This is a genomic window from Paenibacillus piscarius, from assembly GCF_022234545.1.
In the GTDB taxonomy this organism is placed as follows: Bacteria; Bacillota; Bacilli; order Paenibacillales; family Paenibacillaceae; genus Paenibacillus_AQ; species Paenibacillus_AQ piscarius.
In genome coordinates this window covers 1-57,228 of the sequence record NZ_JAIEUI010000023.1, presented here as the reverse complement: position 1 = coordinate 57,228, position 57,228 = coordinate 1, and the positions used below count along the sequence as shown (strand labels likewise).

Below are 57,228 nucleotides of genomic sequence, written 5' to 3'. Positions count from 1 at the left end.
GTATATTCATACCTCACTGGCCATCCGGCTGCTGAAAGCATATAGCGAGCATGAGTTCCAAGATATTCTGCTGGCGGAATATACCATCAAAGACCCTGCGATGAATATCGTGTCGGACCTGTACCAGAAGCAGCCCGATGTGATCGGCTTCTCCTGTTACATCTGGAACATTGAGGAGACGATCAAGCTGGTCGGCATTCTCAAGCAGGTGCTGCCTGAAGTGAAGATTGTGCTGGGCGGGCCGGAGGTGTCCTATGAGCCGCTGTACTGGATGAAGCGGGAGCCTGGAGTGGACTTCATCGTGAATGGTGACGGGGAGGAGACCTTCCACCATCTGCTGCAGGAGATCCGGGATGAACAGAAGTATCATTTCGTCTACGGTGCCGCTTATCGTAAGGGCGAAGAACTGATCGTTAACCCGCCCCGTCCCAAAAGCGATCTCAACACTCTTCCGACCCCGCACCGCTTCCCGGAGGATCTGCCGGAGCTGAGCAAGCGGATTGTGTATTTTGAGACCAGCCGGGGGTGTCCGTTCAACTGCCAGTTCTGCCTGTCCAGCATTGAGGTGGGCGTGCGTTATTATGATATTGAGCGGGTGAAGTCTGATCTGCTCTACCTGATTGAAGGCGGGGCGAAGGTCATTAAGTTCCTGGACCGCACCTTCAATATCAACCGCAATTATGCGCTGGAGATGTTCCGCTTTCTGATCGACAACCATCAGGGGTGCGTGTTCCAGTTCGAGATTACCGCCGACATTATGCGTCCCGAGGTGCTGGATTTCCTGGCTGAGAACGCCCCTCCGGGCGTCTTCCGCTTCGAGATCGGCGTCCAGTCCACCAATGATGAGACTAATGAACTGGTCAAGCGCCGCCAGAACTTCGCCAAGCTGTCGCGTACTGTGATGAAGATCAAGGCCAGCGGCAACATCGACCAGCATCTCGATCTGATCGCCGGCCTGCCGATGGAGGATTATCCCACCTTCCGCAAGACGTTCAATGATGTATTCGCGATGGAGCCGGAGGAGCTGCAGCTGGGCTTTCTCAAAATGCTGCGCGGCACCGGACTGCGCGCCCAGGCCGCCAAATACGATTATACGTACATGGAACATGCACCGTATGAGATTCTCAGCAGCCATGTGATGCCTTTCGGCGATATCATCCGGCTGAAGCGGCTGGAGGATGTGCTGGAGAAATACTGGAATGCCCACCGGCTGGACCATTCGGTGAAGTATCTGATCCGCCATGTCTTCCCGTCCCCGTTCGATTTCTTCCAGGAGTTCGGCGATTACTGGGAGGCGCGGGGCTGGCAGAAGATCGGGCATCAGCTGGAGGATCTGTTCACCCGGCTGCAGGCGTTCCTGACCGACCGGGGAACGCCGTCGATGGAGATTATCACCGGACTGATGAAGCTGGACTATTTCCTGGGCCACAAGTACAAGCCGCGTAAAATCTGGTGGGACGGTGGCCTTGAGAAGTCCGATTGGGCCAAGTATCTGAAGCAGCTTGCCGGGAAGCCGGAGCTGATCTCGGCCAAGCTGGCCGAAGCCGGCCTCAGCGAGCGGGAGCTGCAAAAGTTCATCGCGCTGGATGAGCTGCCCTTCCGGCTCGAGCCGGTATTGGAGTCGATCAGCGGGCTGCGTTATGACGGCGAGCTTGGCGCGGAGGCGGGGGCTGAAGCAGCTGCGGCAGGCAAGGCCGAAGCATCGCGTTCGGCGGCTGCCGGGAGTGAAGGTCCTGCGGCTGCAACGGCGGTGGCCGCCGGGAGCAGGTCGGCTCTGCCGGGTCCTCACCCGGGAGCAGGCGAGGGCCGCACTCTGCTGATCGTCCTGTATCAGCAGGACGAGAGCCAGCGGGCACAATATTATACGCTGCCTTTGTAGGGGCGAGGCGCTGTGTGGGCCCGTGGTCCAAATGTAATCGAAAAACCGACCACATTCGGCACTGCGTGGGCCCGTGGTGCAAATGTAATCGAAAAACCGACCACATTCGGCGCTGCGTGGGCCCGTGGACCAAATGTAATCGAAAAACCGACCACATTCGGCGCTGCGTGGGCCCGTGGTGCAAATGTAATCGAAAAACCGACCACATTCGGCGCTGCGTGGGCCTGTGGGCCGCATGTAATCGAAAAACCGATCACATGCGGCGCTGTGTGGGCGCGTGGTCCAAATGTAATCGAAAAACTGAACACAATGAGCGGCACGCAAGTCAGCATGAGCGGGAGTAAGTTACCTTTGGGGGGCATACAGTTGAGTCAGGAGCAGCACATATCATTGTTTAGGTACGGTGACGGGCACGGGGAGCGGTTCAGGGACCAGTTACTTGGCTTTCAGCTTCCGGCGGAGCAGTTGCAGTTCACCGGACTGCCGGAGGAGACGCTTCAGGATATCAAGGAGGATGCCGGTAAGGCCGGAGTGGTTATTGCTCATGGAGAACGGGCGGTGGGCTTCTTCATCCTCCACACCGGTGAAGGCATAACTGATTTCTTTCCAGACTATGCCGATGCAGTTCTGCTGCGCGCTTTCCTGATGGACTACGCCAGCCAGGGCCGCGGGTTCGCTAAGGCAGCGATGTTGCTGCTGCCGGATTTTGTCCGCCGCCACTACCCGGAAGCCCGGCAGCTTGTGCTGGCTGTGAATGAACGTAATACCGCAGCCAGTCAGCTATATCTCCGCGCCGGATTTCAGGATCACGGCCTGCGGCGGAACGGGAGCAAGGGAACACAGCTCATTATGCAATATCCGCTGTCATCTGAGCATGTGGGGGAGTTGGGCGATGGATAGTTGCGATGATATGTATAGCCGTCTTACGGAGCTATTCACCCGCGATGCACTGCTAATGGATATTTTCAAGCGTGCCCAAGGCTTGGCCCTGTCCCCTTATTACATTGGCGCAGGATGCCTGGTGCAAACGGTGTGGAACGAGCTTACCGGGCGGGCGCCGGGGTACGGAATTAGTGACATCGATATTGTTTACTATGATGCGTCTGATTTGAGTTATGCTGCTGAGGATGCGATGGTTGCTAAGGGCAGAGAGCTTTTTAAGGATATTGCTATCCCGGTAGACCTCAAAAATCAGGCTCGGGTTCATCTCTGGTATCCGCAGAAATTTGGTTTGGGGATCAAGCCTTACACATCGCTGGAAGCTGCAATTAACAGCTGGCCAACCACGGTGACTTCTCTGGGAGCACGGCTTGACTTGAACGGTGACTGGCAGATTTACGCTCCATTTGGGTTGAACGATCTATTTGACCTGATCCTGCGTCCGAATAAGGCACTGATCCGCGAGGATATCTACGCAGCTAAGACGCTGAAATGGAAATCGAAGTGGCCGGAGCTTAAGGTGGTTCCTTGGTAGATGCACCATTCGTAATTGTATTTATCCATGCCAGGTGTTACGATCAGTAAAGAGATGCGAACAAAGGAGCCTTCACCCTATCATGTGGATTACTCTGTAAGGACAAATTGACGGGCAGCTTGCCGGCCATAGTGGGAATCACTAGGTTCTTAGGCATGACTTTCGTTAGTCTTACAGGGTATGCAGGGCGAAGGGTTCATACACCGGCTGCGTGCGGATACCTGGGGGTATCCTTTTTTGTTGCCACCGGAAACAGCATCTCTATGTCCCTAATCTGCTATCCTCCAAAACATGAACGGAGGAATGACAGATGAAACAACAATTACAGCCAAAATTGATCTTAATCGAGGGCTTGCCCGGCTTCGGGAAGTCAACAACAGCGCAGCTGGTATATGAGATTCTTACGGAGATGGGGATTGAAGCTCGACTTTTCCTTGAAGGGAATCTGGCGCATCCGGCGGATTACGATGGTGTTGCTTTTTTGGAAAAAGTTGAATATGACGCGCTATGGAATGCCCATGAACAATTTAGAACGTTATTAAGCCAGTATACAAGTTGTCAGGGGAATCATTACTTCGTGGAATTCCGGAGATTACTGAATGAATACGGGCCAGGTATACCCCATGAAATGATGAATGCTTTTGTCAGGAATGATGTGTACGAACTCCAACTGGCTCAGCATAGAGAACTGATTACAGCCAAATGGCGGCAGTGTGCGGAGAAGGCGCTACGGGGGCCGGACACGTATGTGTTTGATTGCGTTTTTCTCCAGAATCCTGTAACTATGGGCATGATCAAGAATGGTGCAGCAGAAGAGTACATGACAAGCTACATTCTGGAGCTGGAGGCCATCATCAAGCCTTTGAATCCGCTGCTGATTGTGGTCGAACAGGACGATCTGGAAGCTGCTTTCCGCAAAGCTGTGTGCGAGAGACCTGAGGAGTGGTCGGAAGGGTTCATCCAGTATTACACCACCCAAGGGTATGGCTTAAGACAGGGCCACCAGGGCTTAGAAGGAACTGTGCAGGTTCTTAAGGGCAGAAGGAAGCTGGAGGAACGTATCTACAACCTGCTAAGTATGCATAAGACTAAAGTAAATAACTCTGCGTATGACCTTCAAGCTTATAAGCGGGTTTTAACCGAGAAGCTGAAGGAATATTTTTGAAAAATATCAGCAAGCTTACGTTAAGCCGCCAGTTAAATTTGAATAAAATAAACAGAGGCCCCCGTACTTGACGGAGTGCCTATGTTTGCTGTCTTGGTGCTAATCACCCGCAGGCTCAAGCCGCATGGATTCCGCAGGCAAATGGCGGGCGAGCCAGTCCAGCACATCGGCCGTGACCTCATCCCGGTTGACCTCGTTCAGCATCTCATGCCGGCCGCCGGGATACAGCTTCAGCTCAACGTCCTCCAGCCCCTGCTCCCGGTACAGCTCAGCCAGACGCTTGATGCCCTGTCCGTTCATTCCTACAGGGTCCTTCTCGCCCGCGAACAGGTAGACCGGCTTGTCACTGCACAAGGTCCGCAGGGTGGACTTGGTGTGCAGCTCCCGCAGCAAATGGAAGAAATCACGGAAGAACCGGGTGGTGCAGATCGCTCCGCAGAACGGATCGGCGATGAACCGGTCGACCTCAGCCGGGTCGCTGCTCAGCCAGTCAAACGCTGTCCGCACAGGCGAGAAGGCACGGTTATAGGTGCTGAAGACCATGCCGTTGAGCAGCACACTGCGGTGGCGGTCTCCCTGCAGTCTCAGCTGAAGGGACGAGAGGGACTCCGCCAGCCGCAGCATGCTCCGGGGACCGTTGGTGCCGCTGAGGATGAAGCCGCTGTAGATCTCATGGCCTTCCTCGCACATCAGCTTCTGGGCCAGAAAGGAGCCCATGCTGTGGGCGAAGAGGTAGATCGGCACATCCTCATGCCGGGAGCGGGCTATACCTGCCAACTGCAGCAGATTGCGCCGCATCCAGGTGAAGCCGTCCTCCCCGCAGTCGCCCAGCAGATTCACCTTGCCGGCCGTCAGGCCATGGCCCCGGTGGTCATTGGCATAGACCGCATAACCTGCGCCGGTAAGCGCCGAAGCGAACCGGGCATAACGGGCTGCCGTCTCGCACATACCGTGCGAGATCTGCACAATCCCCCGGACACCGGTTCCCTCCTCCGGCAACCATTCATAGACATGAATACGGACCCCTACCGGATCGGTCATCGTGAAGGTGTTCTCGGTCATGGCCTATCCTCCTGCTTACGGCAGATAAGAGCGCAGTACGGTGGACTGTCCTTCAATACTGTAGGCGCCCAGGCTGGAAGGGAGCAGATAACATTCACCTGCCGCATAAGGCTGGGAGCCGCCGTCCCAGATCAGATGGCCGCTGCCCTCGCAGATCACGAGAATGGTGAAGCTGTCGTCCGTGGTGGCAAGCTGCCATTCGCCGGAGACAATACCTTTTTCCACGATAAAATAAGGAGAAGCGGCCAGCTGCAGCCATTCGCCCGCCACGGCGCCATCGGTCTTCATCGAAGTTGCGCCTGCTCCTTCATAGGCGGTCACATTCAGGGAATCCTCGATATGCAGCTCACGCGGCTTACCGTCCAGGCCCGGACGGTCGTAATCGTAGATCCGGTATGTAGTGTCCGAATTCTGCTGGATTTCCGCAACAACAACACCCGCGCACAAGGCATGAACGGTCCCGGCAGGAATATAGAAGGAGTCACCGGCAGCTACAGAAACCTCCTGAAGGCTATCCATCACGGTTCCGTTCTCCAGCGCGTCCTTCAGCATCTCACGGGTTACGCCTTCCTTCAGGCCGTAGATGATTTTGGCGCCCGGTTTGGCGTCGAGCACATACCACATTTCGGTTTTGCCCAGCTCGCCCTTAGGCAGTCCGGCATAATCATCCGTAGGGTGCACCTGAACGGAGAGGTTGTCGTTGCAATCCAGCAGCTTAATGAGCAGCGGGAATCTTCCGCCTTCTTCTGTAATGCCCTTGCTGCCGAACCATTCACGGCCGAACTGCTCGCGGATGGCATCCAGGCCTTGTCCGGCCAGCTCGCCGTTGACTACCGTGGAGGTGCCGTTCGGATGATCGGCAATCATCCAGCCTTCGCCGATATGGCCTTCCGGCAGGTCAAGGCCGAATTTCTCCAGCGCCCGGCCTCCCCAGACGCGTTCTTTGAACTCCGGCTGGAATTTCAGAGGATATGGTTGTGTCATGCTAACATCTTCCTTCCTGATCATATAATTGTAGATTACTTGCCGGAATGACCGGCTTGCTCCGCGTCTTTCCGCTTCTCCACAGCCACCACATACGGGGCGGCTGAACGCTGAAGCTGGCGGTACACAATCGCCTGCGCCTCCTTCTGGGCCAATCCGGCGGCCCAGGCTTCAACGGCGGCGGCTTCGCGGCCGCCGCCTTCGTGGCCGGGATACAGCACGGCCGTGATGATCCCGCCCGGGCGGAGCAGCGCAAGCGCCGCCCGAAGCGCGGCCAGCGTGCTCTCCGGCTCGGTGATGATGGTCTTATCGGCATCGCCCGCAGGCAGATAGCCGAGGTTGAACATCACCGCCGAGACCGTTCCGCCCCAGTCCGGCGGAACGGCTTCAAGCATTGCTGCATGGCTCTGCTGCAGCAGGGTTACGGGAGCGAGCGCGGCCGGCGCTTCCTCCCGGGCCAGCCGCAGGCGCTCTCCGGCAAGAGCCAGCGCCGCGTGCTGGATGTCGAAGCCGTATACCCCGCCGCGCGGCCCGGCCGCCTTGGCGAGGAACAGGGTGTCGGCACCCGTGCCCACGGTGGCGTCGATGGCCCGTCCGCCGGCAGCGAGGCGCTCAGCGGTGAGCTTGTGGGCGAAGCTAAGGACAGAGAGGAAGCCCATCAGCGCTTCCTCCAGTATTTACCCTGCCAGGTGTCCCGGGCAACCAGCTCCTGGTCAATGGCATTCAGCACTTCCCATTTCTTAAGGCTCCACAGCGGGCCGATGAGGGCCTCGCGCGGCGCATCGCCGGTCAGGCGGTGGACAATCATCTCCGGCGGCAGGATCTCCAGCGAGTCGGCAATGAGCCTCACGTACTCATCCTGCTCCAGGAACCGCAGGAGCCCGGCTTCATACTGCTTGACCATCGGCGTTTTGCGCATGAGGTGGAGCAGGTGGATTTTGATCCCCTGCACGCCCATGTTGGCCACCGCAGATACCGTCTCCAGCATCATCTCATGCGTTTCTTGCGGGAGGCCGTGAATAATGTGGGTACAGACTCGGATGCCGTGGCGGCGGAGCTTGGCAACAGCTTCCGTATAACAGGCGGTATCATGCGCCCGGTTGATGAGGTCTGAAGTGGACTGATGGATCGTCTGCAGTCCCATTTCCACCCACAGATAGGTGCGCTGGTTCAGCTCTGCCAGATACTCGACGACATCATCCGGCAGGCAGTCCGGGCGGGTGGCGATGGAGAGGCCGACTACCCCCGGCTGCTGCAGGATGACTTCATAGTATTCACGCAGCTCCTCAACCGGAGCGTACGTATTGGTGTAGGCCTGGAAATAGCCGATATATTTGGCGTTCGGCCATTTCAGATGCTGGCGGTCACGCACATGGTTGAATTGGGTCACCAGATCGTCCCTGCGGCTTCCGGCGAAGTCACCGGACCCCCGTGCACTGCAGAAGGTGCAGCCGCCCTTGGCAACACTACCGTCACGGTTCGGGCAGGTGAATCCGGCATCAAGCATGACCTTGAATACCTTGGCATCCATTTGCTCGCGCATTTCATAATTCCAGGTATGGAATCGTTTATCCCCCCATAGGAGCGGAGAGGAGGTCTGTAGAAGATTGGACATTTGCAGCTCCTTTCATGAACCTTTTCATTGTATCAAAAAACCGGGGTGAACGTAACAATCCCTCCCGGCAATCCCGTCAAAAAAAACGGAAAATAGGCCGGAAATAAGCGGAATTCCGCTTGAAAATGCTTACACCTTATGTTATATTTAAAGTGTAAAAAAGCCGCTGCAGCAACAACAATCCTATTCCTGAATTCATAATTTCGTGTCGTCTGGTCCATACTAAACCTCAGAGGTGATAACGATGAATTCTCCAACGGTATATCCTGATAACAAAGGTTCGATTGATGTGCAGCTGACTCCTGACGAAGCGCTTGCGCTGACAGGCGTAGAATTTAACGGCAACCACAAGATTAAGACAGAGGCGCAGCGCAAGATCCGTAATGCTTTTGAGAAGACCTTCGAATTCGATAAATAAATAACAGTCCGCTGAACGGCGGATGGTATTACGCTTATAACACGCACGGAACTTTCGACCGGTCCGACAGGGGCTGGGTGGAGGTTCCTTTTCTTTTGGCGGTGGGTTCTGAAAATCCTTTACATTTGTCTTCAAGTTCGGCACAATATTGCAAGTGGCAGTTATCCTATTGACAGCAGACAGCAAGTAAGAGATAGCGGAGGAGTACCTATGCGTTTACGCGGAAGAAAAGGAATACGTGAAAGTCTTGAGCAGCAGACCGATCTGGTCATTCTGGAACCACGCAGCCTGAAGGGCCGCTGGTCCGAGCTGTTCGGCAACGACCATCCGATCCATGTGGAGTTCGGAATGGGCAAAGGCCAATTTATCAGTCAGATGAGCTTTAAATACCCGGAGATTAATTTCATCGGCGTCGATATGTACGATGAGCTGGTCCGGCGCGCCGCCGAGAAGGCCCGGAACGTATGGGAGCCCGCCGGGGAAGAGACGCCCCCGAACGTCCGGGTGGCGCTGGCAAATATTGATTATGCGGAAGAGGTCTTTGCTCCGGGTGAGCTGGGCCGGATCTATCTGAACTTCAGTGATCCCTGGCCGAAGAGCAAGCATGCCCGCCGCCGCCTGACCCATCCGAGATTCCTGGAGAAATACCGGGGGCTGCTCGGGCCGGCAGGCGAGATCCATCTGAAGACCGATTCCCGCAGCCTGTTCGAATTCTCGCTCAATGCCTTTGCCGACTTCGGGCTGCAGATGAAGAACATCTCACTGGATCTGCACGAGGGCGGAGTGATTAATGAGGCGCATGTGATGACCGAATATGAGACCAAGTTCTACAACCGCGGCGTAAATATTCACCGCTGTGAGGCCATCGTCGGAGAAGAGGCCCTGAGGGAATATCAGGCTACCCGGCTGGACAAGTACCGTCTGTAGGAGGAGAGATTCCGGACCTGCGGCCTGATTCTTAAGTCATACCCAGCAGCAACAGCAAAGGCAGTCCGGGCTTCCCCGGGCTGCCTTTGCTGTATTAGTATGCGCCCCGTATCTTCCAATAATTAATACCTGCGTATAAATTAGGCGGTCCAGGGCAAGTGTGGTAAGATGATTGCCTTGCTCCGGAGCTCAGAACCACAGGGCGAGTGTGCCCGCGGCGACACCGGAGCCGATGACCGCCCCGGCCATGACGTCAGACGGATAATGCAGCCCGATGTAAATCCGCGAGAACCCGACGATGCAGGCCAGCGGGAGCAGGACTGCGGTCAGGGGCGGGGAGGCTATCATATAAGGAACCGTTGAAGCGAAGATAGCGGTCGTATGCCCGGAAGGAAAGGAATGATCCTTCAGCGGATTGCGGAAGGTATGGATATCCGGCAGTGCCAGATACGGGCGCAGGCGCGGATAGAGCTTCTTGGCCACGGCGACGGGAATGTGGCTTACCGCGAGTGCGGCCAGCGCCTGAAGTCCTGTAGTGCTCCAGGGCTGGGGGCACAGTGCCCAGATCAGAATATTGATTCCGATGGTACTTGTCGCACCTCCGAGATGCGTGAGATACACGAGCCAGAAGCTTAAGAAAGGGTTGTGAAGCCGTCCGTTGATGAACAGGAAAAGGCGCTGCTCCAGGAGATGCAGTTTCTTGAATATAGGTCTCATATCTTGTCCCTCCGATGGTCCGGCTATTAAGAGATCTGGCGCAGTCTGAGCTGCAGATTGTGTAATCTGAAGCTGTCTTAATCATACTTTTTTAGGGAAGTCCGTTCAAGAAAAAGCTCGGGTCCGCTCGAATAATGTCTCTTTTGACTTGTGTACCCCAAAGCGTCTACAATGATTCAAGCAGGGATATCCCGTTTATAAGGTAACAGAGAAATAAGGAGCCGGAGTATCCGCCGGAATCCGTAATCATACCTTCTGAAACGGAACACAAACCATTCGGAAACCTGCCCGACAAAAAGGGATAAATCGTGTCTACGGTAAGGAATGAAACAAAGGGTCATGAAACGTCAACAAGCCTGAGAGAAAAAGAGAACATCTAGACTTGGAAAAGGGGGCATCAAAAGATCATGTTAGACGCACTGTTTGTTACACTGCAGGTGATCTTGGCAGCAATTGCAGTTTACCAGTTCGGCTTCTCGCTGTTTGGACTGCGTATGAAGAAGAAGAGGGCGGTTCACGCGCCGCAAAAGTCATTTGCCGTACTCGTAGCCGCACACAATGAAGAAGAAGTGGTCGGCGCTCTGATGGAGAACCTGAAGCAGCTTAATTATCCCCGGGAACTGTACGATGTATTTGTAATCTGCGATAACTGTACGGATAATACAGCATCAATTGTGCGTGAGCACGGCATGAATGCCTGCGTGCGCACCAATGCGAACCTGCGCGGCAAAGGCTATGCCATCGAGTGGATGCTCAAGGAGCTGTGGGCGCTGCCCCGACAGTATGATGCGGTCGTCATGTTCGATGCTGACAATCTCGCACATACGGAATTCCTGATGGAGATGAACAATGATCTGTGTACAGGCGCCCGGGTAATCCAGGGCTACATTGATACCAAGAATCCTGAGGATTCCTGGATTACCGCCGCTTACGGCGTATCCTACTGGTACATCAACCGGCTGTGGCAGCTGTCCCGCCATAATCTGAAGATGGCCAACTTCCTCGGCGGAACCGGCATGTGCTTCGAGACGAACCTGCTGAAGGAAATGGGCTGGGGTGCAACCAGTCTGGTGGAGGACCTGGAGTTCACGATGCGCAGTGCCTCCAAGGGAGTATACCCGCGCTTCAATTATGACGCTAAGGTATTCGACGAGAAGCCGCTTACGTTCAAGGCCTCGTCCAGACAGCGTCTGCGCTGGATGCAGGGGCACTTCACCGTGGCCCGCCGTTATTTCTTCCCTCTGCTGTGGCAGGGGATCAAGGAGCGCAGCCTGACGAAGTTTGACCTGGCGCTCTATGGAGCCAATGTGTACATTGTGCTGCTGACGTTCCTGATGACAGCCGTCATGTGGATCGATAACGCCCTCTTCGACGGGCCGCATATTGCCAACATTTATGGACATCTGCCGCTCTGGCTCGGCTATCTTGCCGTCGGGGCCAATATTCTGACCTTCCTGCTGGCCATGGTGCTGGAGAAGGTGAAGTTCAAGAAGGTCTATCTGTACCTGCTGGCCTTCCCGGTCTATCTGCTGTCCTGGTATCCCATCACGTTCTATGCGTTCTTCACGCAGAACAACAAGCAGTGGAGCCATACCAAGCATACTCGCGTAGTCCGGCTGGAAGAGGTTCAGAGCAAACAAGTTTCTTAGTGTTGACATCTTCGTTCTGATGCTGTATAGTATTCAAGTGTGCAAAACATAGGGATTGCAAGCAGAAGCACCGGCTTCTCACCTGACTGGCTTATGGCCTGCTGGTTTTGATCTCAATGCTTTATGAATGCTAATAATTCATGAACGTTGATCAAACGGGGTGTCGGGGAATTACCGGCATCCCTTTTTTATGGAGAACCGTAAATATATTATCTGAAAAACATTCGGAGGTGGAGGATTATCAGTAAGGAACATATGATCAATGATGAAATTCGTGCCAAAGAGGTTCGGCTGGTTGGAGCAGAGGGTGAACAAATCGGGATCAAGCCGATCCGCGAGGCGTTGCAGATGGCGATCGATCTGAACCTGGATTTAGTCAACGTAGCACCGCAGGCGAAGCCGCCGGTATGCCGCATCATGGATTACGGCAAGTTCCGTTATGAAACGCAGAAGAAAGAGAAGGAAGCGCGCAAGAACCAGAAGATTGTGGATCTCAAGGAAGTCTGGTTCCGTGCAAACATTGAGGAACATGATTATCAGACCAAGTTCCGCAATGTCATCAAGTTCCTGAACGAAGGCGATAAGGTGAAGTGCTCCGTCCGTTTCCGCGGCCGTGAGATTACCCACGCTAGCATCGGCCAGAAGATTCTGGAGCGCGTGAAGAACGAAGTCGAAGACATTTCTGTTGTGGAGCGCCAGCCGAAGCTGGAGGGCCGCAGTATGATTATGATTCTGGCTCCGAAGCCCCAATAATCTGGAGCCACTTGCTCAGCAATTTGGCGCCGCATAATATTCAAGGAGGAAACACCATGTCTAAAATGAAAACACATAGCAGCCTGAAAGGCCGCTTTAAGATCACTGGTACTGGCAAGGTACTGCGTTACAAGGCTCACAAGAACCACCTGCTGTCCCACAAATCCAAGCGCGCAAAACGCGTATTGAACGGCAATCCGGTAATGGCTCCCGGGGATGTAAGACGTTTGAAACAAGGGCTTGCTAACTTGAAATAGTTAATCACACATTTTTGGGAGGTTTATTAATATGGCAAGAGTTAAAGGCGGATTTGTAGTTCGTCGTAGACATAAAAAAGTATTGAAGCTGGCAAAGGGTTACTTTGGTTCCAAGCACCGCATTTTTAGAACCGCTAAAGAGCAAGTAATGAAATCGATGGTTTACGCTTACCGTGACCGTCGTCAGACCAAGCGTAACTTCCGCAGACTGTGGATCGTGCGTATCAATGCAGCAGCTCGCCTGAACGGTCTTTCTTACAGCAAGCTTGTATACGGCCTGAAGCTGGCTGGCGTGCAAGTGAACCGCAAGATGCTGGCTGATCTGGCTGTGAACGACCTGAACGCATTCAACTCCCTGGCGGTTGTAGCCAAAGAGAAGATCAACGCGTAAGAATGAGATAAACCGAAAAGCACCGCCTGCGGGAACTCCCGTGTGACGGTGCTTTTTTTGATGCGGTGAGAATGATGGGGAAGCAGAGCGGACGCCCTATTCCCAGTACTTCGTAGTCCCCAGCATCGAAGCCAGCTTCTTGCTGCTGGCCCGTCTAAGCTTACGCAGTGCAGCGCGCTCATCGGCCGACTGGCAGATCAGCTTCTCCTCCTCGGTCTGGGCCACAACTGCCGGTACCGGGCACGGAGTGCCGTCCTCATGAACTGCGACGAAGGTCAGGAAGGATGTAGCGGCTACGGCGCGCTCCCCGGTATAGAGGTTCTCAGAGATGATCTTTACGAACACCTCGATGCTGGTGCGTCCGGTCCAGGAGACGAAGGATTCGAAGCAGACGGAATCTGTGGGCCGGATCGGCAGCAGGAAGTCTACGGAATCGGCGGAGGCGGTGACGACATTGACACGGCAATGGCGCATGGCCGAGATCGAGGCGACCTCGTCCACGGTGCTCATCAGCTTGCCGCCGAACAGTGTTTTGTGGTTGTTAACATCATTGGGGAAGACTCGCCCGGTTTTGAAGACGCGGGATTCGTGGCAGTATTTGAATTCTGGTGCAGACTGGTGTGTGTGTTCTTGTTCCATGTTCAGACTCCCTTTGTGGACAATATGTAATCATACATGATAATAGAAAAGCTGAAGCTGTGCAATAATAATGTTAATGCATTGGCGCCATGAACGTCATTTTGAGCTTTACTAACATAGAACAGACATAGAGATTACGGACTGTGTCATAGTAAGCGATTTCTTGCTGAAAAATGCGAATTATTATTGACCTGAGGTCATTAATAGACTGGATTTTAGCTTTTTTTGCAGGTATAATTTGTACTAATGGTATGTCCAAGCAGAACACAGAAGACATCCAATTCATTAAGGGGGATCACTTTCGATGAAGAAGTTTTACCAACTATCCTTAGTTATGGTTATGGCGTTCACTGTCATTCTGGCAGGCTGCGGTAACAATAACAGCGCGAACTCCGGCTCTAATTCCGGAGCAGCAACTGCGGCACCAACGGATGCAGCGGCAGCAACTGAAGCACCGGCTCCAACTGAGGCGCCTAAGACTGTTAAGCTGGGTCTTGTAACTGACGTGGGCGGCGTTAACGACAAATCCTTCAACCAGTCTTCCTGGGAAGCTCTGCAGGCTATGGAGAAGGATTACGGCGCAGAGATCAAATATCTGCAGAGTAAGTCCAACGCAGACTATGAGCCGAACCTTAACCAGTTCGTTAAGGGCGGTTATGATCTGACTTGGGGAATCGGCTTCGACCTTGGTGATGCCCTGCTGAAGGTTGCCAAAGAGAACCCGGATGCGAAGCTTGCAATCATCGACAGCGTTGTGGATGCTCCTAACGTTGAATCTGTAACTTTTGCTGAGAATGAAGGTTCGTTCCTGGTTGGTGTAGTTGCAGGTCTGACTACTAAGACTAACAAGGTCGGCTTCATCGGCGGTATGGAAAGCCCGGTTATCAAACGTTTCGAAGTTGGCTTCAAAGCCGGTGTAGAAGCGGTTAATCCAAATGCCACAGTAAAAATCACTTATGCAGGCGCATATGACAAGCCAGATACTGGTAAATCTTTGGCGGCTACTCTGTATAATGACGGCAACGACATCATCTTCCCTGCTGCTGGAGCAACAGGCAACGGTGTATTCAATGAAGCGAAATCCCGCAACAAGGCCGGCGGCTCCAAGGTATGGGTTATCGGTGTAGACAAAGACCAATCCCTGGAATTCGGCGACGATGTGACCCTGACTTCCATGATCAAGCGTGTGGATGAAGCGGTTAAGAAAGTATCCCAGCAGGTGATTGACGGAACATTCAAAGGCGGTACTACTACTGTACTTAGTCTGAAGGATAACGGTGTAGGTATTCCTGAGACTTCCAAAGCCAACGTATCCCCTGAGATTCTGGCTAAGGTTGAAGAGTACAGCAAACAGATCGTTGACGGAACCATCAAGGTTCCTTCCGAGTAATTGCCAGCATCACCTTGTTAACACAACAAATTTGCAAGGCCGGTTGAAGTACCGGCCTTGTTCTCTGTACAGCATCGGCTATAATCAATCACAACTGTACCGTCCTGTCTGGGGCGGTACAGCCGTGTCTTAAAGGCAATATTATATATTCTGTGATGAGGGTGATTCCATGAGTGCTGCGGCTCCTGTCGTAGAGTTGAAGCAAATCACAAAACGCTTTCCCGGTATTGTTGCGAACGACTCCATTAGTCTGACGCTGGAAAAAGGGGAGATTCATGCACTGCTCGGTGAGAACGGCGCAGGTAAATCTACCTTGATGAATATCGTATTCGGACTGTACCAGCCCGATGAAGGCAGCATCGAAATCGACGGGAAACCGGTTATTATTGATAACCCCAACAAGGCTATTGAGCTGGGCATTGGTATGGTTCACCAACATTTCAAGCTTGTTGAGCCCTTTACGGTTACGGAGAACATTGTTCTTGGTATGGAACCGAAGAAGGGTCTTAAAATCGACTATAAATCCGCTGCGGAACAGGTTCGTAAGCTATCGGAGCAGTATGGTCTTCAGGTCAATCCGAATGCTAAGATTCACGATATTTCGGTAGGCATGCAGCAACGGGTAGAGATTATGAAAACCCTGTACCGCGGTGCGGATATACTTATATTCGACGAGCCTACCGCTGTGCTTACGCCACAGGAGATTACTGAACTGATGGCGATTATGAAGCGGCTCGTTGCAGAAGGCAAGTCCATTATTCTGATTACCCATAAGCTGAAGGAAATTATGCAGATATCCGACCGGGTGACCATTATCCGGCGCGGGAAGGTCATTGATACCGTGAAGACCTCCGAGACCAATCCGAATGAGCTGGCTGAGAAAATGGTCGGGCGCGGGGTCACCTTCAAGGTGGACAAGCAGACGGCTCATATCGGCGACAGTATACTGAAGCTGTCGAATGTAAACAGCAAGAGCAAGGACGGTGTAGCTGTTCTGAACGGCCTGAGCTTTGAAGTGAAGGCCGGCGAGATTCTCGGGATTGCCGGCGTAGACGGTAACGGCCAGAGTGAGCTGATCCAGGCCATTACCGGCCTGCGCAAGATTGATTCCGGATCAATCACAGTCTCCGGCAAGGAGATTGCCAATCTGTCCCCGCGTAAGGTGTCGGAAATGAATGTCTCCCACATCCCGGAGGACCGTCATAAGCATGGACTGGTGCTGGATTTCACAGTCAGTGAGAACATGGTGCTGGAAACCTATTATAAGAGCCCATATAATCAGAACGGATTCCTGAACAAAGAGGTTATTGACCGTCACGCTGAAGATCTTGTAAGGCAGTTCGATGTGCGCACACCTTCGATTGAGAACAAAGCGCGCTCCTTATCCGGCGGTAATCAACAGAAAGCGATTATTGCGCGGGAAATAGACAAAAATCCGACGCTTCTGATTGCCGCACAGCCTACCCGTGGTCTGGATGTCGGTGCGATTGAGTTCGTCCAGAAGCAGCTGATTGCCCAGCGTGACCAGGGCAAAGCGGTATTGCTGATTTCTTTTGAGCTGGACGAGACTATGAATGTATCCGACCGGATTGCCGTTATCTATGAAGGGCAGATTGTCGGAGAGGTATTCCCGCAGGATACGAATGACCAGGAGCTGGGTCTGATGATGGCGGGCAGTCTGAAGCGTGGGGGTCATGCAGATGTCTAAGTTCAAAAAAATATTTGCGACAGACAGCTATATTGTCCCGCTTGTAGCGATTCTGATGGGTTTCATTGTCGGCGCGGTTGTAATGCTGATCGGCGGATACGATCCAATTGCCGCATATTCTGCGCTGTTCAAGCGCGTATTCGGCAGTCCGTATGATTTCGGCGAGGCTATACGTGAGATGACGCCGCTGATGCTGACAGGTCTGGCCGTGGCTTTTGCCTTCCGTTCAGGGATGTTCAATATCGGTGCGGACGGGCAGGTCTTGATTGGCATGACGGCAGCCTCTGTTGTCGGCATTAAGCTTGGCGGGACTTTGCCCTCCTTCCTGTTAGTTCCGCTTGCGGTCATAGCTGCCGGAGTATGCGGAGGCCTATGGGCCGGGATTGCCGGCTTCCTGAAGGCTAAGCGCGGCATCAATGAAGTTATTACAACCATCATGCTGAACTGGATTGCCTTATTCCTGTCGAATTATATCGTCCGGACATTCCTGCTGCTGCAGGGGCAGAACCGTTCTGAGGACAATCCGGCCTCACTGTCGATGACCTTCCTGTTCTCCACCTTCGATAATGCCCGCCTGCACTGGGGGACTGTTATTGCACTGGCGGCAGCCACCTTCTTCTATGTGTATCTGTGGAAGACCAAGCAGGGGTACGAGATGCGCGCTGTCGGCCTCAACCCGAATGCTGCGGAATATGCAGGGATGAACGTCGGGCGTAATGTAGTCAAGGCTATGTTCATCAGCGGTGTATTCGCCGGCTTGGCAGGCGCGGGTGAAGTACTGGGTGTATTCCATTATCAATCGGTCTTTGCTGCGTCACCTGGCTACGGGTTTGACGGCATTGCCGTGGCGCTGCTCGGGCTGACCCATCCGCTGGGTGTTATTCTGGCGGCAATTCTGTACGGCACGTTGACATACGGATCTGCCGGAATGAGCTTCGGGGCGGATGTTCCTCCTGAACTGATCCGCATCGTTATCGGTTCGATCATATTCTTCATTGCTGCGCAAGGCATTGTACGCTGGGTGCTCAAACCGTTCTACTTCAAGCGCAAGAAAGAGAAGGTGTTATAGATGGATTTTGTAATCCTAGGCCAATTGCTCAATACGACGCTTGTTTTCTCGACAGCGCTGATCTTCGCCTCCCTTGGCGGCATCTTCTCTGAACGCTCCGGTGTGGTCAATATCGGACTGGAAGGCTTGATGATGTTTGGTGCATTTGCAGCAGCGGTAGGCGGATATTATGCCCAGGAAGCAGGCATGGGCGCATGGGCTCCTTGGGTTGGAGTGCTTAGCGCTATGGCCGTAGGCGTGATCGGCTCTCTGATTCATGCGGTTGCTTCCATTACCTTCAAGGCAGACCAGACGATCAGCGGTACGGTAATCAACTTTCTGGCTGCGGGCAGTACGCTGTATATGGTGAAGCTGATTTTTGAAGGCTCCGGCGAGACTCCGCTGATTGATGGCTTCAACAAGGTGGCTGTTCCCGGATTGTCCAAGATTCCGGTGATTGGAGAAGGGATTTTCAATTCCTACCCGACCACCTACCTGGCGATTATCTTAGTCATTGTTATTTATTTCGTCCTGTTCAAAACCCCGTTCGGGCTCCGTCTGCGCGCTGTCGGTGAGCATCCGAGTGCTGCTGACACCCTTGGGGTCAATGTCAACAGAATGAGATATGTCGGCGTTATGCTGAGCGGACTTCTGGCCGGTATCGGCGGAGCGACCATTACTCTGACGACAACCGGTACCTTTGCCCACAACACTATCTCCGGGCAAGGCTTCATTGCCATTGCCGCAATGATCTTCGGGAAGTGGAATCCGCTGGGCGCCTTCGGGGCAGCGGTCTTCTTCGGCTTTTCCCAGGCGATCCGCAACTATGTACAGCTGTTTGAATGGTCCAAGAACATCCCGCAAGAATTCATCTTCATGATTCCTTATGTGCTGACGATCATCGTACTGGTGAGTGCTGTCGGACGCTCCTCGGCGCCGAAGGCTCTGGGCGAGCCGTACGACCCAAGCAAACGCTAGAAGTACAGTGCGGACAATCTAAGCATGAATTTAAGCGCATTTCCGGTTACTCCGGGAATGCGCTTTTTTAGTCACCATCGAAGCTACAACCCCACATCGAGGGGATTTTGGAGATTGCTGCTTCTGGCGATACATTACCCGCAGGTGCCGGGCAGATGTACAGGCAAATACCGGGTGAGGCGAATAGACTGTTGAAGAAACTTAAGGAGGAGGGATATCATGGTACAGCCGGTTACAAAAAAACAGGTAACAAAGCTGATCGGTAAACATATAGTAGCGGTCAAAAAAGACGGCAGCAAGGTAACGGGGAAATTGGTCCGCATCGCGGGCAACCGGTTAATCCTGCAGCGCATCAGTGGTAAAAAAGTACAAACCAAGGCGCTGATTCCGCTGGTATTATTCGATTTGCTGGCTATTGGTACGGCCCCTTACGCCTACGGCGGAGGCTACGGTTACGGCGGCGTTCCCTACGGGGGCGGTTATGGTTACGGGTATGGTCCCGGCCCTTATGGCGGATACGGTCCCCGTCCGGGTTACGGCGTTCCGCCCATCGGATTCTTCTAAGCAGTAGTATGGGCTAGAGATGTCAACGGAATTGCTTCTCCAGCTCATAGCAATAATTTTGCGGTTGATAACGGGCTACGCTGTAGCCCAGTTTCTCATAAAAAGCAAGGGCGGCGGTATTCCCGGTATCCACGGAGACCTTCGCTCTGTGGCATGCGCGGGATAGTGCAAACCGTTCCGCCCGGTCCATCAGCATATTCCCGTAACGTTTACGCCTGGCAGCCGGCGCAATGGCAAGCATATCAATGTAGAGCAGGTCTCCGTGCAGCATGAAGTGCACGAATCCCAGCGGATCGCTTTCGTAGTCGGGACAAGCAACCAGGGTAACCCCCTGTCCCAGGCGGCGGGGCAGATCCTTCCTGACCTGATTAATAATGGCCGGCGGGAGATGGGACAGCGGGACAAGCTGCTTCTCAATCAAGTCGTAAATTACGGCGTCATCCTGCCGGGGTCTCCGGTAACGAATCATATCAAATGCCCCTTTCCACGCATTGTCGTACATCATATGCCTGGCGGAGTGTGGGCGTTCCGGCAAGAATAGACGAATGTTTTGTGAAGATTTTAAGGTTTATCCCGCAGATGGGTATTGACTAACCGTGTGAGGAATCATATAATGTGTCTAAACATTTAACGAACATACATGTATCGGCAATGATGAGGACGAAGTTTTAAGGGCTCTTTTGCTCAGAGAGTGAGAGGAATTGCTGCAACCTCCACCAGAATCCCTTATATACGAGCTCACCTCGGAGCTGTTTCCCTGAAAGGTCTGCCAGCAGGAGCGGTGGAATTATTAGGGGGAATCGTCTGGTCCGCGTTAGGGACTTCAGGTTACGAAGATTTGGGCCCTGCCTACATCGATGGATTTTTGTATCCTGATAAGGCGTAACATCGTGAGATGTTATGCAAACATGGGTGGTACCACGGAAGCTAAACCTTTCGTCCCTCACGCGCTTCTTCTGCGCGTGGGAGGCGGAAGGTTTTTTTGTTGCAATGCGGAAGGATTAGGCTGTGTTCGCTAATATTAATGGTTGGTATGACGTTCTGTCATTAGGATAATGCATGTGAATGATTGAAGGGAGGAATACTGATGAGCGCGCAATTACCTGAACAGGTGCGGTCGATAGAGCAGTTACGTGAGAAGTGGAAGAAACCCGAGGTGATTTCAGGGTCCGAGGTCCTGCTGCGCAGTCTGGTGCTGGAAGGGGTAGACACCGTATTCGGCTATCCGGGCGGAGCGGTACTCTATATCTATGATGCGTTATATGGATTCGATGACTTCCAGCACATTCTGACACGCCATGAGCAGGGAGCGATCCATGCGGCGGACGGATATGCCAGAGCAAGCGGCAAGGTAGGCGTATGTATCGCCACTTCAGGTCCGGGAGCAACCAATCTGGTGACAGGAATCGCTACAGCTTTTATGGATTCTGTTCCGCTTGTAGTGATCACCGGCAACGTATTCTCCAGCCTGATTGGTACAGATGCTTTTCAGGAAGCGGATATTACCGGCATTACGATGCCGATCACGAAGCACAGCTATCTGGTACGGGATGTTGAAGAGCTTCCGCGCATTATCCATGAAGCCTTCCATATTGCTAATACAGGACGTAAGGGTCCGGTACTGATCGATATTCCGAAGGATGTATCGGCTGCAATGACGCTGTTCACGCCAGCCCAGGAGCAGGGGGTTAACCTCCGGGGCTACAACCCGCGTACCGTTCCCAACAAGCTGCAGCTGGATAAGCTGGTGAAGGCCATCGCTGCTGCGGAGCGCCCGATTATTATTGCAGGCGGCGGAGTGATCTACTCCGGAGCACATGAGGCGATGTATGAATTCGTGAAGCGTACAGAGATTCCGATCACCACTACACTGCTGGGTCTGGGCTGTTATCCGAGTGCGGAAGAGCTGTGGATGGGGATGCCGGGAATGCATGGAACATACACCGCGAATAATGCGATCCAGCAATGCGATCTGCTGATTAATATCGGTGCCCGGTTCGATGACCGTGTAACCGGCAAGCTGAACGGCTTCGCGCCGCAGGCGAAGATCGTGCATATCGACATCGACCCCGCCGAGATCGGGAAGAATGTAGCGACGGACATTCCGATTGTCGGCGATGTTAAGACCGTGCTGGAAATGCTCATCCCGGATGTGAAGCGTGCGGCGCAGGCGGATGCCTGGAGAACACAGATTGCGCAGTGGAAGCTGGAGTATCCGCTTCGTTACAAGGATTCAGACACCGAACTGAAGCCGCAGTGGGTTATTCAGATGATCAATGATACAACAAAGGGTGAAGCGATTGTCACTACTGACGTAGGCCAGCATCAGATGTGGGCAGCCCAGTATTACAAGTTCAATCATCCGCGTTCCTGGATCACTTCGGGAGGGCTCGGCACGATGGGCTTCGGCTTTCCTTCAGCGATCGGAGCACAGATGGCTCATCCGCAGCGGCTGGTTGTATCTATTAACGGAGACGGCGGCATGCAGATGTGTTCCCAGGAGCTGGCAATCTGTGCGATTCATAACATACCGGTTAAGATTGTAGTCATCAACAATCAGGTGCTCGGAATGGTACGCCAGTGGCAGAACCTGATCTATGAGAAGCGCTACAGCTACACCGATCTGGCCGGAAGCCCGGATTTCGTGAAGCTGGCTGAGGCTTACGGGGTTAAAGGACTGCGGGCTACGAACAAAGAGGAAGCCGGTGCTGCCTGGAAAGAAGCCATGGAAACCCCTGGACCCGTCCTGGTAGAGTTCGTTGTTCCCAAAGACGAGAATGTCTACCCGATGGTTACTCAAGGCTCGACCATTGATCAAATGCTGATGGGGGATGAATAGCAGTGATGAAACATACGATTGCTGTGCTCGTGAATGACCAGCCGGGCGTGCTGCAGCGGGTATCCGGATTATTCGGCCGCCGGGGCTTCAATATTGAGAGTATTACAGTGGGACAATCCGAAGAAGCCGGCTTGTCCCGGATGGTAATTGTTACCTTGGGAGACCAGCATACCCTGGAGCAGATTGAGAAGCAGCTCTACAAGCTGATTGATGTCATTAAGGTGGTTGACCTGGGCTCCAGGCCGATGGTTGCCCGGGAGCTGGCACTGATCAAGGTGAAGGCAGAGCCGTCCGAGCGGCCGGAGATCATGGGCGTTGTTGAGACCTTCCGGGCCTCGGTCGTAGATATCGGCTCGACCAGCCTGCTGGTGCAGGTGGTTGGCGAGACGACGAAGATTGATGCTATGATTGAGCTGCTGAAGCCTTATGGCATTAAGGAGCTGTCACGGACCGGAGTTACGGCAATGATCCGCGGGAATGCCTGATCGTCACCTTTTACAGCTTTAACGGATTGCTGCTTGCTTGCATTAATTCATTGAGATTAAGATAGAACTTACCCGCCGGAAGAGCGGGGGCTTGAGGAGCACCCTATTATATAGTAAGACTAATAAGAAGTGTGTTCTTGAAGCACCCGCTCTTTACGATGGGTCCCAAATTAAAGGAGGATTTTGACAATGGCAGTTACAACGTACTATGAACAGGATGCAGAGCTCAGCGTATTGAAGGGAAAGACAATTGCAGTAATCGGGTACGGCAGCCAGGGACATGCCCAGGCACAGAACCTGCGCGACAGCGGTCTTCAGGTGGTTATCGGTCTGCGTGAGGGCAAATCGTTCGAGACGGCGAAGAATGACGGGTTCGAAGTCTTGTCCGTAGCAGAAGCGGTATCCCGTGCAGATGTTGTTCAGATCCTCATGCCGGATGAGACACAGGCTGCAGTATATAAGAATGATATCGAACCGAACCTCAAGAACGGTGCTGCGCTGATGTTCTCCCACGGCTTCAACGTACATTTCGGACAAATCGTCGCTCCTAAGGATGCTGACGTGCTGCTGGTAGCTCCTAAATCCCCGGGACACATGGTACGCCGTACTTATGTTGAAGGGTTCGGCGTTCCCGGCCTGATCGCTATTGAACAGGATGCAACCGGCAATGCCAAGGCTATCGGTCTGGCGTATGCCAAAGGGATCGGCTGCACCCGTGCGGGAGTCATCGAAACCTCCTTCCGGGAAGAGACTGAAACGGATCTGTTCGGTGAACAGGCTGTCCTCTGCGGCGGTGTGTCCGAACTGATCAAGGCTGGCTTCGAGACATTGACTGAAGCCGGATATGCTCCTGAGATGGCTTACTTCGAGTGTCTGCATGAGCTCAAGCTGATCGTTGACATGGTATATGAAGGCGGATTGTCCAGCATGCGCGATTCCATCAGTAACACTGCGGAATACGGTGACTATGTAACTGGACCACGCATCATTACTGCTGAGACCAAGAAAGCAATGAAAGAAGTACTGTCCGATATTCAGCAAGGTAAATTCGCCCGCGACTTTATCCTTGAGAATCAATCCGGCCGTGCCTTCCTGACCGCTACCCGCCGCAACGAAGCCGCTCATCCGGTAGAAGTAGTCGGCAGCCAGCTGCGTGAAATGATGCACTGGATTAAGAAATAGGGTCATATACTTAAGACGAATACGAATCTTAATGGAATTCTCAACTGCGGCCGTAATTTTGCGAGCCGCAGTTGAGGGTTTTATGGACAATCTTCAGGAGGTGCTCAACTTGCGGAAAATCTATGTGTTCGATACGACACTGCGTGACGGGGAGCAGTCGCCGGGTGTGAATCTGAATACGCGTGAGAAGGTAGAAATCGCCTACCAGCTGGAGAAGCTGGGGATTGACCGGATGGAAGCAGGCTTTCCGGCAGCCTCCCCGGGAGATTTGGCTTCTGTGAATGCAGTGGCCAGAGCGGTCAAGAATGTTACGCTGATTGGCCTCTCCCGCTCCAGGGAGAGCGATATTGATGCCGTCCGGGAAGCGCTGCAAGGGGCACAGGACCCGTGCATTCACATCTTCCTGGCAACCTCGCCGATCCACCGCCAGCATAAGCTGCGCATGGACCGCTCCCAGGTACTGGAGACCGCACAATCGGCGATCCGCTATGCCAAGAAGTATTTCCCGAAGCTGGAATTCTCTCTGGAGGATGCCGGACGGACAGAGCGTGACTTCATGGCGGAGGTCGTGGCGATGGCAATCCGTGAAGGGGCGAATGTTGTGAATATTCCCGATACCGTAGGTTACTTGAACCCGGCGGAATATGGCGCGATCTTCAAGTTCCTGAAGGATACGGTGCCGGATATTGAGAAGGTACAGCTTAGCGCCCATTGCCACAATGATCTGGGCATGGCCACAGCCAATACCCTGGCAGCCATCCAGAACGGGGCGGATCAGATTGAAGGCACGATCAACGGTATCGGGGAACGTGCAGGCAATACTGCGATTGAAGAGGTAGCTCTGGCGCTGGAGACCCGTAGTGAATATTTCGGCGCTAAGACCTCGCTGGTGCTGTCCGAGATCTCCCGGACCAGCCGTCTGGTCAGCAAGCTGACAGGAATGGTCGTGCCGGGGAACAAGGCGATTGTGGGAGCCAATGCATTTGCCCATGAATCCGGGATTCACCAGGACGGTATGCTGAAGGAGAAGACCACCTACGAGATTATGACCCCTGAGACCATCGGCCTCAAGGAGAGCAAGCTGGTGCTCGGCAAGCATTCCGGCCGTCATGCCTTCCGTGACAAGCTGAGCGATCTGGGCTATAACCTCTCTGAGGAAGAGCTGAACGGGGCATTCGCCAAGTTCAAGGAACTGGCCGATAAGAAGAAGGAAGTCTCGGATGAGGATATCCTGGCTCTCCTGGAAGAGAAGCTGATTGATACGCCGGAGACCTTCCGCCTGCAGACGATCTATGTAACCTACGGCAATGAAGCAACGCCAACCGCCAAAGTCATTATTCACGGACAGGACCCGCAGCCGATTGTGGTGGAAGCCGAGGGCAATGGATCGGTAGACGCGATTTATAACGCGATTGATCAGGCGACCGGCGAAGAAGTCACGCTGGGCGATTATTCGATCAAGGCTGTCAGCCGGGGTAAGGATGCCCAGGGCGAGGTGCATGTTGTGTTGTCCCAGGGTGAAGTAGCAGCCCAGGGCCGCGGACTCAGCACCGACATTCTGGAGGCGAGCGCCAGAGCCTATCTCGATGCGCTGAACAAGCTGATTGAGAAGCGCAAGACCTACACCAAGCGGGAGCATGTTAACCTGTAAACGTTCAAACGAACAGAAATGAAGCTTCACCGGACGAATTTATTCTCCGGGGACAGCTTCTTTTTTTTGTTCGCAATTCTGTTGAAATTTATTTCCTCAGCCATAAAATTTGTGGGTGAAATCCACATGTTCACTTCTTGAAACCGGGTTTCCCCTCAAAAGTTTGAACAACATAAGGCAAAACAACGAAAAACCTTTCGTACCTCTCGTGTGGAATCCTCACTTTTACCATTTGAAACACTCTTTTTGTCGCAAAAGATAATTTATTATTAATGATAGCTATGATCTAAATCATAATTTGTTCAGAAAATGTTCATTAGCAGAAAGTAGAGTTACAGAAGTACAGCTTAAGGAGATTCTGAAGGCTCACATACATAATTAACGACAGGGGGACGATCGGGGAAGAAGGGAAGAAAGAGGACACTCCATGCAGCTCGGATTCATCATTTTATTAAAGAGAGAGAGGTTACTGTTATATGAAGAGAAAGACAATAGGCGCTTGGCTCGTTGTGGTCATGCTGATTACGCAATTTGCCAACGGCTTCGGCTTCATGACTAAGGTTAATGCAGATTCAATAAACTCAAACATTATTACAAGCGTCACTATGGCTGTATATGAGAACGGCACACAGGTCACCGACAGTGTATATAAGCTTGATTCAGAGGTTAAAGTAGGGCTCACCTTCAAGCTTCCGGTAACGGACCCTGAGACGGGGGCACACGGGGTAAAGGGCGGGGATACATTCGAGTATCAGTTGCCATCCCAGTTGGCCATTGATCAAAGCTACACGGGAGCGCTGGTCTACAGCGGCGTAGATTCGGGAAGTATCGGAACCTACAAGGTTGGTACAGATAACAAAGTGGTGCTTACATTCAATAGTGAAATTGAAGGTTTATTTGATGTAGGCGGTACTTTCAATGTGACATCCAAACTTAGCTCCACCAAAGTCACGGGAACTACTACTCAGGAGCTTTTATTCCCGATTGCCGGGAACCAGGCCAATACAATTGTAATCAAAGTCCATCCTAAGGGCGGCACCAGTATCGTCAAGGATGGTATTCCGCAGCCGCAAAAATACAACCCGTCCAGCATCCTCTGGACCGTTGATGTGAACACTGTGCAGGATGAGGTGTACAAAGCGGTGGTAACGGACTCCATTCCGGCAGGCTTGGAGCTTGACCCAAGTACAATTGAGGTCTACAAGCTTGCGGTAGATGTCCAAGGGAATACTACACAGCAAGGGAAGATTGGTTCCGACCAATATGATGCCTCAGGCAGCACTGTAAACAACTTGAACCTGAAATTCTACAATACCATTACAGATGCGTACCGGGTGACATTCTCGACCAAGATTACAAATACATCGGCTAAAAATTTCACCAATACCGCTACGCTTACGGGTGAAGGAATCGATAAGAGTTCTTCCAAGACGGTTGATATTGTGCGTGGACTTCCGCTTGAGAAGGTTGCCGGAGAGTTCAATGAGAGTGATGAGACCATTCCTTGGGAAATCCGGTTCAACTATAATGAACAAACCATTACATCCGCTAATGCGGTATTAGTGGATTATTTTAACGACTCTCAGGAACTGGTTAAGAGCTCATTTGTCGTATATAAAATTCAATTGGATCAGGATGGGAAGGAAGTAGGAAGCGGTACTCCTGTCGCTGAGGGAGCGGGAGGCGATTATACTCTAAGCTCGCCTTTGACTGACCAAACGGGTAAGACCGGGTTCAAATTGCAATTTAATAAGGATATTAATTCAGCTTACAAAATTGTCTATAAAACAAAGGTTAAAGACCGGGTATATGGATATACGGAAACGATCCGCAATGATGTGACCTACAACGGTGAGACCAAAGGGGCTACACGGGATATTAACCAGCGCATCGTGAATAAAACGTACTCAAATGTGGATTATTTGAACAAGACGGTGAAATGGACAATCGAGGTAAATAAAGATTCTAAACTGATGAAGAGTCTGGTACTGACGGACACTTTTGATAATGCCGGGTTGAAAATAATAAGTCCAATCACGATTAGTTCTACACCAGCCATCAATAGCACAGATTATACGATTACAACTAAAGGAACGGATTACGGAAAAAATGATGGATTCGTCATCGAATTCTCCCAGCCTGTCGATAAGCCGTTTACGGTGACGTATACGACCAGTTTCGACTATTACAAATTGATTAGTGCAACCAACTTCAAGAACACTGCAAAGCTCGATTGGAAGGATGCTAATGGCAAGGATCACACCATCAGTGGTTCAGCAACCTTCACTCCGCGGTCTGAAGTCAAAAACAACGGTAAGAAGACAGGTTCATATGATGTAAAGACCAAACAGCTTAGCTGGACTGTATACGCCAACTATAACAAGCGGGATCTGGCAGCAGGGGCCACGCTGGTGGATACAATTCCCGCAGGCCAGAAGGCGACTAGTGTAACTGCAGTAGTGTACAAATTTGATTATTCAGCGAATGGAGACCCTGTTAAAGGTGCTGTGATAGACGCTTCGAAATATGAACTGAACGTCACAGACAAACAACTTACAGTGAAGTTCAAAGAGCAGGTCGATTATGCCTTCCAGGTGGTCTTCAGCACGGAATTCATTGGCGGGGATGTCAACAAAGGTTCTGTCAAAAATACTGCCACTTTATATGACAAGGACAACAAAGCAGTTTCAGAACCCTTGGAAGCAACAGTAACGATTCCTAAGGGCGGAGAGTATGTCGCCAAAGGCTTTACCCAAGATAACAGTGATCAGACCCTCCTGAACTGGAAAGTGGTCATCAATGCCAACCAGTCGGTTGTTAAAAATGTGAAACTGGTAGATAATCCTAGCACGAATCAGGTGCTGCTGCCGGGCAGCTTCCATCTCTTTGAAACGACTGTTGATCAGAATGGGAATGCAGGTAGCCCAGGGGATGAATTGAAGAAGGATGTTGATTACACCCTGACCTTCAAAACCGGCACAGATGGTAAAGAAAGCTTCGAGCTTGTCTTCCTGAACCCGAACCCGATCAGCAAGCCATACATTCTGGCTTATCAGACTGTTGTGACTGAAGCCGGAAATGTACAGGTGAAAAACGCTATCTCGTTTAGCGGTGACGGTGTAGAGCAGATTACAAAACCTGTTACCTCTGAGAAGACTATTAACATTGTAGACACATCCGGTACAGGTAGTGGTGTGAAAGGATCGCTGACTGTAACTAAGACCAACCAGGCCGGCGATGAAAAGCTTGCAGGTGCTGAGTTCTCACTCTCCCGGGTGGTTGGAACTGAACTGAAAGAGACTCAGAAACAGACCTCTTCTGTAGAAAACGGAACCTTGACTTTTACAAATCTCAAGGCTGGTAAATACGTACTAAAAGAAACCAAAGCTCCGGCAGGCTACTCGCTGGATAGCACTGAGCATAAAGTAACGATTAATTCGTCTACACCTGTGCTGCTTACCGTCAAGAATGATTTCTTCGGTTCGCTTAAGCTGACCAAGGTAGATGTGAATGATTCCACCAAGAAGCTGGAAGGCGCAGTATTTGAACTGTTCGACTCCAAGAACGCACTGGTGGGAACGAAAACAACCGATGAGAAGGGTGAACTGGAGTTCACTAAGCTTAAGGGCGGGGAATATACCCTGAAAGAGAAAACTGCCCCTACCGGTTACGTTCTGGATACTAAAGTCATTAATGTGACCATTGATCCATCACAACAGAAAACTGTTACGGTGAAGAATACACTGATTCCTGCCGAAGTCTTCGGTTCACTCAAGATCACGAAGGTTGCGCAGGAGGATGCTAACAAGAAGCTGAAGGATGCCGAATTCGGACTGTATGATTCCGCCAAGAAGCTTGTGGACAGCGGTAAAACAGACGCTAACGGCGTATTGGAATTCAAATCACTGAAGCTCGGAACGTACACCCTGAAGGAGCTTGCCGCTCCGGCTGGTTATGTGCTGGATGAGACAGAGCGTGTGATAACCATTGACTCGGGCGTACAAAAGGTATTGACCCCAATCACGAACAAGCTGATTCCTGCTGAAGTGTTCGGCTCGCTCAAGGTAACCAAGGTTGCTGGGGAGGACGCTAACAAGAAGCTGAAAGACGCAGAGTTCGGACTCTATGATTCCGCTAAGAAGCTTGTGGCAAGCGGTAAAACAGACGCTAACGGCGTATTGGAATTCAAATCACTGAAGCTCGGAACGTACACCCTGAAGGAGCTTGCCGCTCCGGCTGGTTATGTGCTGGATGAGACAGAGCATACGGTAACGATCGACTCAGCCGTACAGAAGGTATTGGAACCAATCAAGAACACCCTGATTCCGGTTGAGATTCTCGGCTCGCTCAAAGTGACTAAGGTTGCTGGGGAGGATGCTAACAAGAAGCTGGAAGGCGCAGAATTCGGACTGTATGATCCTGCCAAGAAGCTTATTGCAAGCGGCAAAACCGATGCAAATGGTGAACTGGTATTCACATCCCTGAAGCTGGGGAATTATATTCTGAAGGAAATTACAGCTCCGGAAGGTTATGTTCTGAGCACAACAGAGCATCCTGTAACGATTGATTCCGGTGTGCAAAAGGTGCTGTCGCCGATTACTAACCAAAAAGTAACCACACCGCCGACAGAATCGACACCGACACCAACGCCGGTGACACCAACAGCAACACCGACGCCAGTCACAGAACCAACATCAACACCAGTACCAACATCACCGCCGGTGTACTACACACCGACACCTGAACCATCAAGCATTCCTGGCGTTATCGGTACACCAACGCCGACACCATCAGTAACGCCAGCACCAACGGGCACTCCGGCTGCTTCCAGTACGCCTGGAGCCAGCGCAACACCTGGGGTGACGCCAGCAGCAACACCGGCACAACCTGGAACGGTTAGCACTCCAACTCCGCAGGCCACGCAGGTGACCACGATTGAGGAAGTGCCAGTTGAGGGTGAAATTCCGCTTGGAGGTATTCCTAGCATCGGCGAAGAGCCGTCACATGGTACCGTAACGATTACACCGGACGGCAAGTGGACGTACACCCCTGATCCGGGCTATACCGGCAAGGATAAGTTCACGATTGTTGTAACGGATGAGGACGGCAATGAGGAAGAGATCACGATTGAGGTTGGCGTCGATGAAGTGCCTAAGGGTACAGTTACTGAACCAACTGACAAAGGCAACAATAGTGGTCTTCCCGGCAAGCTGCCGCAGACCGGGGAAGAGAGCCCTCTCCCGATCTATCTGAGCGGCGGCGGATTAATCATTCTTGGAGCTATTCTGGCCAGAAGATTCAATGCCCGCAAGAAGATGTAAGAATCTAGCCACAAGCAAAGACACCCGCAGATGAGTGCGGGTGTCTTTGCTGTGATCCGGGAACTTTGAATTTACAAACTTCTAAGATTCTGATGCTTCCATTCATTGAACCAGCGCTTAATGTTGGCTGGGGGCTCTACATTAAGCTCCCGGCGCAGAAGATCAGTCAGGATATAATACTGGTCTTCGACGGCAGAGCGTTCGCCAATGCTGTCATAGACCTTCATCAGCCCGAGATGCCCCTGTTCAAAAAAGGGCTGGAGCTGCACCACACGCTGGTAGACCGTCAACGCTTCCGGTATCCTTCCGCTGCTGATATAGAATTCAGCGATGCCCATGGCATGATGCAGCCAGATGGTCCGCAGCCGCTGCCGTTCCCCTTCAGCCCATAAGTAATCGTAATCGCTCAGATAATCACCGGAATAGAATTCGAACAGCCGCTGATGCTCCTCGTAATTGTCCGCATTAATGGCGTCCAGGGTAAGGATGCCCTTCTCCCATTCGTAGCTGTCCACCAGCACGCTGCCGGTCTCCAGCGTATAGCCTTCGCCGCCGCTGACATTGCTGATCTGCAGGCCAAGCTCGGCCTGCTTCAGGGATTGCCGAACCTGGTAGATCGTTGTATAAAGATGAGTAGAGGCCTTCTTCTCATTGAAATCAGGCCATAGCAGATCCGTTAAAGTATCCTTGCTGACGAAACGGTTGCGGTTATGGAACAGATAAGCGAATAGCTCCTGCGCTTTGGAGGTCCGCCAGCGGATGCCGGGGAGCGTCTGGCCGCTGCGCTCAAACCGCAAGGACTGGAAGCTGCGGATCATAACCGCATCCAGCGGCTTCTCAGCGGCCTGCTGCGCCTGGCTCACCCGTTCCTCCAGCCGTTGTACGGTCATCAGCAGACGGCTGCGCTGTACAGGCTTCAGGATGTAATCAAGCGCATAGAGCTCGAACGCCTCGACGGCGTAGTGGTTATAAGCAGTCACAAATACAATGCTGGCCTGCGGGCATAATTTCAGCATTGCTTCTGCGGCTTGAATCCCGTTCATTTCAGGCATATCAATATCCAGGAATATCACATCAGGGCTCAGCTGCGGAGCAGCACGTACGGCTTCGGTTGGATCAGTATAGGCAGCAATTACCTGTATAGTAGTCAGTTCTTCCAGCATCATTTGCAGCTTCAGCAGAGCAAGCCGTTCATCATCTACCAGCAAGGCCTGAATCATCTCTATCTCACCACTTCATTAAGGAATGTTATTATGCCAAAGGTTGTTAAGGGGTATGTTAACATCATTCGACGGGTGCGGCGGTTTTCCTCCCTTAGAGCTGAATCAGTGCTGATTTATTAGGAAATAAAGTTTTTTTGGACCCGTATGATAATTTCTGCAGGGGAAGGGGGACATCCGTCGTCTAACGTTATGTAACTGGAGGAGGGGAGAATAGACTTGGAAGAGACGGAGTGGATTAATGCTGTGCTGGGCGGGGAGCCGCAGGCCTTCGGGAACCTGGTAACCCGTTATCAAGGCATGGTATACAGTGTATGCATCAAAATTACAGGTGAAGCCGAGTCAGCCAAGGATATGGCCCAGGAAGTCTTCATCAAAGCCTATAAAGCCCTCCCCTCCTTCAGAGGGCAGTCGTCCTTCTCGACCTGGCTGTACCGGATCGCTTACCGAACATGTCTGGACTGGAAACGGGCCAATGACCGGGAATGGCGGCACCGGAGTTCAGCGGACTACACCGAGAACGATTATGTTACCTCACAGACACCTGAGCAGGCAGCGCTTCGCAAGGAAGCCTCCCGGGAGCTGGGTGAGAACCTGAATAGTCTGGCAGAGCCGTACCGGTCGGTTGTGCAGCTGTACTATTTTCAGCGACACTCATATCAGGAGATTGCCGATCAAAAAGGAATTTCAGTCAAAACAGTGGAATCGCAGCTCTATCGGGCCAGACAGATGATGCGCAAAAACGGGGAGGAATGGCGATGAATTGTGCAACAGTGAAAGAATGGATGCCGCATTATATCGATGGACAGCTGTCCCCTGAGGCGCAGCAGATCATGGATCTGCACGTCAGCACCTGCCCCGGCTGCGCGGAATGGCTGGAGGAAGCACGCGGGCTTGCAGCGATGTGGGAAGAGATGGAGGCTGACACGGCGGCTGGACAGGAACCGCTGCTGCCGCCCGGCTTCCCTGACCTGACCGCAGATGTTATGGCCCGGATCGGCCAGCTGGAGAGCGGGCGCAGGGAACGGGCAGTGAAAGCTACTGCGGTAAGACGGCGTTCGGGAGGGCGGACCTCCTGGGTGCATTACGGCGTAGCAGTTGGTCTGACGTTCCTTCTGCTGCAGCTTGGCGTATTTGAGAATCTGGCCTACGGCATCACGGAGATTAACGGACATATGTCTACTTCGGTCAGCTCCTGGTTCAGCCCGCGGAGCAGCACCCCATAGATCAGCAGCAGTTTCTTCGGCAGCTTATGCGGTTCCACAGTTCCACAATACAATTGGGAGGGTAACACATGATTAAGAAAAGACGCTGGCTCACCTTTCTGCTGGCTATGATTCCGGGACTGGGACATATGTATCTGGGCTTTAAAAAAATGGGCCTGGAGTATATGATTGGAGCATCACTATGTATTATATTTATACCATCCTTGCCTGCAGTATTTCCGTTTGCCCTGGCAGCCCTCTGGTTCTACCAGTTGTTCGATGCGCTCCAGAAGGCAGCCTGGATGAAGATTACCGCTGCCGAGCATGAACGGATGATGTTCCATCCGGACAGCTTCGGGGCCCCGTGGACGATGGGAATCACGCCGCCCCCGATGTATCCGCATGATGATGTGAACCCGGTATGGGTCGGAATCAGCTGTGTGGTAGCGGGAATTCTGCTACTGCTGATTACCGCATTTCCAGCTCTCTGGGATCTGCTTAACGATATGAATATCGGAGCCATTCTGCTGTCGCTTGCCTTGATCGGGTATGGATTCAGAATGCTGAAGAACAATTCCAAAGTCTAACGAAATGGGGAAATGAACACATGGGGAGATGGAAGGTCGGCAGCTTCACTGCCGCAATAGGCTGTATAGTTGTGGGGGTGCTCGTGGTACTTGCCCAGTATAATCTGATTACTTATGATGCGCTGGGCTACATCTGGCCTGCACTGCTAATCCTGTTCGGCCTGGAGATGCTGCTCAGGCTCTTCATCAAGTCCGATGCCAAGAGCAAGGTGAGCGGCTGGGCCATAGTACTGATTATCGTGCTGATCGCAGCGAGCGGGGCACAGACTGTACTGGCCGGCGGGTCGCTGAGCAGTATTCTGGGCAACCGGATGCTTGTCCCTGTCAGCGGGAAGGTTGAAGTGCAGCAGGACATCAAGAAGGTAAGGATCGATCTGCCCCAAGGTAAGGTTAAGCTCGAAGGGGTGCAGGGAAGCACACTGGAGTATGAAGGGAAGCTGGAGCTGCCAGGCAATACGGACAGCGAGGGAGCCAGTGCCCTGGAGCGCAGATGGAAAGTCACCACGGAAGGCGATACACTCGTTATGGAGCTGGAGGGTGAAGGCAACTGGCTGTCTAATATCCAGTTCGGCTTCAATTCCAACTCGCCGTACCTGAATGTCAGTATCCCGCAGAAGCTGGCGGCTCAAGTGGTGACCAGCGACGGTTCGATTGAAGCCGGAGGTCTGGCAGGAGGGATGGATGTGCGTACCAGCAATGGAACGATGGATCTCCATGACATCTCTGGAGGCGTAAAGGCCCGCACCAGCAACGGCACAGTGAATGTACAGAATGTTCAGGGTGAGGTCGATGTGGTCAGCTCAAACGGGGCGATCACCCTCGGGAATATCGACGGAGCCCTGACGGCCAAGAGCAGCAACGGTAAGGTCACTGCCAAGTCTGCAATCACAGGCGACTGGGAGCTGAAATCGAGCAATGGTAAGATTGACCTGGAAGTACCGGTTGCAACGGATGCCAAGATTAAGGCGGATACCAGCTCAGGCTCGCTGAAGGGCAATGTGGCCTGGGACGGCAATGATGACAATCACGGGACAGCTGTACTTGGCAAAGGGACCCATGAGGTGAATTTATCCACCAGCAATGGTTCTATAACAGTAGAGACCGCTCAATAATGTACACAGAAAGGGTATCCTAGCCTTCAGCAGGCTTATGGGATACCCTCTTTTTTTGGAATCTGGAGGCACGAATGGACACTTATAGGCTATATCTATGGACGTGATAGAATCTATATCTTTGTCCTTTGCCCCAGGTTATGTTACAACAATATACAGAAGAACTATGTCTGCGTGCAGCAGGACTACTAAGGAGTGACAGGGATGAGCGAGGTCAAAAAAATCGCCGTAATTGCCGGGGACGGAATCGGACCCGAAGTTGTGGCTGAAGCGGAAAAGGTATTGAAAAGAACGGAAGAGATATTCGGCTATACATTCGAGACAGAGCATGCCTTGTTCGGCGGAATTGCCATTGACGAACGGGGAACGCCGCTCCCTGAGGATACACTGGGAATCTGCCGCAGTGCCGATGCGGTATTACTGGGAGCGGTCGGCGGACCGAAATGGGACAATAACCCGAAGGAGCTGCGTCCGGAAACCGGACTCCTGGGCATCCGTAAGGCACTGGGGCTATTCTCGAATCTGCGCCCGGCTGTGGTCTTCGACTGTCTGAAGGATGCATCTACACTGAAGCCGGAGGTTCTGGAAGGTACAGACCTGATGGTTGTACGCGAGCTGACCGGCGGCATCTACTTCGGGGACAAGCTGCGCCGTCAGGGCGAGCATGGAGAAGAAGCGGTAGATACCTGCGTATACAATGTTACAGAGGTAGAGCGGATTGTCCGCCAGGCGTTCGAGATCGCCGGCAAGCGCCGCGGCAAGCTGGCCAGCGTCGACAAAGCGAATGTGCTGGAGACCTCCCGCCTGTGGCGTGAAGTTGTCAACCGCATTGCTCCGGAATACCCGCAGGTGGAGCTTGAGCATGTCCTGGTGGATAACTGTGCTATGCAGCTGCTGCGCCGCCCTGCCAGCTTCGATGTCATCGTAACTGAGAATATGTTCGGTGATATCCTCAGCGATGAAGCAGCGATGCTGACAGGCTCCATCGGAATGCTGGCTTCGGCTTCGCTGGGAGAGGGCAGCTACGGCCTCTATGAGCCGGTCCACGGCTCTGCCCCTGACATTGCCGGACAAGGGCTGGCGAACCCGATTGCCACGATCCTGTCGCTGGCGCTGATGCTGCGTATGACCTTCGGCTACGAGGATGCAGCCGCTGCCATTGAGGCCGCTGTGGCTGAGGTGCTGGATTCCGGTCACCGGACCAGCGACATCGCTGTAGACAAAAGCCAGGCCATCAGCACTACGCAGATGGGTGACCTCATTGTAGCGGCAATCCGCCGGGCCTAGTCACTACCACATTGTTCCTCCTTTGAAGCAGACGCAAGAAAAACTTCACAAAATATTGCTTATTTATAATTATTATAAAAAAGTAATGAATGTAATATTGACTTTGATTTTGGACGATGATAACATTTGTTCTGTACCAGCAAGAAGGGTACCATCCATCAAAATCAAGAAAAGCATATTACACCCCGCAGTGTTCGGGGAGTTGTTTTTCTTACATAATTCAAAGGAGGATTTAAGCAATGGCAGAACGTTTGGTAGGTAAACCCGCCCCTGACTTCACTATGGAGACAGTAACAGGCGACGGTAAGGATTTCGGTAAGGTTAGCTTGTCCGACTATCGCGGTAAATGGCTTGTATTCTTCTTTTATCCGCTTGACTTCACCTTTGTATGCCCAACTGAGATTACAGCCCTGAGCGATGCTGCGGCTGAATTCGCAGAACTCGATACCGAAATTCTCGGCGTGAGCGTTGACTCGATCCACAGCCACAAGGCTTGGCTCAACACACCGAAGGATATGAACGGTCTTGGCCCGGTGAACTTCCCGCTGGCGTCTGACATCACGAAGAAGGTAGCCAGTGATTACGGCGTCCTGATCGAAGAGGAAGGCATAGCTCTCCGCGGCTTGTTCATCATTGATCCTGAAGGCGAACTGAAATATCAGGTCGTCAACCACAACGATGTCGGCCGTAGCGTAGAAGAGACGCTGCGCGTGCTGCAGGCTCTCCAATCCGGCGGGCTGTGCGCTATGAACTGGAAGCCGGGCGACAAGAACCTGTAAGCTTTCCGGCCCCATAAGCTGCGATCCTTGATATTGTAAGAGAACCTCCTTGCGGGAATGAATTTCCGGCTGGGAGGTTTTTTGCTCCAATGGCTCCAATGGAATGTATTGACCGGACAAGCCGTTTGAAATTGGGCTTAAGGGTTAATATATAGCTTAAAGGAGAGGAATCTCTTCCCCTGTTCTGCAATATAATAATAGGAAACCGGCGATGATAATACTCAAGGAGGGTGAACAAAAATGAGCTTTTGCTGTGGAGCGAGTATGGTTGGAACGAAGGGAACCCTAAAGCATTATCGCACGCAAGTCCATAATGTTCCCCTGCTGTTTTGTCCGGTGTGCCACCGGGTAGAGGTGCATTACAAAGTCGAGAACGAATATGAAATCCTGGCGGAATATGCCCATGGCGACGGTGTCACGGATGTTGATTTCCAGGATTATGTGATGGAAGACGAGGAAGCGATCTTCGAGAACGTCATTAACATGGAGAGCGAGGATCCGCTTGCCATTGTGCGCAGCCAGATCGACATGTCGCTGGATCTGCTGGCCATCGCCAAACAGATTGGTGATGCCAAATGGGAGCGCGAGCTCAAGAAGCGTCTGGCCGTCATGAGCCAGCGTCGTCACCGGCTGCAGCAGAAGGCCTAAGCAGCTTCATAATCAGGTTTCTCATAGGTTCTAAATTAGTGAGCCCCCGCATTTTGCGGGGGCTCTTTTCAATGAATTTGCAGGAAACGGGGCATTCCTTTGCTATTAAATGTGTCTTAAGAATCATTTTAGGAATATTTTTGGGATTCGACAGATTCTCTGATTGCGTTGTCTTCTGCTCTTGGATATGATTGGAATATAGTTGAAACGGTTGGATAATATAATACGATTTCCGAATGTTCTGGCGGCTTCGTCATATACTCATATACATAGTAAATTGATGTCGCTTAAGCGTCTTTGTTATTTGCACTAAAAGGGGGAACTTCGTATCGTGATAAGCCAATATCAAGAAAGCTTGCTGTTAACAGCAAGAACGTTTCAAACTGGTGCAATGGATACTACGTATGAGGATGTGCTGGAGCATATCGACAGCGGAATTCTGCTTTTTGATGATGAGGGCGTTCTGACCTTCGTGAACAAACAGATGTACGGCATTCTGGAGCTTAGCCGCCATTCTCTCCTTGGCTGCACGCTGCCGCATTTATTATCCCATGTTCAGTTAAGCCGCTTCAAGAAGAAGCAGGTCCTGCGGAGCTATCGTGAAATGGTGCTCAAAGGTAAGCCAAGCTATGAATTCGTAGACGAATACGGACGGTACTGGAGGGCCTCTCTGTGCAGCGGAGAGCAAATGAAGGGGAGTTACCTGTTCACGCTCAAAGAGATCTCCGATTACAAGCTGATTGAGCAGACGGCCTATCAGAACGACAGTCTGGCGATGCTGGGCCGGTTATCGGCTTCCATAGCCCACGAAATCCGCAATCCGCTGACGGCCATCCGCGGCTTCATTCAATTGCTGCACCCTCATCTGCAGCTGCTCGGCAAAGAGGAGTACGCCAAGATTATACTGGCAGAGATTGACCGCGCCAATGACATTATTCATGAGTTCCTCAACTCCTCCAAGCCTTCTGTCCCCCAGGTTAGTATGATCCGGGTCTCCGCACTGCTTAAGGAGGTTGTGCTCCTTACAGAGAGTGAGGCTCTGATGAAGAACTGCCAAATTAATCTTCAGCCGTTACAGGAGGACCTGTTCATCTCAGGAGATATTAAGCAGATGAAGCAGGTTGTTCTGAATATGATAAGAAATGCAATGGAAGCGATCTCAGAGCGGGCCGATGACTGCACCGGCAGAGTAGAGGTGGGTGCACGTAAGGAAGGCACAGACGTACGCATCTTCATCTCTGACAATGGCAAGGGCATGGATATCTGCACGCTCGACAGGCTGTTTAACCCTTTCTTCACTACAAAAGAGAATGGGACGGGGTTGGGATTGTCCGTCAGTGACCGGATCATCAAGAATCATGGCGGCTGCATTTCGGTCAGCAGCCGGCTGAATGAAGGTACCCGGTTCGTCATCTCCCTTCCGCTCGTTCATTGAAGAGATCATATCCTGCAAATAAAGAACAGCCGCAAGTCTTCAGTTAACTGAGACTTGCGGCTGTTCGCTGTGTGGACCCTGTATGGTTATCCAGAGGGGAGTCCCCTATTTGCGGGCCTTCATCTGCGCTGTGAAGGACTGTACTCCGTTCATAATCTTATCCCGTGTATTCTTGTTCTTCAGCAAGTAGGCCGCTCCCAATGCTACCGTTGTAAACAATGTCTTCTTGGTGTTCATGGTTATTCCTCCTTGGTCTGGTAGTCACAAGCTTATAACTAACATACCCCGAGCCCGGGGTTTCTAAACGAAGGAATGCCAGGTCCTGAAGACATAGTGTCGGCTCTTAGCGCTTGGGGCTTGCTGTAGCCCCGCTGCAGGACAAAGGGGAATCCATCGATGCTGCAGGGCAGCTCTTGCCCTTGTCACAGCCCGCGCAGGCGCCCTGCTTGCCCTTCTGGACATGGCGGTAGATCATCCAGCCGGAGTATCCGAAGATTAGCGCTACAATCAGAATATTAACGATCATCGCTGTCACCGCTTCCTCTCAATATACTTGAACTCTACACACAGATACGGTTACGACCAGCCGAGCAGCCGTCCGCCCTGATAGATGACCAGCGACACGGCATAAGCCAATACCAGAGAATAGCCCATGGAGAAAAAGGTCCATTTCCAGGACGCCGTCTCCTTCTTGATTACACCCACTGTAGCCAGACAAGGAATGTAGAGCAGGATAAAGGCCATGAAGCTAATGGAGCTAAGCGGCGTGAAGACAGCGGCAATCTGGCTCTCCAGTCCGGCAGCATCCGGCGCATGATAGATGATGTTCATGGTGGAGACTACCACCTCCTTGGCCAGGAAGCCGGGAACCAGGGTAGAGCCGGCCTGCCAGGTGCCGAAGCCAAGCGGGTGCAGCAGCGGGGCAATCCACCCGCCGAAGCCTGCCAGGAAGGAGTGGTCCATTTCAACATTAAGCCCGCCAGGTCCGGCGTAGGACATCAGCCAGATAATAACCGAGCCGGCAAGAATGATTGTTCCTGCCTTACGCAGGAAGCCCTTGCCCTTCTCCCAGGTACTCCGGCCCAGAGTCTTCAACTGCGGCATCCGGTAAGGGGGCAGCTCGATAATGAAGATAGAGGATTCATTCTTGAACAGTTGCTTGGAGAACAGCTTGCACAGAATCAGTGCAAATACAACACCCATAACGTACATCGCCAGCACCGCAGTGGCCTGCTGGGCCGGGAAGAAGACCGCTGCGAACAGCAGGTATACCGGCAAGCGGGCGGAGCAGGACATCAGCGGCAGAAGCAGTGTGGTCAGCATACGGTCCTTGGGCTGTTCGATACTGCGGGCGGCCATAATCGCCGGCACGTTGCAGCCAAAGCCGATAATGAATGGAATGAAGGCCTTGCCGTTCAGTCCCATCCGTTCCATCGTGCTGTCCATCAGCAGACAGACCCGGGCCATGTAGCCGGAATCCTCCAGGAAGGAGATGATCAGGAACAGAATGAAGATCTGCGGGACAAAGACAATGACTCCGCCGACCCCGCCGATAATTCCGTCAACAACAAGTGCGTGGGTGAATTCCGAAGCCCCGAGCATCTGCAGCAGCGAATTCGTCCAGTCGCTCAGCGGCCCGCCGATGAAGCCATCGACCAGATCTGACAACGGGCTGCCGGCCCAGTCGAAGGTCGTTTTGAACATTACATACATGAAGAATAAGAACAGAGGCAAGCCCAGATACCGGTGGGTAAGAATAGAATCGAGCCGCTCGGTCAGGTTATGCGGCTTCTGCCGGGAGGAATCAATGGCAGCCGCGCATACAGAGCGGATGTAATCCATACGGACAGAACGAATCCACTGCGGAAGCGTGAGCGCCAGCTTCTCTTTTTGCAGCCTAGTCTGGCAAGCATCGCAAATCTCAGTTAAGCCGGTAATATCCATCCGCTTCTTGAGGAATTCAAGTACGACCGGATTCTGCTCCATCAGCTGCAGCGCTACCCAGCGGAGGTTAGGGAGTCCCCCAGTCTTCTGCAATTGCGTAACGATAGAGGCTATAGCCTCTTCAGCCAACTGGCCGTAATCAAGCCGGAAGCTGACAGGCGGGATATGGGACGGCTTCTCCAGGACGCTGAGCACCTGAGATGCGCCCTTCCCGGTTCTGGCCACCAGGGGCATTACAGGAATGCCAAGCTGAGACTGCAGAATGTCCGGATTCACCTGAATGCCGCGGGCCAGGGCCACATCGGTCATATTCAGTCCAAGAATAGCCGGTTTACCGTATTCCAGTAATTGCACCGTAAGCAGCAGATTCCGTTCAAGCTGGGAGGCGTCGACAATGTTGATCAGCGCTTCGGGGTTCTCTTCAATCAGATACTGGGCAGCGACGCCTTCATCACGGGAGAGAGGATGGAGAGAGTAGATTCCGGGCAGGTCGATCAGCTTGCCGGCTCCGTTCTTCAGGCTGCCGATCTTCTTCTCGACCGTGACACCCGCCCAGTTGCCGACATATTCGTAAGAGGAAGTAAGAGTGTTGAATAATGAGGTTTTGCCGGTATTCGGGTTGCCCACAAGTGCGATTGAGCTCATGAGACCTTCACCTCAATCAAGGATGCTTCTTTGCGGCGGATGGCGAACAGCTGCCCGTTGCATTCAAGGGTAACCGGTCCCAGAAAAGGTCCTTTGCCCTTCAGACGGATGACTACACCCTCAGAGACTCCCAGATCGGCCAGACGGCGCCGCAAGACAGGATTCATGCCTTCAATGCTATAAATGGAACCGGTGGAGCCTGGTTGTAGTTGCAGCAGGGAGCAGGATGCAGAAACCATTATTATCCCTCCAAAAGAGATTGATAATCAATCTCAATGATATCTTGTAATGTAGCATTTTTTTGTAAAATATACTGTGATTAATGTCATTGTTTGCGAATGTCGAAATCAGTATAGAAATCGCTGAAATTGTCTTTACAATATATTCTTCATTAAAGTATGATTGAACGATAATATAAGCATAGTAAAGAGGATTATCCCGAAGGGAGAACAGTATGGTGAAGACGAATCAGAGTAAAATTGTCGATTGTACCATCCGCGATGGGGGATTGGTGAATAACTGGGATTTCAGTGTTGAATTTGTGCAGAAATTATACGCCGGACTGAATGAGGCCGGTGTTGATTATATGGAGATCGGGTACAAAAATTCACCGAAGCTGCTCAAAGGGTCAGAGGGAGCAGGTCCCTGGCGGTTCCTGAATGATGACTTCCTGCGCAAGGTCATTCCGCAAAAGGGTCATACCAAGCTGTCGGCTCTGGTCGATATCGGGCGTGTAGACGAGAATGATATACTCCCGCGCAGCGAGAGTATGCTGGATCTGATCCGTGTGGCCTGCTACAGCAAGGATGTGGACAAGGCCCTTCAGCTTGTACAGACCTTCCATGATCTAGGATATGAGACGACCATCAATATTATGGCTCTTTCCAATGTCATGGAGAATGAATTGCTGGAAGCTTTTGAGATGATCCGTGAGAGCGTTGTGGATGTGGTGTATATTGTGGATTCCTACGGCAGCTTAGATCATAATGACATGCATTACCTGATTGAGAAGTTCAAGACGCATCTGCCGGAGAAACGTCTGGGCGTGCACACGCATAACAATCTGCAGCTGGCCTTCTCCAATACACTGGTTGCGGCCGAGAAGGGCGTGGAGCTGCTGGACGCCTCCTGTTACGGTATGGGTCGTGCGGCAGGGAATTGCCCTACAGAGCTGCTGGTTACCCATCTGAAGCATACGAATTACACCCTGCGTCCTGTGCTGGATATTGTCGAGAATCTGATGATTCCTCTGCGGGAGAAGGAAGAGTGGGGCTATATCATTCCCTACATGATTACCGGAACATTAGACGAGCATCCCCGCTCGGCCATGGCGCTGCGATCCTCAGAAGATAAAGACAAAGCGGTTGACTTCTATGATAAGCTGACAACACCTGAGGTTAATTTCGGGGATAAATAACCGTCTCGAAGGAGAAAAGCACCCGCCTCGATTTGTGGCTGGTGCTTTTTTATGCCGGGGGCAGTTCTGTACAAGATTGTAGACGGACGATGTAACTTTACGGAGCTGTCATGCCGATATTTATACATAGGACATTGTATACATCCAACAGTTTCTATAGATATCATTTTTTAGACGCGAGGGACTTATGAGACAAGAAGAGAGAAAAACCATTCATGCGGCTGTTCTAGGGGCTGTGCTGTTCCTTCTGATCCAGATTTTTCGTACTCCGCTGGGCCTGATTGAGGATAAGGATCTGCTGATTGCACTATACCTTATTTTGGGCTGCTGTACTGTGGCGTTTGGATTTGCGATTTTTGCCCAGGGCTGGTTGTTGTTCTCGAGCAGGTTATCCAGAGCAAGGCTGTATACATCTGCGCTGTTTCTCGGTGTAAGCATTTTCGACTTCCTGCATGTTCTCGGTTTCACAGGCATTCCGGGAATCGCCCCGTATATCAGCATGGAACAATCCCTATGGCTGCTGACATTCTCGCGTCTGGCCAGTGCCCTGGGCATCGTGTTGATCTTCTGTCATGCGGACCAGCCGGTAGAGGCTGCCAGCAAGAATAAGGTGTTCCGGAATGCATTCCTGATTCTGCTGCTGGCCGGGGCTGTGTTTGGCTTCGGCAATCTGTGGGTGTCCGGACTGGATGAGTATGTGTGGGCAGCTACGGCCAGAAATCTGATGAATATGGCAGTGCTGTTTGTATATCTGTTTGGTGTAGGCATCATTATCTATCCGGGCAAACGTGAGAAATCAGCCTCCCTGCTGATTATTATCCGTTCGCTCGTATTCTTCGCGCTGGGCCAGGTCTTCTTCATGAATCTGTTCAGTGTGGGTGAAATGGATTATCTGTTCGGGATGCTCAGCAGCGCAGCGGCTTATTATCTGCTCCTGACCGGGGTCTACCGGCTGACGCTGGAGGAGCCCTTTCAAGAGAATCAGGAGGCGGAGGCACGAATTAATTATCTGGCGTATCATGACGAGCTGACGGGTCTTCCGAACAGACGCCGCCTGATGCAGCGCATGGAAGAGATCGTACTCCAGAGTGAGAAGGACAAGAGCCGCGGCTTCTCGGGCCTGGTTATTATGAATATCAATCACTTCAAGAACATCAATGATTCTCTGGGGCATTATGCCGGAGATCTCCTGCTGCAGCTGGTCTCCCGGCGGATCGGGGATGAGGTGAAGGAGGGGGAAGAGCTCTTCAGCATGGGAGCGGACGAGTTCGCCTTCCTGATGACGGAGCGCACAGGTCTGGAGCATTGCCTGGTCCGGGCCGGCGAGCTGCTGCAGCTGTTCGATACGCCGGTGGGCCTGGAATCAGGGGAATACCATATCTCGCTGAGTCTGGGCGTCAGCATCTACCCTGGGGACGGGGACACCGCCGAGCAGCTGATCCAGAATGCCGATACGGCGGTACATAATGCGAAGGAGCAGGGGGTGGAGATCCGGCGTTATATTCCGGCAATGCAGATGAAGGCGAAGGAGCGTCTCAAGCTGGAGAATGATCTGCGCCGGGCCCTGGAGCGGGATGAATTCTATCTCGTCTATCAGCCCCAGGTTCTGCTGGAGACCGAGGAGATTGTCGGCATGGAGGCGCTGCTGCGCTGGAACCATCCCAAGCGCGGACTGGTCTCTCCGGTAGACTTCATTCCGATTGCCGAAGAGAGCGGACTGATTGTGCCCATAGGGGAGTGGGTGCTAAGGACAGCCTGCCTGCAGAATAAAATGTGGCAAAACGCGGGCTACCAGCCGATCTGCGTCTCCATTAACCTGTCGATGCGCCAATTTCTGCAGCCGAATCTGGCCGGCAAGATTGATGCCATCCTGAGGGAGATCGGCCTCGATCCCTGCTATGTGGACCTGGAGATTACCGAGAGTATGACCCTGGATAAGGAGACAGCCTTCGACCAGCTGATCCGCTTGAAGCGCCTTGGGGTATGCATCAGTATCGATGATTTCGGCACGGGCTACAGCTCCCTGCATTATCTGAAGAATATGCCGATTGACCGTCTGAAGATTGACCGCTCCTTCGTATCCGATGTGATGGAGGACAGCAACAATGCAGCGATTGTCTCGACCATTACGTCCATGGCCCACCACTTGAAGCTTAAGGTGACCGCCGAAGGGGTGGAGAATCAGGAGCAGCTGCAATTCCTGCGCCAGCAGCACTGCCATGAGGCCCAAGGCTACCTGTTCAGCAAGCCGGTGAAGGCGGCGGAGTTCGAGCAGTCGTTCCTGAAGCCGCTGCTTGAGATACCCTCCTAGCCTCCAAAAATCCGCTGCGCAAGGGTTGCATTTTATGCGTAGCGGTGGTAAAATGTTTCATGTACTCAATTTGAGTTGCGGGTGTAGTTCAATGGTAGAACTTTAGCCTTCCAAGCTAATAGCGTGGGTTCGATTCCCATCACCCGCTCCATAATATTTAACACAAATCCTTGTTCTGCAAGGGTTTTTTTGTTGCGTTACTGGACATTAACCTGAATAAAGCCTGGCTCCTGTATGGGGCCAGGCTTATTGTCCATCCGGGCGGGGCCGGGATTAGACAGTCTTCAGGAATTCGACAATGGTCAGCAGGCCCTTATCGAAGTTCTCCAGGTTGAAGTGCTCATCCGGTGCGTGCAGGTTCTCATCATCCAGACCGAAGCCCATCAGGACCACCGGCGCCTTCAGGATGCGGGAGAAGCTCTCCATAATCGGGATGGAGCCGCCGTCCTTGGTGAAGAGGGCACGGGTGCCGTACACCTTGCCGTAAGCGTCGGCAGCGGTCTGCAGGATCGGGTGGGAAGGATCGATATTGAAGGCGCGCGCCTTCTCCATCTGCTTCACCTGCACCTTGGCGCCGCTCTGGATGTTGGCCTTCAGATGGGCTTCAACAGCATCCAGGATATGCTGCGGGTCCTGGTCGCCGACGAGGCGGCAGGTGATTTTGGCGTGGGCTTCCTTAGGGATGACGGTCTTGCTGCCCTCTCCCTGGAATCCGCCGTAGACGCCGTTCAGCTCCAGCGTCGGCCGTGCACCTACTCGCTCTACGAAGCTGTAGCCTTCCTCTCCGTATAATTGCTCCAGGCCAAGGCCTGCTCTGACCTTGTCCTCATCGATGCCCTGCTTGGCGAACTCTTCACGCATCAGCGGGGAGAGCTCAGGCACGCCGGTGTAGAAGCCGTCCACCGATACGCGGCCCTTGTCATCGTGAAGGGTGCTGAGCAGCGAGACCATCGCGTGCAGCGCATTCGGAACGCCGCCGCCATAGGAGCCGGAATGCAGATCGGTTGAGGCGGTGTTCACGGTCACTTCCATGGAGCACAAGCCGCGCAGGCCGGTGCAGATGGCGGGACGGCCGCGCTCCAGCAGGGAGGTATCCGAGACCAGCACGGCGTCCGCCGCCAGCTTGTCCTGATGGGCTTCGAGGAACGCAGGCAGATTCACACTGCCGATCTCCTCTTCGCCTTCGATGCAGAGCTTAATGTTGACCGGCAGGGTGCCTTCCTGCTTGAGAACAGCTTCAATAGCCTTGATGTGCATGAAGACCTGGCCTTTATCATCAGTAGCTCCGCGCGCATACAGCTTGCCATCGCGGATCTGCGGTTCAAACGGAGGCGTGGTCCACAGGTTCAGCGGATCAACCGGCTGGACATCATAATGTCCGTAGACCAGAATGGTCGGCTTGCCGGGAGCATGAAGATAGTCCGCATAGATCACCGGATGACCGGCAGTAGGGTGAAGCTCGATATTCTCCAGTCCTGCACGCTTCAGGGTCTCGACCAGCCAGGCGGCTGCGGCATTAATATCTTCCTTATGGGTGGAGAGAGCGGAAATGCTGGGAATGGACAGCCATTGCTTCAGCTCGGCAAGCTGGGCTTCACGCTCAGCCTGAAAATAAGTTTCGTAAGACATAGTGGATATGTACCTCCTTAGAATTCGCTGCTTAATACCGCAGGGACCTGTTATGCGCTGCATAAGGATCAGGCTCCTGCGGCTCTTAGGTTCGGCAGTGTAATGCATCCATTATACTGGAGAACCCCCGATGGATCAAAAAGGAAAGTTCAGGCCAGCTTCCCTGCGGGTTATTGATAACTAATCGGCAACCGTGATAGACTTAGTGGACTTAAGCGATAGGAGCGAAAAGAACCGTGTCAGCAAATCAATCGGCAAGCCATGAATATGAAACGCAAACGTCCAGCAGCGCAAGCCGGACTTATATCTATACCTATGCCTATTCACCGGATGAGGCTTCTCTGTGCGCGATGGAGCTGCGCTGCCTGTTCGGCCAAGAGATTCCGGAAGGGATTTTCATGAGCGGGGTGCAGGTGGATGTCAGCCGCAGTCCTTTTATGAAAGAGCGGATCGATGTATTGTACGAAGGGGACTCTCTCGAAGACATCTACCGGCAGACAGAGCAGGTGGAGGTGGAAGGTCAGACCTTCAAGGTGATCTATGTGAAGATCAACGATCTGGCGCCTGAGCATAAAATTGAATACGATGAACGCCGGGCCATCGAACGGGAAATCGGCATGAGGATTGAGGGCGAGGCGGATGTCAACCGCCCTGAGCGGGTGTACGGAATTGTAACGCTGGGCGGGCGCTGGTACTTCGGCACGTATCATAAGAACCAGGCGACCTGGTTCCGGCAGATGAAAAAGCCCCGCAGCTACTCTATCGCTCTCAGTACACGGGTGGCACGGGCCGCTGTTAATATGGCGGCTCCCCGGACCCGCGGAATTAAAATGATCGACCCCTGCTGCGGGATCGGGACGGTCATGGTGGAAGCACTGTCGATGGGGATCGATATTGTCGGCCGGGATATCAATCCGCAGATTGCTGCCGGAGCGCGGACGAACATTGCTCATTTTGGCTTCAAGAGTGAAGTGACGCTCGGGGATATCGCTGATATTACGGAGCATTACGATGCGGCCGTTGTGGATATGCCGTATAATCTGTATTCACGGATTACCCCCGAGGAACAGTATGCTATTCTTGTAAATACGCGGCGGATTGCGGACCGGGTAGTGATTGTGGCCATTGAGGCTATGGACGAGATGATCGGCGCAGCCGGGTTCACCATCATTGACCGCTGTGTGGCGAAGAAAGGTACGTTCTCCCGTCATTTGATGCTGTGCGAATAAAATTGGACTGGAGGCGTGTGCTTATGGAACCGAAGTGGTTAAGCTGGGCCAAAGAGATTCAGGGGATTGCCCAGACCGGGCTGACCTATGCCAAGGATGTATACGACATCGAGCGGTATGAGGCGCTGCGGGAGCTGAGTGTGGATATCATGGCGCATTATACGTATGAGAGTAAAGAGCGCATCCGGCTCTCCTTCGCTGGAGAAGACGGGTATGCCACCCCGAAGGTGGATATCCGCGGAGTGATTTTCAGGGACAATAAAATTCTGCTTGTCCGCGAGAAGCTGGACGGCAAATGGGCCCTGCCCGGAGGCTGGGCGGACATCGGTTTGTCCCCAAGCGAAGTGGCGGTTAAAGAGATCGCCGAGGAATCCGGGTTCAAGGCGGAAGCGGTCCGCCTGCTGGCCGTGCTGGATAAGAAGTTTCATCATCATCCACCAGAGCCATACCATGTCTACAAAATGTTCATTCTCTGCAGAATTACCGGCGGTGAAGCGGCAGGGGGCGTGGAGACAAGTGAAACCGGCTTTTTTGCCGAAGATGAGCTGCCGGAATTGTCTGAAGAACGCAATACAGCCGGACAGCTGCATATGGCTTTCCAATATTTACATAATCCCGAAAAAGCGGTAATATTGGACTAAAGGATTGCATATAATAAATGACCAAATGTGTATAAGTTTATTTAATACATAATTTGGTTAATAATATTTATGTAAGCCTTTCCAATCGTATTCCGCTGAGCCTTTATATCTAAAAAAATACCCGGAAGTGTATCTTTTTAGGCCAGGCGGTCTACATTTTTTCCTCTGCTTTGACGATAGATATTCTAGGAGGGGATCGCATGGAACAAGAAGAGTTGAGACTTCCGCTTGCGCAGGAGAGTATGTCGCGTCCTGCAGAAGGCAATATTGCCACCGGTCTGGTGTGGGGCGTTCTGATCAGTATTCCCTTATGGATCTCGCTGATCGGCTGGATTACGGGGATCTGGAAATTCTAAGCACTGTCCGCAGAAGCTGTATAACTTAATACCGACCTGTACCTATACAATGAAGGCTGCTTCTCTCTGTCGGAGAAGCAGCCTTTTGATTTGTTGCTCTAGTGTTGTACCCGGGGGAATTACAGGTCCTGGTTCACATGCACCAGCCGGAAGTTCTCGCAGATGACCCGCATGTCCGGGTCGAAGTCCTTGCCTTCGTTCTTAAGCTCGCGGGTGAAGAACACTTCATGCTCGTGCCGCCACGATTCGAGGCTGCGGTCGTCCTCACCCTCCGAGTAAGCGAATTCCGCCGTCACTTCGCCAAAGGGAACTACCTCAACCTGCGTTGTCTCGATGATCGCACGCGGCTGGCCCCCGCTGTCCAGCAGAACGGACAGCCCGCCAATGAAAGGCAGCGGAAGCCCCTTTGCTTCAACCAGCTCATAATTCTGTGCGGTTCCGGTCTTAATCCCGCTGAGGACCAGCGCAAGCAATTCATCGGCCAGCCGGGGATTGTCCCCGAACGCCCAGGCGCTGTCGAACCGCTCCGCCGCTTCAGGATGTTGAACCAGATAAGCTTCCCAATATTTTGTGATTTGCGGGGTTAATGTCATTATGGTCACCTCTATGTTAGATTCAAAAAATCAAAATTAGATTCAAAAGATCAAAAGATCCGCTGTCAGCTTTCGGTTTCGCTTAGCCAGCCGCTGTACAGCTCATCCAGCCTCTGCTGCGCGTCCTCGCGCGCTGCATGTAGCTCCGCCAGCCGCTGCGCGTCACTGGCTGCCTGCGGGTCCATCATCTGCGCGTCGATCTCCGCGAGCTGTGACTCCGCAGCAGCAATATCCTGCTCCCAGGCAGCGGCCGGGCGCGGCTTGCGGCTTGGCGCGGCAGCAGTGATGCCGCCGTTTTGTAGCGCAGGCGCCTTACTGGCGGCCGGGCGGGACCGGGTGCTTCCGGCAGCGGATGCTGCTGAAGCCGGTGCTGCTGCCTGCTGCTGGACTTGCGCGGCACGCTCGGCCTGCTTCTCCTTGTAGTACTCGTAATTCCCGGAGAAGGCGGAGAAGCGGCCGTGATCAATGCTCCAGAGCTTGCCGAAGCAGCGGTTAATGAAGTACCGGTCATGAGAGACGGCCAGCACTGTGCCGGGGAATTCCTCCAGCGCTTCTTCCAGCGCCTCGCGGGAATCGATGTCCAGATGGTTGGTCGGCTCATCCAGGATAAGCAGATTCGGCCGCCGGTGCATCAGGACCGCGAAGCGCAGCCGGGTCCATTCCCCGCCCGAGAGGTTGGCGATGCTCTTGAAGACGTCGCTGCCGTAGAAGAGGAAGCGGGCCAGCTGGCCGCGGGCCTCGCCTTCTTCAAGCCCGGCCTCTTCGCGGAAATACTTCAGCACGGACTGTCTGCCCTCCTCCGGCACGGCCTCCTGGGCAAGGTAGCCGACCACGGCTCTGGAGGCCAGGGTGCAGCTGCCGCTATCCGGCGCTTCCTGGCCGAGGATAATCTTCAGCAGGGTGCTTTTGCCTGCGCCGTTGCCGCCGATGAGAGCGGTAGTCTCCCCGTATCTCAGAATATCGCTGGCCCCCGAGAAGAGCTGGCGCGATCCGTAAGCCTTGCTGATCCGGTCCAGGATGACGACCTGATTGCCGGTGCGGTCCTCCTGCTGGAGCTGCAGATCCATCGATTTGCGCTCCAGGATCGGCCGCTTCACCTTGACCATCCGGTCGAGCGCCTTCTGCATTGAAGCGGCGCGGCGGTGGAAGGAGGGATTCGGCGGATTGGAGCGGTTGCCCCATTCGATCAGACGCTTGATACTCTCCTGCATCTGCTTAATCTTCTTCTGCTGCTCCTGATAGTCGGCGAACTGCTGGAGCAGCCGGGCCTCCTTCTCAACCTGGTAGCCGCTGTAGTTCGTATGGAAGGTGGAGGCCTCACCGTCTTCAAGCTCGATCACCTTCTTGACCACGGCATCCAGGAAATAACGGTCATGGGAAATGACAAGGACGGTGCCGTCATACGTCTGGAGGAATTGCTCCAGCCATTCAATGGCCTCCATATCCAGATGGTTTGTCGGCTCGTCGAGCAGCAGGATATCAGGGCGGCGCAGCAGTAGCTCGGCCAGGCCCACCTTGGTCTTCTCCCCGCCGGAGAGTGAAGCGAACCGGCGATCATATTGATCGTTTCCAATCCCGAGTCCATTGGCGATCCGCTGGATGGAGGCTTCGATCTCATAGCCGCCTGCAGCCTCGAACTTCTCCTGCAGGGTGCCGTATTCCTTCAGCAGACGGTCCCAGGCCCGTTCGTCTTCGCCCGCGCCGGGAGCGGACATCTCCTGCTCCAGCTCACGCAGGCGGCACTGCCAGGCGAGCGGCTCCGCGAAGCTGCGCTGCAGGACGGCGTAGACGGTCTCGTTGTCGTCCGCCTCCTGAATCTGGGCGAGCAGCCCGATGACACTGCCCCGGCGGATCGAGAGCTGGCCTCTATCGGGGCGCTCCTCTCCGCTGAGCAGATGGAAAAGGGTTGTTTTGCCGGTGCCGTTGCGGCCGATGAGGCCGATTTTCTCGCCTTGGCGGATGTCGAAGGTGACGTCGCTGAGGACGAGCTGGGCACCGTGGTATTTTTGAATATTTTGGCATGAGATAATCATGGTTATTCTCCTTTGGGGGAAATGCGCTTGTAAGCATACAAAAAGGCCGCAGGGAAATATCCCTGCGGCCTGAGCAATCTTCGGGTTATAGAATCCGTTGAAGTGTAGGCGAGAAAGGCATTTCACAATGTTGTAGTGTTATTGAGTTCATGTAAATGGACAGACTTCTCCCGTTGTTGGCTGAGACATGAACAATGCCAGACATGATATTAATCAGCCGGCTGCTAACACTGTTGGTCACATTGCGATCCATTCTCCTACACCTCCTTTTCACATAAATATAAATCAGTGTACCTAAAATCAAGAAAAGAAGCAAGAGGGAATCCGCCTCCCCGGGCATAAACAGGCCGGTCTGCAAGTAGTATGGAGTGAGGCAGATGCGATATTGCCAGCCTGAGGGCTGGGGAAAAGAGGAGAGCGATGGCGATTTTTAACGGATTATTGGGGAATGCCAGCAAGGTTGCGCCGGGGGAGGTGCAGAAGGAATACGCCCAGATTCTGACTCCGCATGAAACAGTTGAACACGCCTATAAGCTGATCCGGGATATGCTGATCTTCACGGACAAGCGGCTGATTCTCGTAGACAAGCAGGGGGTGACCGGCAAAAAGACCGAATACCATTCCATTCCTTACAAAAGCATCACCCATTACGCGGTGGAGACGGCCGGGCATTTCGATCTGGATGCGGAGCTGTGCCTGTATATCTCGGGAGCGGGGCTGCCGCTGAAGAAGACCTTCAACAAGTCGGTCAATATCTACGAGGTGCAGGGCGTGCTGTCGCAGTACATTCTGAAGTAGGAGCCGGTGGAACGGCTTCGGTCCAAAGTTTGTGCATGGTTCACAAAAATAGCGGCGGGCGCTGTAAGGGGCTGCGGAATCCGTTGACAGAGCCTCCGGACGCGCGGTTAAATGGCACTAACTTGATCCGCGTGAAAGGGAAGGGAAGGTGGTCGTCATGACGAGAGGACCTGTGACCGGAACAAAAACGATGGTGGTCAGCCCCCACTATCTGGCATCCGCAGCGGGCGCACGCATCCTTGAACGGGGCGGCAACGCCTTCGATGCGGCGGTGGCCGTCAGCGCGGCGCTGGCGGTAGTCTACCCGCACATGACCGGGCTAGGCGGCGATGCGTTCTGGCTGACGTACTGCGCCGGGGAAGGGCGCGTGCGGGCCTACAACGGCAGCGGACGCTCCGGCTACGCCGTCCGCCGGGACTGCTACGCCGGGGAGGAGGCCATTCCCCGGCGGGGAGTGCGCAGCGCCATTACAGTACCTGGAATGGCGGATAGCTGGTCAGCCGTCCAGCGGGAGTATGGCCGGCTGACCCTGGCTGAGGCGCTGGAGCCGGCCATCGGCTACAGTGCCGGAGGCTTCCCGCTGTCCCCGGACCAGCACGGGGGCAGTGTCCTGGCCGGAGCCGCGCTGTCGGCGGAAGCGGCGGCGGTGTATCTGCCCGGCGGCCGGGTTCCGGCGGCCGGCGGGCGGTTCGTGCAGCGGCAGCTGGCCGCGACGCTGCGGGACTTGGCGGCCGGCGGCCGGGAGGCCTTCTATGAAGGCCGCATCGCCAAGGAGATCGCCACTTATATGCGCGCGGCCGGGGGTTATCTGACCCGGGAAGACTTCGCGGACCACCGGGGAAGCTGGGTGGAGCCGGTATGCACGGAATATCACGGGCATACGGTCTATCAGGCCCCGCCCAACTCGCAGGGCTTCTCTGCGCTGATGGCGCTTAATATCCTGGAGCACTATAATTTCGCAGATATCGAGCACGGCTCTTATGAATATTATCATCTGCTGGCAGAAGCGCTGAAGCTGAGCTTCCGGGACCGGGACCGGTATCTGACCGATCCGGCCTTCCATCCGGTTCCGCTGGACCGATTGCTGGATAAGGCATATGCGGCGGAACTGGCGGCATCCATTAACCCCCGCCGGGCGCTCGCCTCGCCCGCTGAGCCGGTGGGCCGGGACACAGCATATGCTGCTGTAGTGGATGGCGAGGGTAATGCGGTGTCGTTCATTCAGAGCCTGTATTTTGAATTCGGTTCAGGTGTGGAGGCCGGAGATACGGGTGTTCTGCTTCAGAACAGAGGGTCATTCTTCTCGCTCGATCCGGCCCATGTCAATACGCTGGAGCCGCACAAGCGGACGTTCCATACGCTGATGCCGGCGATGGCCTGCCGGGAGGGCAAGCCGGTGTATCTCTATGGCACGCAAGGCGGGGAAGGACAGCCGCAGACCCAGACGCTGCTGCTTACACGGATGCTGCATTACGGGATGGACCCGCAGGCTGCGGTGGACGAACCCCGCTTCGTCTGGGGCAGAACCTGGGGCGAGCCGACCCAGGAGCTGAGGGTGGAGAGCCGGGTGGCGCAGGCGGTGCGCGAGAAGCTGACGGAAGCGGGGCATCTGGTCCGCGAGGCAGGCAGCTACGACGGGATTATGGGCCACGCCCATGTCATTGCCATCGATAGCCATGGTTACCGCAGCGGAGGGACAGACCCGCGCTGTGACGGAGCGGCCATTGGATGGTGAGGCGTATGGGGCGGCTGGAGACGGGAAGAGAGGACCGGTATTCCGGGAGAAAGGGGCGGCTAATCATGGCACTTCATAATCAGCACGGCGCCTTCCGGTTGCCGGAGCTTGAGGTTACCGGCAGCGGGCAAGGTCCGCTGAAGGGCTTAAGCTTCGCGGTCAAGGATGTCTTCGCGGTGGCCGGTCACCGCTCTTCTGCCGGCAACCCGGACTGGCTGCGTACCCACGAGCCTGCGGCGGATCATGCGCCCGTTGTGCGCAGGCTGCTGGAGGCCGGGGCCGATCTGCGGGGGGCGGCTCATACAGATGAGCTGATGTACAGCCTCGGCGGGGAGAATTACCATTACGGCACCCCGGTCAATCCGCATGGGAAGGACCGGGTTCCCGGCGGCTCGTCCAGCGGATCGGCGGTAGCGGTAGCTGCGGGGAGTGTGGACTTCGCCCTTGGAACCGATACCGGCGGTTCGGTGCGGGTGCCTTCGTCTTATTGCGGCGTGTTCGGCTTCCGGCCGACGCACGGGGCGGTGCCGCTGGAAGGCGTAATTCCGCTGGCGCCGGGCTTCGATACGGTCGGCTGGATCGCAGGCAGCGCGGAGCTGCTGCTGAAGGTAGGCCGCGTGCTGCTGGCGGGGGCGGACAGTGGCAAGGATGGTAGTGTGCTGGAGGCGGGAGCGGACAGTGGTGGTGCTGGGCGAGTGCTGAAAGCGGGGACGAACAGTGGCGGTCCCGGGCTGGCACGAATGTTCGTGCCGCCGGAGTGCTGGGCGTTAGCCGAGCCGGACGGCGCAGCCTTCCTGAAGCGGGGGCTGGAGCAGCTTCAGGCCGGGGCTTCGCTGCAGGCTGCCGAAGCCGCCATTGCCCCTGAAGGGCTGAAGGCCTGGATGGATGCCTTCCGCGAGCTGCAGGGCGCCGAGATCTGGGCGGCCCATGGCGGATGGATCGGCCGGGAGCGGCCGGCCTTCGGGCCCGATATCGCCGCCCGCTTCGCCTGGGCGGCGGGGCTGGCCGGCGCGGACCTGCGCCGGGCCGGCGGGCTGCGCCGCAGGCTAGCGGAGCGGCTGCGGCGGCTGCTTGGGAATGACGGGTGCCTCGTCATTCCGACCGTGCCCGGTCCGGCTCCGCTGCGCGGGGCGCCGCCGGACCAGCTGGAGCGAGACCGCAGCGGAGCAATGCGGCTCTGCTGCATCGCCGGGCTGGCCGGGCTGCCGCAGGTGACACTGCCTGTGCCCGGCCCCGGCGGGCTGCCGCTGGGACTGTCCGTCATAGGCGGACACGGACAAGACCTGAGACTCCTGTCGTGGATACAGGAGGTATGGAAGCAGTGAAGCAGCATTCCGATGCCGCTTAATAGTTGCCCGTCTTCAAGCGGATGTCGATGGATCTCACCGGCGGATGGTCTAGGCTGCTCCACTGCTGCAGAGCCTGGTACTTAGAAGATTCCAGATCAGGCCGTTCCACCCGGAACTGCCGGTTGCTGATCCACCGGTAGCTTATTATCGGCCAGTTAGGGGTGTGCATGTAAGTGTCGGCTAAGGTGGCGGATGCAGCAGGAATCAGCTCCATCTCCGGCAGATCGACAGCAATCAGCGTATGGCGGAGAAGCGTACCTCCTTCACTATAAGCGAACCGGAGCAGCGCGATGTTCCCGTCAGGGGACAACTCGAAATCCTGATAGATCCCGCCTGCTAAGCCGATGCTAATGCTTGGACTGCCGTTCTCCGGCTCAGCCATTCTAACCAGATTCGTGTCACAATGCTTGTTCCCGCAATTATACTTCAGCAAGAGGAAGCGCTCCGGCCTGGGCAGAGGCAGGGTCTCGGCCCCAGTGCGAGCGATTTCAGCAGGGATATCCCGGCTGGACTCCAGGTACTGCTCATATAAGGGGAGGCTGCTAAGCTCCAGATGGACGGGATTGCCGTCCTGATCCTCCAGATCCAAGGCTGGCGGCAGGGCTCCGGCGCTGGCGGGAGAGGGCAGCGATGACGATTTAGGGATGAAGGCTGCTGCGATGGCTGCCAAAGCTGCTACAGCCAAGATTGCAATTATAAGCGAAGTGAAGCTCATGCGGTTCATAGATGGTTCTCCTTATTCAAGCTCTAGTTCTCTATACCAAGAGAATTAGGGTTATTTGGGTTGCGATAGTAAGGTCCTTGTTTAGGAAATATGAAAAACTGAAAATAATGGATGCCACGAAAGCACGCAGGCTAAATGCGAAAAACCGGCCACAATCGCTGCCACGAAAGTAAGTGGGGCAAATATATGTGTAAAACAACATACAATGTGTAGCTGCGAGGGTGAATGGGCCAAATGAATGTATGTGTAAAACAACATACAATGTGCAGTTGCAAGGGTGAGCGGGCCAAATGTATGCTAAAAACCGACCACAATCGCTGCTGCTGCGATAAGAAATAGCGCAGTGCTCCCCAGCCCAGCAACCTTTATAGAAAATTCCTGCAATAAAGAGACAATTTCATAATTCAAAACCCTTGTTATATCTGGTTTTTTTGAGCATAGAAAAAGGAGTACCT

The 57,228-nt window shown here is 53.6% G+C and carries 53 protein-coding genes and 1 tRNA gene (1 of these 54 only partly in view); 37 read left to right on the top strand and 17 right to left on the bottom strand.

The window, feature by feature from the left end; all coding sequences use genetic code 11:
• On the top strand, positions 1-1,879 hold the 3' portion of the coding sequence (locus tag K1558_RS27040; protein ID WP_238655079.1) for a B12-binding domain-containing radical SAM protein. Its footprint begins 32 nt before the window's first position; the window shows 1,879 of its 1,911 coding nt (coding positions 33-1,911); the start codon falls outside the window, past its left edge; the stop codon is at positions 1,877-1,879.
• On the opposite strand, the gene K1558_RS27035 is transcribed toward K1558_RS27040, so the two are convergent.
• On the bottom strand, positions 1,861-2,211 hold the full coding sequence (locus K1558_RS27035; RefSeq protein ID WP_238655078.1) for a hypothetical protein: 351 nt from the start codon (positions 2,209-2,211) through the stop codon (positions 1,861-1,863). The two genes, K1558_RS27040 and K1558_RS27035, sit on opposite strands and share 19 nt — an antisense overlap.
• Positions 2,212-2,269: 58 nt before the next feature.
• Here K1558_RS27035 and K1558_RS27030 point away from each other — a divergent pair, with 58 nt between their 5' ends.
• From K1558_RS27030 to K1558_RS27020, 3 genes are all read left to right on the top strand, one after another.
• Positions 2,270-2,779, top strand: coding sequence for a GNAT family N-acetyltransferase (locus tag K1558_RS27030; RefSeq protein ID WP_238655077.1), 510 nt, complete (start codon positions 2,270-2,272; stop codon positions 2,777-2,779).
• Positions 2,772-3,353 (top strand): nucleotidyltransferase family protein, encoded by a 582-nt coding sequence (locus K1558_RS27025; RefSeq protein ID WP_238655076.1) that lies wholly within the window; start codon positions 2,772-2,774, stop codon positions 3,351-3,353. The genes K1558_RS27030 and K1558_RS27025 overlap by 8 nt, the downstream gene beginning before the upstream one ends.
• Before the next feature lie 310 nt (positions 3,354-3,663).
• Positions 3,664-4,518 (top strand): P-loop NTPase family protein, encoded by an 855-nt coding sequence (locus K1558_RS27020; RefSeq protein WP_238655075.1) that lies wholly within the window; start codon positions 3,664-3,666, stop codon positions 4,516-4,518.
• Between the two features lie 99 nt (positions 4,519-4,617).
• On the opposite strand, the gene K1558_RS27015 is transcribed toward K1558_RS27020, so the two are convergent.
• The 4 genes from K1558_RS27015 to mnmL are packed head-to-tail and all read right to left on the bottom strand — an operon-like array spanning position 4,618 to position 8,179.
• Positions 4,618-5,580 (bottom strand): alpha/beta fold hydrolase, encoded by a 963-nt coding sequence (locus K1558_RS27015; protein ID WP_238655074.1) that lies wholly within the window; start codon positions 5,578-5,580, stop codon positions 4,618-4,620.
• Positions 5,581-5,595: 15 nt separating this feature from the next.
• The gene (locus K1558_RS27010; protein ID WP_238655073.1) at positions 5,596-6,564 is read right to left on the bottom strand and encodes a type I phosphomannose isomerase catalytic subunit; all 969 of its coding nucleotides are present in this window, start codon (positions 6,562-6,564) and stop codon (positions 5,596-5,598) included.
• 35 nt (positions 6,565-6,599) lie between these two features.
• A complete protein-coding gene (gene mnmM / locus K1558_RS27005; RefSeq protein ID WP_238655072.1) occupies positions 6,600-7,223 on the bottom strand; it encodes a tRNA 5-(aminomethyl)-2-thiouridylate-methyltransferase MnmM in 624 nt (207 codons plus the stop codon).
• Entirely contained in the window at positions 7,223-8,179 is a 957-nt protein-coding gene (mnmL, locus tag K1558_RS27000) for a tRNA modification radical SAM protein MnmL/YtqA (protein WP_238655071.1), read from the bottom strand. Before mnmL ends, mnmM begins: the two co-directional genes overlap by 1 nt.
• A gap of 244 nt (positions 8,180-8,423) precedes the next feature.
• On the opposite strand from mnmL, the gene K1558_RS26995 reads away from it, so the two are divergent.
• Entirely contained in the window at positions 8,424-8,597 is a 174-nt protein-coding gene (locus K1558_RS26995; RefSeq protein WP_238655070.1) for a hypothetical protein, read from the top strand.
• Between the two features lie 210 nt (positions 8,598-8,807).
• Positions 8,808-9,524, top strand: coding sequence for a tRNA (guanosine(46)-N7)-methyltransferase TrmB (gene trmB / locus K1558_RS26990; RefSeq protein WP_238655069.1), 717 nt, complete (start codon positions 8,808-8,810; stop codon positions 9,522-9,524).
• Between the two features lie 189 nt (positions 9,525-9,713).
• Here trmB and K1558_RS26985 read toward each other — a convergent pair whose 3' ends face one another.
• Entirely contained in the window at positions 9,714-10,241 is a 528-nt protein-coding gene (locus K1558_RS26985; RefSeq protein ID WP_238655068.1) for a phosphatase PAP2 family protein, read from the bottom strand.
• A 407-nt stretch (positions 10,242-10,648) separates the two neighbouring features.
• Between K1558_RS26985 and K1558_RS26980 the strand changes: the two genes are divergently transcribed.
• The 4 genes from K1558_RS26980 (at position 10,649) to rplT (ending at position 13,291) form a co-directional block, all read left to right on the top strand.
• On the top strand, positions 10,649-11,890 hold the full coding sequence (locus K1558_RS26980) for a glycosyltransferase family 2 protein (RefSeq protein ID WP_238655067.1): 1,242 nt from the start codon (positions 10,649-10,651) through the stop codon (positions 11,888-11,890).
• A 255-nt stretch (positions 11,891-12,145) separates the two neighbouring features.
• Positions 12,146-12,643: a translation initiation factor IF-3 gene (infC, locus tag K1558_RS26975; protein WP_238655066.1), complete on the top strand. Its 498-nt coding sequence runs from the start codon at positions 12,146-12,148 to the stop codon at positions 12,641-12,643.
• A gap of 56 nt (positions 12,644-12,699) precedes the next feature.
• Entirely contained in the window at positions 12,700-12,900 is a 201-nt protein-coding gene (gene rpmI / locus K1558_RS26970) for a 50S ribosomal protein L35 (RefSeq protein WP_238655065.1), read from the top strand.
• Positions 12,901-12,931: 31 nt separating this feature from the next.
• Entirely contained in the window at positions 12,932-13,291 is a 360-nt protein-coding gene (gene rplT / locus K1558_RS26965; RefSeq protein ID WP_238655064.1) for a 50S ribosomal protein L20, read from the top strand.
• A gap of 96 nt (positions 13,292-13,387) precedes the next feature.
• Here rplT and K1558_RS26960 read toward each other — a convergent pair whose 3' ends face one another.
• A complete protein-coding gene (locus tag K1558_RS26960) occupies positions 13,388-13,930 on the bottom strand; it encodes an acyl-CoA thioesterase (protein ID WP_238655063.1) in 543 nt (180 codons plus the stop codon).
• 304 nt (positions 13,931-14,234) lie between these two features.
• On the opposite strand from K1558_RS26960, the gene K1558_RS26955 reads away from it, so the two are divergent.
• The 5 genes from K1558_RS26955 (at position 14,235) to K1558_RS26935 (ending at position 19,618) form a co-directional block, all read left to right on the top strand.
• The gene (locus K1558_RS26955) at positions 14,235-15,320 is read left to right on the top strand and encodes a BMP family lipoprotein (protein ID WP_238655062.1); all 1,086 of its coding nucleotides are present in this window, start codon (positions 14,235-14,237) and stop codon (positions 15,318-15,320) included.
• Between the two features lie 169 nt (positions 15,321-15,489).
• Positions 15,490-17,028 (top strand): ABC transporter ATP-binding protein, encoded by a 1,539-nt coding sequence (locus tag K1558_RS26950; RefSeq protein WP_238655061.1) that lies wholly within the window; start codon positions 15,490-15,492, stop codon positions 17,026-17,028.
• The gene (locus K1558_RS26945; protein ID WP_238655060.1) at positions 17,021-18,097 is read left to right on the top strand and encodes an ABC transporter permease; all 1,077 of its coding nucleotides are present in this window, start codon (positions 17,021-17,023) and stop codon (positions 18,095-18,097) included. Before K1558_RS26950 ends, K1558_RS26945 begins: the two co-directional genes overlap by 8 nt.
• Positions 18,098-19,054, top strand: a complete 957-nt coding sequence (locus tag K1558_RS26940; protein WP_238655059.1) for an ABC transporter permease — start codon at positions 18,098-18,100, stop codon at positions 19,052-19,054.
• 219 nt (positions 19,055-19,273) lie between these two features.
• Positions 19,274-19,618 carry a hypothetical protein gene (locus K1558_RS26935; RefSeq protein WP_238655058.1) on the top strand — a complete coding sequence of 115 codons (345 nt, stop codon included), beginning with the start codon at positions 19,274-19,276 and terminating at the stop codon, positions 19,616-19,618.
• Between the two features lie 22 nt (positions 19,619-19,640).
• Here the strand turns inward: K1558_RS26935 and K1558_RS26930 are convergent, their stop codons facing one another.
• A complete protein-coding gene (locus K1558_RS26930; protein ID WP_238655057.1) occupies positions 19,641-20,087 on the bottom strand; it encodes a GNAT family N-acetyltransferase in 447 nt (148 codons plus the stop codon).
• A 618-nt stretch (positions 20,088-20,705) separates the two neighbouring features.
• On the opposite strand from K1558_RS26930, the gene ilvB reads away from it, so the two are divergent.
• The 5 genes from ilvB to K1558_RS26905 all read left to right on the top strand — a co-directional run bounded on the left by ilvB (position 20,706) and on the right by K1558_RS26905 (position 31,096).
• Positions 20,706-22,457 carry a biosynthetic-type acetolactate synthase large subunit gene (gene ilvB / locus K1558_RS26925; protein ID WP_238655056.1) on the top strand — a complete coding sequence of 584 codons (1,752 nt, stop codon included), beginning with the start codon at positions 20,706-20,708 and terminating at the stop codon, positions 22,455-22,457.
• Positions 22,458-22,462: 5 nt separating this feature from the next.
• Positions 22,463-22,942: an acetolactate synthase small subunit gene (ilvN, locus tag K1558_RS26920; RefSeq protein ID WP_238655055.1), complete on the top strand. Its 480-nt coding sequence runs from the start codon at positions 22,463-22,465 to the stop codon at positions 22,940-22,942.
• A gap of 189 nt (positions 22,943-23,131) precedes the next feature.
• On the top strand, positions 23,132-24,124 hold the full coding sequence (gene ilvC / locus K1558_RS26915; protein ID WP_238655054.1) for a ketol-acid reductoisomerase: 993 nt from the start codon (positions 23,132-23,134) through the stop codon (positions 24,122-24,124).
• A gap of 109 nt (positions 24,125-24,233) precedes the next feature.
• Positions 24,234-25,775: a 2-isopropylmalate synthase gene (locus K1558_RS26910; RefSeq protein WP_238655053.1), complete on the top strand. Its 1,542-nt coding sequence runs from the start codon at positions 24,234-24,236 to the stop codon at positions 25,773-25,775.
• 476 nt (positions 25,776-26,251) lie between these two features.
• Complete coding sequence (locus tag K1558_RS26905; protein WP_238655052.1) at positions 26,252-31,096, top strand: SpaA isopeptide-forming pilin-related protein; 4,845 nt, start codon at positions 26,252-26,254, stop codon at positions 31,094-31,096.
• A gap of 71 nt (positions 31,097-31,167) precedes the next feature.
• On the opposite strand, the gene K1558_RS26900 is transcribed toward K1558_RS26905, so the two are convergent.
• The gene (locus K1558_RS26900) at positions 31,168-32,316 is read right to left on the bottom strand and encodes a response regulator (RefSeq protein ID WP_238655051.1); all 1,149 of its coding nucleotides are present in this window, start codon (positions 32,314-32,316) and stop codon (positions 31,168-31,170) included.
• 219 nt (positions 32,317-32,535) lie between these two features.
• Here K1558_RS26900 and K1558_RS26895 point away from each other — a divergent pair, with 219 nt between their 5' ends.
• The 8 genes from K1558_RS26895 (at position 32,536) to K1558_RS26860 (ending at position 39,369) form a co-directional block, all read left to right on the top strand.
• Positions 32,536-33,078 carry an RNA polymerase sigma factor gene (locus K1558_RS26895; RefSeq protein WP_238655050.1) on the top strand — a complete coding sequence of 181 codons (543 nt, stop codon included), beginning with the start codon at positions 32,536-32,538 and terminating at the stop codon, positions 33,076-33,078.
• A complete protein-coding gene (locus K1558_RS26890) occupies positions 33,075-33,542 on the top strand; it encodes a zf-HC2 domain-containing protein (protein WP_238655049.1) in 468 nt (155 codons plus the stop codon). The genes K1558_RS26895 and K1558_RS26890 overlap by 4 nt, the downstream gene beginning before the upstream one ends.
• A 68-nt stretch (positions 33,543-33,610) precedes the next feature.
• The gene (locus tag K1558_RS26885) at positions 33,611-34,108 is read left to right on the top strand and encodes a hypothetical protein (protein ID WP_238655048.1); all 498 of its coding nucleotides are present in this window, start codon (positions 33,611-33,613) and stop codon (positions 34,106-34,108) included.
• A 20-nt stretch (positions 34,109-34,128) separates the two neighbouring features.
• A complete protein-coding gene (locus tag K1558_RS26880) occupies positions 34,129-35,220 on the top strand; it encodes a DUF4097 family beta strand repeat-containing protein (RefSeq protein WP_238655047.1) in 1,092 nt (363 codons plus the stop codon).
• 204 nt (positions 35,221-35,424) lie between these two features.
• Positions 35,425-36,507, top strand: a complete 1,083-nt coding sequence (gene leuB / locus K1558_RS26875) for a 3-isopropylmalate dehydrogenase (RefSeq protein WP_238655046.1) — start codon at positions 35,425-35,427, stop codon at positions 36,505-36,507.
• A gap of 239 nt (positions 36,508-36,746) precedes the next feature.
• On the top strand, positions 36,747-37,286 hold the full coding sequence (locus K1558_RS26870; RefSeq protein ID WP_238655045.1) for a peroxiredoxin: 540 nt from the start codon (positions 36,747-36,749) through the stop codon (positions 37,284-37,286).
• Positions 37,287-37,526: 240 nt separating this feature from the next.
• Entirely contained in the window at positions 37,527-37,934 is a 408-nt protein-coding gene (locus tag K1558_RS26865; protein WP_238655044.1) for a hypothetical protein, read from the top strand.
• A 331-nt stretch (positions 37,935-38,265) separates the two neighbouring features.
• On the top strand, positions 38,266-39,369 hold the full coding sequence (locus K1558_RS26860) for an ATP-binding protein (RefSeq protein ID WP_238655043.1): 1,104 nt from the start codon (positions 38,266-38,268) through the stop codon (positions 39,367-39,369).
• 105 nt (positions 39,370-39,474) lie between these two features.
• Here the strand turns inward: K1558_RS26860 and K1558_RS32900 are convergent, their stop codons facing one another.
• From K1558_RS32900 to K1558_RS26845, 4 genes are all read right to left on the bottom strand, one after another.
• Entirely contained in the window at positions 39,475-39,606 is a 132-nt protein-coding gene (locus tag K1558_RS32900; RefSeq protein WP_256704057.1) for a hypothetical protein, read from the bottom strand.
• 106 nt (positions 39,607-39,712) lie between these two features.
• On the bottom strand, positions 39,713-39,895 hold the full coding sequence (locus K1558_RS26855; RefSeq protein WP_238655042.1) for a FeoB-associated Cys-rich membrane protein: 183 nt from the start codon (positions 39,893-39,895) through the stop codon (positions 39,713-39,715).
• 50 nt (positions 39,896-39,945) lie between these two features.
• Positions 39,946-41,958 carry a ferrous iron transport protein B gene (gene feoB / locus K1558_RS26850; protein ID WP_238655041.1) on the bottom strand — a complete coding sequence of 671 codons (2,013 nt, stop codon included), beginning with the start codon at positions 41,956-41,958 and terminating at the stop codon, positions 39,946-39,948.
• On the bottom strand, positions 41,955-42,197 hold the full coding sequence (locus tag K1558_RS26845) for a FeoA family protein (RefSeq protein ID WP_238655040.1): 243 nt from the start codon (positions 42,195-42,197) through the stop codon (positions 41,955-41,957). Before K1558_RS26845 ends, feoB begins: the two co-directional genes overlap by 4 nt.
• A 215-nt stretch (positions 42,198-42,412) precedes the next feature.
• Between K1558_RS26845 and K1558_RS26840 the strand changes: the two genes are divergently transcribed.
• The 3 genes from K1558_RS26840 to K1558_RS26830 all read left to right on the top strand — a co-directional run bounded on the left by K1558_RS26840 (position 42,413) and on the right by K1558_RS26830 (position 45,837).
• Positions 42,413-43,375 (top strand): aldolase catalytic domain-containing protein, encoded by a 963-nt coding sequence (locus tag K1558_RS26840; RefSeq protein ID WP_238655039.1) that lies wholly within the window; start codon positions 42,413-42,415, stop codon positions 43,373-43,375.
• 187 nt (positions 43,376-43,562) lie between these two features.
• Positions 43,563-45,686, top strand: coding sequence for a putative bifunctional diguanylate cyclase/phosphodiesterase (locus K1558_RS26835; protein WP_238655038.1), 2,124 nt, complete (start codon positions 43,563-43,565; stop codon positions 45,684-45,686).
• 77 nt (positions 45,687-45,763) lie between these two features.
• Positions 45,764-45,837: transfer RNA gene (locus K1558_RS26830), tRNA-Gly, on the top strand.
• 122 nt (positions 45,838-45,959) lie between these two features.
• Here the strand turns inward: K1558_RS26830 and K1558_RS26825 are convergent.
• The gene (locus tag K1558_RS26825) at positions 45,960-47,315 is read right to left on the bottom strand and encodes a dipeptidase (protein WP_238655037.1); all 1,356 of its coding nucleotides are present in this window, start codon (positions 47,313-47,315) and stop codon (positions 45,960-45,962) included.
• A 305-nt stretch (positions 47,316-47,620) separates the two neighbouring features.
• Here K1558_RS26825 and K1558_RS26820 point away from each other — a divergent pair, with 305 nt between their 5' ends.
• From K1558_RS26820 to K1558_RS26810, 3 genes are all read left to right on the top strand, one after another.
• Positions 47,621-48,544, top strand: coding sequence for a TRM11 family SAM-dependent methyltransferase (locus tag K1558_RS26820; protein ID WP_238655131.1), 924 nt, complete (start codon positions 47,621-47,623; stop codon positions 48,542-48,544).
• 23 nt (positions 48,545-48,567) lie between these two features.
• Positions 48,568-49,185: an NUDIX hydrolase gene (locus K1558_RS26815; RefSeq protein ID WP_238655036.1), complete on the top strand. Its 618-nt coding sequence runs from the start codon at positions 48,568-48,570 to the stop codon at positions 49,183-49,185.
• 200 nt (positions 49,186-49,385) lie between these two features.
• A complete protein-coding gene (locus K1558_RS26810) occupies positions 49,386-49,541 on the top strand; it encodes a hypothetical protein (RefSeq protein ID WP_238655035.1) in 156 nt (51 codons plus the stop codon).
• A gap of 119 nt (positions 49,542-49,660) precedes the next feature.
• Here K1558_RS26810 and K1558_RS26805 read toward each other — a convergent pair whose 3' ends face one another.
• Positions 49,661-50,134, bottom strand: coding sequence for an ASCH domain-containing protein (locus tag K1558_RS26805; protein WP_238655034.1), 474 nt, complete (start codon positions 50,132-50,134; stop codon positions 49,661-49,663).
• 65 nt (positions 50,135-50,199) lie between these two features.
• The gene (gene abc-f / locus K1558_RS26800) at positions 50,200-52,167 is read right to left on the bottom strand and encodes a ribosomal protection-like ABC-F family protein (RefSeq protein ID WP_238655033.1); all 1,968 of its coding nucleotides are present in this window, start codon (positions 52,165-52,167) and stop codon (positions 50,200-50,202) included.
• A 420-nt stretch (positions 52,168-52,587) separates the two neighbouring features.
• Between abc-f and K1558_RS26795 the strand changes: the two genes are divergently transcribed.
• From K1558_RS26795 to K1558_RS26785, 3 genes are all read left to right on the top strand, one after another.
• Complete coding sequence (locus K1558_RS26795; RefSeq protein WP_238655032.1) at positions 52,588-52,965, top strand: PH domain-containing protein; 378 nt, start codon at positions 52,588-52,590, stop codon at positions 52,963-52,965.
• 157 nt (positions 52,966-53,122) lie between these two features.
• On the top strand, positions 53,123-54,700 hold the full coding sequence (gene ggt / locus K1558_RS26790) for a gamma-glutamyltransferase (protein ID WP_238655031.1): 1,578 nt from the start codon (positions 53,123-53,125) through the stop codon (positions 54,698-54,700).
• A gap of 65 nt (positions 54,701-54,765) precedes the next feature.
• Positions 54,766-56,025 (top strand): amidase family protein, encoded by a 1,260-nt coding sequence (locus K1558_RS26785; protein WP_238655030.1) that lies wholly within the window; start codon positions 54,766-54,768, stop codon positions 56,023-56,025.
• Positions 56,026-56,044: 19 nt separating this feature from the next.
• Here K1558_RS26785 and K1558_RS26780 read toward each other — a convergent pair whose 3' ends face one another.
• Positions 56,045-56,773 carry a hypothetical protein gene (locus K1558_RS26780; RefSeq protein WP_238655029.1) on the bottom strand — a complete coding sequence of 243 codons (729 nt, stop codon included), beginning with the start codon at positions 56,771-56,773 and terminating at the stop codon, positions 56,045-56,047.
• Positions 56,774-57,228: the final 455 nt, after the last annotated feature.

What these genes read in the sequence shown, in the direction of transcription:
- K1558_RS27035 (WP_238655078.1), bottom strand. Translation starts at nt 2,211, where the DNA reads ATGCTGACTTGCGTGCCGCTCATTGTGTTCAGTTTTTCGATTACATTT.
- K1558_RS27025 (WP_238655076.1), top strand. Translation starts at nt 2,772, where the DNA reads ATGGATAGTTGCGATGATATGTATAGCCGTCTTACGGAGCTATTCACC.
- K1558_RS27020 (WP_238655075.1), top strand. Translation starts at nt 3,664, where the DNA reads ATGAAACAACAATTACAGCCAAAATTGATCTTAATCGAGGGCTTGCCC.
- K1558_RS27015 (WP_238655074.1), bottom strand. Translation starts at nt 5,580, where the DNA reads ATGACCGAGAACACCTTCACGATGACCGATCCGGTAGGGGTCCGTATT.
- K1558_RS27010 (WP_238655073.1), bottom strand. Translation starts at nt 6,564, where the DNA reads ATGACACAACCATATCCTCTGAAATTCCAGCCGGAGTTCAAAGAACGC.
- mnmM (WP_238655072.1), bottom strand. Translation starts at nt 7,223, where the DNA reads ATGGGCTTCCTCTCTGTCCTTAGCTTCGCCCACAAGCTCACCGCTGAG.
- mnmL (WP_238655071.1), bottom strand. Translation starts at nt 8,179, where the DNA reads ATGTCCAATCTTCTACAGACCTCCTCTCCGCTCCTATGGGGGGATAAA.
- K1558_RS26995 (WP_238655070.1), top strand. Translation starts at nt 8,424, where the DNA reads ATGAATTCTCCAACGGTATATCCTGATAACAAAGGTTCGATTGATGTG.
- trmB (WP_238655069.1), top strand. Translation starts at nt 8,808, where the DNA reads ATGCGTTTACGCGGAAGAAAAGGAATACGTGAAAGTCTTGAGCAGCAG.
- K1558_RS26985 (WP_238655068.1), bottom strand. Translation starts at nt 10,241, where the DNA reads ATGAGACCTATATTCAAGAAACTGCATCTCCTGGAGCAGCGCCTTTTC.
- K1558_RS26980 (WP_238655067.1), top strand. Translation starts at nt 10,649, where the DNA reads ATGTTAGACGCACTGTTTGTTACACTGCAGGTGATCTTGGCAGCAATT.
- infC (WP_238655066.1), top strand. Translation starts at nt 12,146, where the DNA reads ATGATCAATGATGAAATTCGTGCCAAAGAGGTTCGGCTGGTTGGAGCA.
- rpmI (WP_238655065.1), top strand. Translation starts at nt 12,700, where the DNA reads ATGTCTAAAATGAAAACACATAGCAGCCTGAAAGGCCGCTTTAAGATC.
- rplT (WP_238655064.1), top strand. Translation starts at nt 12,932, where the DNA reads ATGGCAAGAGTTAAAGGCGGATTTGTAGTTCGTCGTAGACATAAAAAA.
- K1558_RS26960 (WP_238655063.1), bottom strand. Translation starts at nt 13,930, where the DNA reads ATGGAACAAGAACACACACACCAGTCTGCACCAGAATTCAAATACTGC.
- K1558_RS26955 (WP_238655062.1), top strand. Translation starts at nt 14,235, where the DNA reads ATGAAGAAGTTTTACCAACTATCCTTAGTTATGGTTATGGCGTTCACT.
- K1558_RS26950 (WP_238655061.1), top strand. Translation starts at nt 15,490, where the DNA reads ATGAGTGCTGCGGCTCCTGTCGTAGAGTTGAAGCAAATCACAAAACGC.
- K1558_RS26945 (WP_238655060.1), top strand. Translation starts at nt 17,021, where the DNA reads ATGTCTAAGTTCAAAAAAATATTTGCGACAGACAGCTATATTGTCCCG.
- K1558_RS26940 (WP_238655059.1), top strand. Translation starts at nt 18,098, where the DNA reads ATGGATTTTGTAATCCTAGGCCAATTGCTCAATACGACGCTTGTTTTC.
- K1558_RS26935 (WP_238655058.1), top strand. Translation starts at nt 19,274, where the DNA reads ATGGTACAGCCGGTTACAAAAAAACAGGTAACAAAGCTGATCGGTAAA.
- K1558_RS26930 (WP_238655057.1), bottom strand. Translation starts at nt 20,087, where the DNA reads ATGATTCGTTACCGGAGACCCCGGCAGGATGACGCCGTAATTTACGAC.
- ilvB (WP_238655056.1), top strand. Translation starts at nt 20,706, where the DNA reads ATGAGCGCGCAATTACCTGAACAGGTGCGGTCGATAGAGCAGTTACGT.
- ilvN (WP_238655055.1), top strand. Translation starts at nt 22,463, where the DNA reads ATGAAACATACGATTGCTGTGCTCGTGAATGACCAGCCGGGCGTGCTG.
- ilvC (WP_238655054.1), top strand. Translation starts at nt 23,132, where the DNA reads ATGGCAGTTACAACGTACTATGAACAGGATGCAGAGCTCAGCGTATTG.
- K1558_RS26905 (WP_238655052.1), top strand. Translation starts at nt 26,252, where the DNA reads ATGAAGAGAAAGACAATAGGCGCTTGGCTCGTTGTGGTCATGCTGATT.
- K1558_RS26900 (WP_238655051.1), bottom strand. Translation starts at nt 32,316, where the DNA reads ATGATTCAGGCCTTGCTGGTAGATGATGAACGGCTTGCTCTGCTGAAG.
- K1558_RS26890 (WP_238655049.1), top strand. Translation starts at nt 33,075, where the DNA reads ATGAATTGTGCAACAGTGAAAGAATGGATGCCGCATTATATCGATGGA.
- K1558_RS26885 (WP_238655048.1), top strand. Translation starts at nt 33,611, where the DNA reads ATGATTAAGAAAAGACGCTGGCTCACCTTTCTGCTGGCTATGATTCCG.
- K1558_RS26880 (WP_238655047.1), top strand. Translation starts at nt 34,129, where the DNA reads ATGGGGAGATGGAAGGTCGGCAGCTTCACTGCCGCAATAGGCTGTATA.
- leuB (WP_238655046.1), top strand. Translation starts at nt 35,425, where the DNA reads ATGAGCGAGGTCAAAAAAATCGCCGTAATTGCCGGGGACGGAATCGGA.
- K1558_RS26870 (WP_238655045.1), top strand. Translation starts at nt 36,747, where the DNA reads ATGGCAGAACGTTTGGTAGGTAAACCCGCCCCTGACTTCACTATGGAG.
- K1558_RS26865 (WP_238655044.1), top strand. Translation starts at nt 37,527, where the DNA reads ATGAGCTTTTGCTGTGGAGCGAGTATGGTTGGAACGAAGGGAACCCTA.
- K1558_RS32900 (WP_256704057.1), bottom strand. Translation starts at nt 39,606, where the DNA reads ATGAACACCAAGAAGACATTGTTTACAACGGTAGCATTGGGAGCGGCC.
- K1558_RS26855 (WP_238655042.1), bottom strand. Translation starts at nt 39,895, where the DNA reads ATGATCGTTAATATTCTGATTGTAGCGCTAATCTTCGGATACTCCGGC.
- feoB (WP_238655041.1), bottom strand. Translation starts at nt 41,958, where the DNA reads ATGAGCTCAATCGCACTTGTGGGCAACCCGAATACCGGCAAAACCTCA.
- K1558_RS26845 (WP_238655040.1), bottom strand. Translation starts at nt 42,197, where the DNA reads ATGGTTTCTGCATCCTGCTCCCTGCTGCAACTACAACCAGGCTCCACC.
- K1558_RS26840 (WP_238655039.1), top strand. Translation starts at nt 42,413, where the DNA reads ATGGTGAAGACGAATCAGAGTAAAATTGTCGATTGTACCATCCGCGAT.
- K1558_RS26835 (WP_238655038.1), top strand. Translation starts at nt 43,563, where the DNA reads ATGAGACAAGAAGAGAGAAAAACCATTCATGCGGCTGTTCTAGGGGCT.
- K1558_RS26825 (WP_238655037.1), bottom strand. Translation starts at nt 47,315, where the DNA reads ATGTCTTACGAAACTTATTTTCAGGCTGAGCGTGAAGCCCAGCTTGCC.
- K1558_RS26815 (WP_238655036.1), top strand. Translation starts at nt 48,568, where the DNA reads ATGGAACCGAAGTGGTTAAGCTGGGCCAAAGAGATTCAGGGGATTGCC.
- K1558_RS26810 (WP_238655035.1), top strand. Translation starts at nt 49,386, where the DNA reads ATGGAACAAGAAGAGTTGAGACTTCCGCTTGCGCAGGAGAGTATGTCG.
- K1558_RS26805 (WP_238655034.1), bottom strand. Translation starts at nt 50,134, where the DNA reads ATGACATTAACCCCGCAAATCACAAAATATTGGGAAGCTTATCTGGTT.
- abc-f (WP_238655033.1), bottom strand. Translation starts at nt 52,167, where the DNA reads ATGATTATCTCATGCCAAAATATTCAAAAATACCACGGTGCCCAGCTC.
- K1558_RS26795 (WP_238655032.1), top strand. Translation starts at nt 52,588, where the DNA reads ATGGCGATTTTTAACGGATTATTGGGGAATGCCAGCAAGGTTGCGCCG.
- ggt (WP_238655031.1), top strand. Translation starts at nt 53,123, where the DNA reads ATGACGAGAGGACCTGTGACCGGAACAAAAACGATGGTGGTCAGCCCC.
- K1558_RS26785 (WP_238655030.1), top strand. Translation starts at nt 54,766, where the DNA reads ATGGCACTTCATAATCAGCACGGCGCCTTCCGGTTGCCGGAGCTTGAG.
- K1558_RS26780 (WP_238655029.1), bottom strand. Translation starts at nt 56,773, where the DNA reads ATGAACCGCATGAGCTTCACTTCGCTTATAATTGCAATCTTGGCTGTA.